The organism is Spectribacter acetivorans, assembly GCF_031846305.1.
GTDB classification, from domain to species: Bacteria; Pseudomonadota; Gammaproteobacteria; order Nevskiales; family Salinisphaeraceae; genus Spectribacter; species Spectribacter acetivorans.
The window spans coordinates 57,672-114,760 of sequence record NZ_JAVRHY010000008.1 but is presented as its reverse complement, the minus strand read 5'-3'; the positions used below and the strand labels follow the sequence as shown (position 1 = coordinate 114,760).

At 67.1% G+C, this 57,089-nt stretch carries 50 protein-coding genes (2 of these 50 cut by a window edge); 25 read left to right on the top strand and 25 right to left on the bottom strand.

Features of this window, described 5'->3' with window-relative positions; translation table 11 throughout:
- Positions 1-221 carry the 3' portion of a hypothetical protein gene (locus tag RM531_RS10330; protein WP_311659095.1) on the top strand. The gene continues 28 nt to the left of window position 1, outside the view, so only the last 221 of its 249 coding nucleotides appear in the window; its start codon lies off the left edge, out of view; its stop codon occupies positions 219-221.
- Here RM531_RS10330 and RM531_RS10325 read toward each other — a convergent pair.
- From RM531_RS10325 to RM531_RS10315, 3 genes are read right to left on the bottom strand one after another with little or no spacing between them, the layout of a single operon-like run.
- On the bottom strand, positions 196-969 hold the full coding sequence (locus tag RM531_RS10325; protein ID WP_311659094.1) for a glutaminyl-peptide cyclotransferase: 774 nt from the start codon (positions 967-969) through the stop codon (positions 196-198). The two genes, RM531_RS10330 and RM531_RS10325, sit on opposite strands and share 26 nt — an antisense overlap.
- The gene (locus RM531_RS10320) at positions 954-1,646 is read right to left on the bottom strand and encodes a gamma-glutamyl-gamma-aminobutyrate hydrolase family protein (protein WP_311659093.1); all 693 of its coding nucleotides are present in this window, start codon (positions 1,644-1,646) and stop codon (positions 954-956) included. The genes RM531_RS10325 and RM531_RS10320 overlap by 16 nt, the downstream gene beginning before the upstream one ends.
- On the bottom strand, positions 1,625-2,578 hold the full coding sequence (locus RM531_RS10315; protein ID WP_311659092.1) for an amidoligase family protein: 954 nt from the start codon (positions 2,576-2,578) through the stop codon (positions 1,625-1,627). The genes RM531_RS10320 and RM531_RS10315 overlap by 22 nt, the downstream gene beginning before the upstream one ends.
- Positions 2,579-2,790: 212 nt before the next feature.
- Between RM531_RS10315 and aceE the strand changes: the two genes are divergently transcribed.
- From aceE to lpdA, 3 genes are all read left to right on the top strand, one after another.
- Positions 2,791-5,469 (top strand): pyruvate dehydrogenase (acetyl-transferring), homodimeric type, encoded by a 2,679-nt coding sequence (aceE, locus tag RM531_RS10310; protein ID WP_311659112.1) that lies wholly within the window; start codon positions 2,791-2,793, stop codon positions 5,467-5,469.
- 123 nt (positions 5,470-5,592) lie between these two features.
- Complete coding sequence (gene aceF / locus RM531_RS10305) at positions 5,593-6,918, top strand: dihydrolipoyllysine-residue acetyltransferase (protein ID WP_311659091.1); 1,326 nt, start codon at positions 5,593-5,595, stop codon at positions 6,916-6,918.
- A 74-nt stretch (positions 6,919-6,992) separates the two neighbouring features.
- Positions 6,993-8,789, top strand: coding sequence for a dihydrolipoyl dehydrogenase (lpdA, locus tag RM531_RS10295; RefSeq protein ID WP_349255429.1), 1,797 nt, complete (start codon positions 6,993-6,995; stop codon positions 8,787-8,789).
- 12 nt (positions 8,790-8,801) lie between these two features.
- Here the strand turns inward: lpdA and RM531_RS10290 are convergent, their stop codons facing one another.
- Both RM531_RS10290 and RM531_RS10285 read right to left on the bottom strand, forming a co-directional pair.
- Complete coding sequence (locus RM531_RS10290) at positions 8,802-9,866, bottom strand: saccharopine dehydrogenase family protein (RefSeq protein WP_311659090.1); 1,065 nt, start codon at positions 9,864-9,866, stop codon at positions 8,802-8,804.
- Between the two features lie 10 nt (positions 9,867-9,876).
- Positions 9,877-10,683, bottom strand: a complete 807-nt coding sequence (locus tag RM531_RS10285) for an SDR family oxidoreductase (protein ID WP_311659089.1) — start codon at positions 10,681-10,683, stop codon at positions 9,877-9,879.
- 112 nt (positions 10,684-10,795) lie between these two features.
- On the opposite strand from RM531_RS10285, the gene RM531_RS10280 reads away from it, so the two are divergent.
- The 7 genes from RM531_RS10280 to RM531_RS10250 all read left to right on the top strand — a co-directional run bounded on the left by RM531_RS10280 (position 10,796) and on the right by RM531_RS10250 (position 17,530).
- On the top strand, positions 10,796-11,503 hold the full coding sequence (locus tag RM531_RS10280; protein WP_311659088.1) for a histidine phosphatase family protein: 708 nt from the start codon (positions 10,796-10,798) through the stop codon (positions 11,501-11,503).
- 14 nt (positions 11,504-11,517) lie between these two features.
- Positions 11,518-12,717, top strand: a complete 1,200-nt coding sequence (locus tag RM531_RS10275) for an acyl-CoA dehydrogenase family protein (RefSeq protein ID WP_311659087.1) — start codon at positions 11,518-11,520, stop codon at positions 12,715-12,717.
- Between the two features lie 6 nt (positions 12,718-12,723).
- Entirely contained in the window at positions 12,724-13,461 is a 738-nt protein-coding gene (locus RM531_RS10270; RefSeq protein ID WP_311659086.1) for a TetR/AcrR family transcriptional regulator, read from the top strand.
- Positions 13,458-14,525, top strand: coding sequence for a phosphotransferase family protein (locus tag RM531_RS10265; protein ID WP_311659084.1), 1,068 nt, complete (start codon positions 13,458-13,460; stop codon positions 14,523-14,525). Before RM531_RS10270 ends, RM531_RS10265 begins: the two co-directional genes overlap by 4 nt.
- Before the next feature lie 108 nt (positions 14,526-14,633).
- On the top strand, positions 14,634-15,398 hold the full coding sequence (locus RM531_RS10260) for an SDR family oxidoreductase (RefSeq protein WP_311659083.1): 765 nt from the start codon (positions 14,634-14,636) through the stop codon (positions 15,396-15,398).
- Positions 15,399-15,437: 39 nt separating this feature from the next.
- Complete coding sequence (locus RM531_RS10255) at positions 15,438-16,049, top strand: glutathione S-transferase family protein (RefSeq protein ID WP_311659082.1); 612 nt, start codon at positions 15,438-15,440, stop codon at positions 16,047-16,049.
- Between the two features lie 170 nt (positions 16,050-16,219).
- On the top strand, positions 16,220-17,530 hold the full coding sequence (locus tag RM531_RS10250; protein ID WP_311659081.1) for an OmpP1/FadL family transporter: 1,311 nt from the start codon (positions 16,220-16,222) through the stop codon (positions 17,528-17,530).
- Between the two features lie 13 nt (positions 17,531-17,543).
- On the opposite strand, the gene RM531_RS10245 is transcribed toward RM531_RS10250, so the two are convergent.
- Entirely contained in the window at positions 17,544-17,876 is a 333-nt protein-coding gene (locus RM531_RS10245; RefSeq protein WP_311659080.1) for a TfoX/Sxy family protein, read from the bottom strand.
- Positions 17,877-18,019: 143 nt separating this feature from the next.
- Between RM531_RS10245 and RM531_RS10240 the strand changes: the two genes are divergently transcribed.
- On the top strand, positions 18,020-18,670 hold the full coding sequence (locus tag RM531_RS10240) for a glutathione S-transferase family protein (RefSeq protein ID WP_311659079.1): 651 nt from the start codon (positions 18,020-18,022) through the stop codon (positions 18,668-18,670).
- A 74-nt stretch (positions 18,671-18,744) separates the two neighbouring features.
- On the opposite strand, the gene RM531_RS10235 is transcribed toward RM531_RS10240, so the two are convergent.
- Both RM531_RS10235 and RM531_RS10230 read right to left on the bottom strand, forming a co-directional pair.
- Entirely contained in the window at positions 18,745-20,100 is a 1,356-nt protein-coding gene (locus RM531_RS10235) for a phosphohexomutase domain-containing protein (RefSeq protein ID WP_311659078.1), read from the bottom strand.
- Positions 20,100-21,536 carry a mannose-1-phosphate guanylyltransferase/mannose-6-phosphate isomerase gene (locus RM531_RS10230; protein ID WP_311659077.1) on the bottom strand — a complete coding sequence of 479 codons (1,437 nt, stop codon included), beginning with the start codon at positions 21,534-21,536 and terminating at the stop codon, positions 20,100-20,102. The genes RM531_RS10235 and RM531_RS10230 overlap by 1 nt, the downstream gene beginning before the upstream one ends.
- 198 nt (positions 21,537-21,734) lie before the next feature.
- Here RM531_RS10230 and RM531_RS10225 point away from each other — a divergent pair, with 198 nt between their 5' ends.
- Both RM531_RS10225 and RM531_RS10220 read left to right on the top strand, forming a co-directional pair.
- Positions 21,735-22,757: a tetratricopeptide repeat protein gene (locus RM531_RS10225; RefSeq protein WP_311659076.1), complete on the top strand. Its 1,023-nt coding sequence runs from the start codon at positions 21,735-21,737 to the stop codon at positions 22,755-22,757.
- A 16-nt stretch (positions 22,758-22,773) separates the two neighbouring features.
- On the top strand, positions 22,774-23,967 hold the full coding sequence (locus RM531_RS10220; RefSeq protein ID WP_311659075.1) for a L,D-transpeptidase family protein: 1,194 nt from the start codon (positions 22,774-22,776) through the stop codon (positions 23,965-23,967).
- A gap of 19 nt (positions 23,968-23,986) precedes the next feature.
- Here RM531_RS10220 and RM531_RS10215 read toward each other — a convergent pair whose 3' ends face one another.
- Both RM531_RS10215 and RM531_RS10210 read right to left on the bottom strand, forming a co-directional pair.
- Positions 23,987-24,619: a thiol:disulfide interchange protein DsbA/DsbL gene (locus RM531_RS10215; protein WP_311659074.1), complete on the bottom strand. Its 633-nt coding sequence runs from the start codon at positions 24,617-24,619 to the stop codon at positions 23,987-23,989.
- Positions 24,616-25,251 carry a c-type cytochrome gene (locus RM531_RS10210; RefSeq protein WP_311659073.1) on the bottom strand — a complete coding sequence of 212 codons (636 nt, stop codon included), beginning with the start codon at positions 25,249-25,251 and terminating at the stop codon, positions 24,616-24,618. The genes RM531_RS10215 and RM531_RS10210 overlap by 4 nt, the downstream gene beginning before the upstream one ends.
- 176 nt (positions 25,252-25,427) lie before the next feature.
- Here RM531_RS10210 and yihA point away from each other — a divergent pair, with 176 nt between their 5' ends.
- Positions 25,428-26,033 (top strand): ribosome biogenesis GTP-binding protein YihA/YsxC, encoded by a 606-nt coding sequence (gene yihA / locus RM531_RS10205; RefSeq protein WP_311659072.1) that lies wholly within the window; start codon positions 25,428-25,430, stop codon positions 26,031-26,033.
- A gap of 56 nt (positions 26,034-26,089) precedes the next feature.
- A complete protein-coding gene (locus tag RM531_RS10200) occupies positions 26,090-26,287 on the top strand; it encodes a hypothetical protein (RefSeq protein WP_311651258.1) in 198 nt (65 codons plus the stop codon).
- 540 nt (positions 26,288-26,827) lie between these two features.
- Here RM531_RS10200 and polA read toward each other — a convergent pair.
- The 5 genes from polA to RM531_RS10175 are packed head-to-tail and all read right to left on the bottom strand — an operon-like array spanning position 26,828 to position 33,026.
- The gene (gene polA, locus RM531_RS10195) at positions 26,828-29,539 is read right to left on the bottom strand and encodes a DNA polymerase I (RefSeq protein WP_311659070.1); all 2,712 of its coding nucleotides are present in this window, start codon (positions 29,537-29,539) and stop codon (positions 26,828-26,830) included.
- A 58-nt stretch (positions 29,540-29,597) separates the two neighbouring features.
- Complete coding sequence (gene lysA, locus RM531_RS10190; RefSeq protein WP_311659068.1) at positions 29,598-30,884, bottom strand: diaminopimelate decarboxylase; 1,287 nt, start codon at positions 30,882-30,884, stop codon at positions 29,598-29,600.
- A gap of 5 nt (positions 30,885-30,889) precedes the next feature.
- A complete protein-coding gene (lptM, locus tag RM531_RS10185) occupies positions 30,890-31,015 on the bottom strand; it encodes an LPS translocon maturation chaperone LptM (RefSeq protein WP_311659066.1) in 126 nt (41 codons plus the stop codon).
- A gap of 33 nt (positions 31,016-31,048) precedes the next feature.
- On the bottom strand, positions 31,049-31,894 hold the full coding sequence (gene fghA / locus RM531_RS10180) for an S-formylglutathione hydrolase (RefSeq protein ID WP_311659064.1): 846 nt from the start codon (positions 31,892-31,894) through the stop codon (positions 31,049-31,051).
- Between the two features lie 25 nt (positions 31,895-31,919).
- The gene (locus tag RM531_RS10175; RefSeq protein ID WP_311659062.1) at positions 31,920-33,026 is read right to left on the bottom strand and encodes an S-(hydroxymethyl)glutathione dehydrogenase/class III alcohol dehydrogenase; all 1,107 of its coding nucleotides are present in this window, start codon (positions 33,024-33,026) and stop codon (positions 31,920-31,922) included.
- 268 nt (positions 33,027-33,294) lie between these two features.
- On the opposite strand from RM531_RS10175, the gene RM531_RS10170 reads away from it, so the two are divergent.
- Both RM531_RS10170 and RM531_RS10165 read left to right on the top strand, forming a co-directional pair.
- Positions 33,295-33,966 (top strand): alpha/beta hydrolase, encoded by a 672-nt coding sequence (locus tag RM531_RS10170; RefSeq protein WP_311659061.1) that lies wholly within the window; start codon positions 33,295-33,297, stop codon positions 33,964-33,966.
- A 26-nt stretch (positions 33,967-33,992) separates the two neighbouring features.
- Positions 33,993-34,583, top strand: coding sequence for a DedA family protein (locus tag RM531_RS10165; RefSeq protein WP_311659060.1), 591 nt, complete (start codon positions 33,993-33,995; stop codon positions 34,581-34,583).
- Between the two features lie 21 nt (positions 34,584-34,604).
- Here the strand turns inward: RM531_RS10165 and RM531_RS10160 are convergent, their stop codons facing one another.
- The 4 genes from RM531_RS10160 to RM531_RS10145 are packed head-to-tail and all read right to left on the bottom strand — an operon-like array spanning position 34,605 to position 42,852.
- Positions 34,605-38,399 (bottom strand): translocation/assembly module TamB domain-containing protein, encoded by a 3,795-nt coding sequence (locus RM531_RS10160; protein ID WP_311659059.1) that lies wholly within the window; start codon positions 38,397-38,399, stop codon positions 34,605-34,607.
- On the bottom strand, positions 38,400-40,121 hold the full coding sequence (locus RM531_RS10155) for an autotransporter assembly complex protein TamA (protein ID WP_311659058.1): 1,722 nt from the start codon (positions 40,119-40,121) through the stop codon (positions 38,400-38,402). It lies immediately after the preceding gene.
- 53 nt (positions 40,122-40,174) lie between these two features.
- Entirely contained in the window at positions 40,175-42,091 is a 1,917-nt protein-coding gene (locus RM531_RS10150) for a S9 family peptidase (protein WP_311659056.1), read from the bottom strand.
- A complete protein-coding gene (locus RM531_RS10145) occupies positions 42,088-42,852 on the bottom strand; it encodes an NRDE family protein (RefSeq protein ID WP_311659054.1) in 765 nt (254 codons plus the stop codon). The genes RM531_RS10150 and RM531_RS10145 overlap by 4 nt, the downstream gene beginning before the upstream one ends.
- 165 nt (positions 42,853-43,017) lie before the next feature.
- Here RM531_RS10145 and RM531_RS10140 point away from each other — a divergent pair, with 165 nt between their 5' ends.
- Complete coding sequence (locus RM531_RS10140; RefSeq protein WP_311659053.1) at positions 43,018-44,343, top strand: NAD(P)/FAD-dependent oxidoreductase; 1,326 nt, start codon at positions 43,018-43,020, stop codon at positions 44,341-44,343.
- Positions 44,344-44,364: 21 nt separating this feature from the next.
- On the opposite strand, the gene RM531_RS10135 is transcribed toward RM531_RS10140, so the two are convergent.
- The 6 genes from RM531_RS10135 to RM531_RS10110 form a co-directional block, all read right to left on the bottom strand.
- The gene (locus RM531_RS10135) at positions 44,365-44,754 is read right to left on the bottom strand and encodes a DUF4870 domain-containing protein (protein WP_311659051.1); all 390 of its coding nucleotides are present in this window, start codon (positions 44,752-44,754) and stop codon (positions 44,365-44,367) included.
- 28 nt (positions 44,755-44,782) lie between these two features.
- Positions 44,783-45,625, bottom strand: coding sequence for a M90 family metallopeptidase (locus RM531_RS10130; protein ID WP_311659049.1), 843 nt, complete (start codon positions 45,623-45,625; stop codon positions 44,783-44,785).
- Positions 45,626-45,643: 18 nt separating this feature from the next.
- Entirely contained in the window at positions 45,644-46,537 is an 894-nt protein-coding gene (locus tag RM531_RS10125) for a 5'-nucleotidase (protein WP_311659048.1), read from the bottom strand.
- Between the two features lie 39 nt (positions 46,538-46,576).
- The gene (locus RM531_RS10120) at positions 46,577-47,416 is read right to left on the bottom strand and encodes an SAM-dependent methyltransferase (RefSeq protein WP_311659047.1); all 840 of its coding nucleotides are present in this window, start codon (positions 47,414-47,416) and stop codon (positions 46,577-46,579) included.
- Positions 47,403-48,257 (bottom strand): glycine/sarcosine N-methyltransferase, encoded by an 855-nt coding sequence (locus RM531_RS10115; protein WP_311659044.1) that lies wholly within the window; start codon positions 48,255-48,257, stop codon positions 47,403-47,405. The genes RM531_RS10120 and RM531_RS10115 overlap by 14 nt, the downstream gene beginning before the upstream one ends.
- 299 nt (positions 48,258-48,556) lie before the next feature.
- On the bottom strand, positions 48,557-49,909 hold the full coding sequence (locus RM531_RS10110) for a hypothetical protein (RefSeq protein ID WP_311659043.1): 1,353 nt from the start codon (positions 49,907-49,909) through the stop codon (positions 48,557-48,559).
- A 110-nt stretch (positions 49,910-50,019) separates the two neighbouring features.
- On the opposite strand from RM531_RS10110, the gene RM531_RS10105 reads away from it, so the two are divergent.
- The 6 genes from RM531_RS10105 to RM531_RS10080 form a co-directional block, all read left to right on the top strand.
- Positions 50,020-51,012 carry a ligase-associated DNA damage response exonuclease gene (locus tag RM531_RS10105; RefSeq protein WP_311659040.1) on the top strand — a complete coding sequence of 331 codons (993 nt, stop codon included), beginning with the start codon at positions 50,020-50,022 and terminating at the stop codon, positions 51,010-51,012.
- A gap of 232 nt (positions 51,013-51,244) precedes the next feature.
- The gene (locus RM531_RS10100) at positions 51,245-52,861 is read left to right on the top strand and encodes an ATP-dependent DNA ligase (protein WP_311659038.1); all 1,617 of its coding nucleotides are present in this window, start codon (positions 51,245-51,247) and stop codon (positions 52,859-52,861) included.
- Complete coding sequence (locus tag RM531_RS10095; protein ID WP_311659036.1) at positions 52,851-53,120, top strand: hypothetical protein; 270 nt, start codon at positions 52,851-52,853, stop codon at positions 53,118-53,120. The genes RM531_RS10100 and RM531_RS10095 overlap by 11 nt, the downstream gene beginning before the upstream one ends.
- The gene (locus RM531_RS10090; RefSeq protein WP_311659035.1) at positions 53,107-55,584 is read left to right on the top strand and encodes a ligase-associated DNA damage response DEXH box helicase; all 2,478 of its coding nucleotides are present in this window, start codon (positions 53,107-53,109) and stop codon (positions 55,582-55,584) included. The genes RM531_RS10095 and RM531_RS10090 overlap by 14 nt, the downstream gene beginning before the upstream one ends.
- Positions 55,581-56,243, top strand: coding sequence for a ligase-associated DNA damage response endonuclease PdeM (gene pdeM / locus RM531_RS10085; RefSeq protein WP_311659034.1), 663 nt, complete (start codon positions 55,581-55,583; stop codon positions 56,241-56,243). Before RM531_RS10090 ends, pdeM begins: the two co-directional genes overlap by 4 nt.
- On the top strand, positions 56,240-57,089 hold the 5' portion of the coding sequence (locus RM531_RS10080) for an MATE family efflux transporter (protein ID WP_311659032.1). The gene runs 560 nt beyond the window's last position; only the first 850 of its 1,410 coding nucleotides appear in the window; its start codon is at positions 56,240-56,242; its stop codon lies beyond the right edge, outside the window. Before pdeM ends, RM531_RS10080 begins: the two co-directional genes overlap by 4 nt.

Here is a 57,089-nt window from a genome sequence, read left to right as displayed (position 1 = left end):
TGGTCGCCACCGGCTACGCTCACTGGGGGCTGCCGGCCACGGTCCGCAGCACCGGCCAGGTGGTGGTGGTGCGCAGCCTGCTGGCCTTCACCGGTCTGGGCACCGGACTGATCGCCATGAACAGCCTGACCGATCGGCCTGCGTGGCTGGCCTTCGCGGTCGGCTTCGGGGTGATCCACATCCCGGCGGCCGCGATCATTTATCTGAAGCGCCAGCGCTAGGCACCACCCGGATTTCGAACAGGCGCGGCCAGTACTTGCCGGTGACGAACAGACGGTCCGTCGCCGGGTCGTGGGCAATGCCGTTGAACACATCCACCTGGTAACCGGCCGGCAGCTGTTCGCGCAGCAGCGCGGCGTTGATAGTGCCCACCACCGCGCCGGATGCCGGATCGATGCGGGCGATCAGGTCGGTGCCGTAGACGTTGGCCCAGATCTGATCGTCGACCATCTCCAGTTCGTTGAGACGGCGGATCGGCTGGCCGTCGACGTGTACCGACAGGCGGGACTTCACCTCGAAACTGTCCGGGTCCAGGCGCTGCAGTTCATCGGAGCCGTCGCTCATGATCAGATGCTCGCCATCGTAGGTCAGGCCCCAGCCCTCGCCGGCATAGTCGAAGCGACCGACCCGTTCCAGCGTGTCGGCGTTGTAGATGAGCCCGCGTCCGGCCTTCCAGGTCAGCTGGATCAGGCGGTCGCCCACCCGCGCCAGGCCTTCCCCGAAACGGTCGCGGTCCAGCGAGACCGAGTGCTCGACCTCGCCGTTTTCCAGAGTGATGCGTCGCAGGGTGGATTCGCCGTAGCGGCCGGTGCTTTCCAGTAGATGGCCATCGTGCCAGATCAGGCCCTGGGTGTAGGCCCCGGGATCATGGGGATAACGGGCCGCGATCTCCACCGTGTACTGCACCGGCGTGGCCTCGGCTGCGAGACCCAGCGCCAGGCCCATCAGAATCGTCAGGCTGCGGCGCATGTCGCCCCTCTCGCGGCGGTAACCAGCGCCCGGAACAGCCGCTGCTGACGGCCCTGCCAGGGCAGGTATTCGGGATGCCACTGTACGCCCAGGCAGAATCCCCCATCCTCGGCCTCGATGCCCTGGGCAATGGCGTCGTCGTCGCGGGCGGTGATGCGAAGCCCGGTGCCGGGATTGGCCACCGCCTGGTGATGCAGGCTGTTCATCGACACCGTGGTGGCATCCAGGATCATGGCGAGGCGGCTGCCGTGGTCCAGCCGCACCCGTTTCGACGGCCACAGGCGCCGGCGATTGCTGGTGGTCCGGCGTCGACTGCGCAGGTCCTGATAAAGCGTGCCGCCCAGGGCAACATTGATCAGCTGAGCGCCGCGGCAGATGCCCAGCAGCGGCCGGCCGGCGGCCAGGGCGTTCCGGATCGTCCGCAGTTCGAAGGCATCCCGCCCGGAATCGGGGGCCGCCGGCGGGTGCTCGCCCAGCGCATCATAGAGCGCCGGGGCGATATCTTCGCCACCGCCGATGATCATGCCGTCCGGGTGAATATCGTCGCCCGGACGGTTCGGCGTCAGCCGCATCGCCCGACCCCCGGCACGGGCTACTGCCAAGCGGGTGAACCACCAGGCCGGTACCGCATGGCCGTCGGGCCCGGTCACGCCGATCAGCGGTCGTCGGGCACCCATGCCCATTCTCCGGCCTGATCGGCCCAGTTGCCGACCAGCCCGGATAGCCACTTGTCGCGGTGCGCCCGATAGGCGATGCAGGCCTCTTCCAGCGCCGCCGGATCGGCGGCCAGATGTTCCACTGCCAGCCAGTGTTGCCAGGGCTGGATCAGCTGCCAGTCGGGATTCTCGATCTCGCAGTTGGGCAGGCGGTAATGCAGGGTGGGCCGTGCGTTCACCAGCTGATCGTCGATCACGGCGTCCACCCGCGCCGCATCCAGGTGCCGCCACAGCGGCAGCATGTCCAGCGCCCGGTTGCGGGTGGGATTGTGGGTCAGGTAATCGTCGATCAGTGCCCCCAGATCCGGCGTCCCGGTTTCCAGCAGTCGGTCCACGTAGGCTCTGGGAAATGGCTGGATATAGGGAAACACCCGGCGCGAGATGTCCACCCGCGAGACCTTCTGCAGCCAGTCGAACAGCACCGCGAACGAGCGCAGATAGGCATGGATGGTGGCCGCGTCCAGCGCGGGCAGTTCCGGATTCAGGTGCAGGCCGAAGGCGTAGATCGGCGAGTCGTCGGTGCCGCGGGCCCCGGCTTCGCGCAGCGCCGTGATCAGCGGCTCCAGCTCGCCCAGCCGGTCGATCGGCACTGGCGGGCCGACGATCTCGAACGGCACGACCTGCTTGGCCACTGCCGCCAGCAGGTCCTCGGACAACCGCTCGATGTCGGCCGCGGGCTGGTCGCGGCGGCCCAGCTTCTTGAGGTAGGCGTAGTCCAGTTCGATGCCGAAATCGCCGAGCGCGGTCTCGCGCACCTTGTACTCGTAGGGGCTGATCGGGTCGATCTCGCCGCCGAGCACGGATTTGACGATGCGCACGATCGTCTCGATGCCCAGGCCGGAGAACTCGAGTTCTACCCCCACCCGCCGGGGCTGGCCATGCTCGTTGTCCATCCGTGGTGCCCGCCAGTGTTCGGGCGTTGCGGGCGCGAGCCCCGCTGGCTGACTAGTCGACACGGCGGCGTCTCCGGATGTGGACAGGAAAGTCGCGATGGTAGCGCAACCACCCGATCTGGCGGTTTCTAAAACTCCGGGGCTTCGTTAGAGTGAGCGACCTGATCCTACCCAGTGACGGCGTGAGCCGCGCGCGTGACATGACCCAAACAATGCCGCCGTCCCGCGATATCCTGCCGGATCAGGATATCGATCCCGAAGAAACCGGGGAGTGGCTGGCCGCACTGGAGGCGGTGATCGAAGTCGAGGGGCCGGCCCGGGCCCATCAGCTACTGGAAGCGCTGATCGAGAAGTCCCGCCGCTCCGGCGCCTACATCCCGTTTTCGCCTTACACGGCCTACATCAACACCATCCCTGCACACCGCGAGGCCCGTTCGCCCGGCGATCCGGCGGTGGAATGGCGCATCCGCTCCATCATCCGCTGGAATGCCATGGCCATGGTGGTTCAGGCCAACCGCCACCACGAGGGCGTGGGGGGCCACATCGCCAGTTTCGCCTCTGCGGCCACGCTCTACGACGTGGGCTTCAACCATTTCTGGCATGCGCCCAGTGACGATCACGGCGGGGATCTGGTCTACATCCAGGGACACTCGGCCCCGGGCATCTACGCCCGGTCGTTCCTGGAGGGCCGGCTGGACGAGGATCAGCTGCACAATTTCCGCGCCGAAGTGGGCGGCACCGGACTATCCAGCTATCCCCACGCCTGGCTGATGCCCGATTACTGGCAGTTCGCCACCGTGTCGATGGGCCTGGGCCCGATCACTGCCATCTACCAGGCCCGCTTCATGAAGTACCTGGAGAACCGCGGAGTCAGCAACACAGCGGGCCGCAAGGTGTGGTGCTTCTGCGGCGATGGGGAGATGGACGAGCCGGAGTCCATGGGTGCGATCGACATCGCCGCCCGCGAGGGGCTGGACAACCTGATCTTCGTGGTCAACTGCAATCTGCAGCGGCTGGACGGCCCGGTGCGGGGCGACGCCAAGATCATCCAGGAACTGGAGGGCGCTTTCCGCGGCGCCGGCTGGAACGTGATCAAGGTGATCTGGGGTGCGCTCTGGGACGGCCTGCTGGCCCAGGACCACGACGGCAAGCTGGTCCAGCGCATGAACGAGGCGGTGGACGGCGAATACCAGGCCTACAAGGCCAATGGCGGGGATTACACCCGCAAGCATTTCTTCGGCAAGTATCCCGAGCTGGAGCGCATGGTCGCCGCCATGTCCGACGAGGATGTCCGCCGGCTCAACCGCGGTGGCCACGACCCGCACAAAGTGTACGCCGCCTACCACGAGGCGGTGAACAATGCCGGCGGCCGCCCCACCGTGATCCTGGCCAAGACGGTCAAGGGCTATGGCATGGGCGAGGCCGGCGAGGGCCAGAACATCACCCATCAGCAGAAGAAGATGGGCGAAACCGCGCTCAAGGAATTCCGCGACCGCTTCGAGATCCCAGTGTCGGACGACGATATCGCCGAGGCCCCGTTCTACAAACCGGCCGAGAATTCCGAGGAAATTCGGTATCTCAAGGAACGCCGCGAGGCGCTGGGCGGCTACCTGCCGCAGCGGCGCCAGGACTGGGAAACGCTGGAAATTCCGCCGCTGTCGACTTTCGACAAGCTGCTGCAAGATTCGGGCGGCCGCGAGATGTCCACCACCATGGCGTTCGTGCGCATCCTGCAGCTGCTGACCCGCGACAGGAACGTGGGCAAGCGGGTGGTGCCGATCGTGCCCGACGAGGCCCGCACCTTCGGCATGGAAGGCATGTTCCGGTCACTGGGGATCTACTCGCCCGTGGGGCAGCTGTTCACCCCCGAGGATTCCGAACAGCTGGCCTACTACAAGGAGGCCGTGGACGGCCAGATCCTGGAGGAGGGCATTACCGAGGCGGGGTCGATGTCCTCGTTCATTGCCGCCGGCACGTCGTACTACAACCACGGCGTGGCGATGATCCCGTTCTACATTTTCTACTCGATGTTCGGGTATCAGCGGGTGGGCGATCTGTGCTGGGCGGCGGGCGACATGCGGGCCCGCGGCTTCCTGCTGGGTGGCACTGCCGGGCGCACCACCCTCAACGGCGAGGGTCTGCAGCATCAGGACGGACACAGCCAGCTGCTGATGCACACCATCCCCAACTGCCGCGCCTACGACCCGACCTTCGCCTACGAGCTGGCGGTGATCGTGCATGACGGTATGCGGCGCATGTTCGTCGAGCACGAGGATGTGTACTACTACCTCACCGTGATGAACGAGAACTACGAGCATCCGGCTTTGCCGGAGGGCGTGGCGGACGGCATCGTCCGCGGCATGTACCGCTTCTCGGAGGGTGACAAGCGCCTCAAGACGCGGGTGCAGCTGCTGGGCTCCGGCACCATCCTGCGCGAATCGATTGCTGCGGTGGATATGCTGGCCGAGGACTGGAAGGTCGCGGCGGACGTCTGGAGCGTGCCCAGCTTCGGCGAACTTCGCCGCGACGGCCTGGCCGCGGAACGCTGGAACACGCTGCATCCGGAGGAAGAACCCCGCGCCAGCTATGTCGCCCAGTGCCTGGCCGAGGCGGCGGGGCCGGCGGTGGCGGCTACCGATTACATGAAGGCCTACGCTGATCTGATCCGGCCATTCGTGCCCATGCCCTATTACACGCTGGGCACTGACGGCTACGGTCGGTCGGATACCCGCGAGGCCCTGCGCAACCACTTCGAAGTGGATCGGCGCTGGATTACCGTCACCGCCCTCAAGGCGCTGGCCGATGCCGGGGAAGTCGAACGCAGCACCGTGGCCGAAGCGATCCGCAAGTACGGCATCGATCCCGACAAGCCCGAGCCGGTGACGGTCTGAGCGTGCCGGTACCGGAACGACAGAAATCGCCAACCGCAAAGGTCGCGAAGTGAGGTTTCTGCTGATGCGTAAGGTTTTCTCTGCGTCTTTTGCGCCCTTTGCGGTTACAACAAGAGTTTCGCGATGAGCACGGAAATCAGGGTGCCGGACATTGGGGACTTCGACGCTGTCGAGGTGATTGAAGTCCTGGTGTCGGCTGGCGACGCGATCGAGAATGAGCAGCCGCTGATCACGCTGGAATCGGACAAGGCGACCATGGAAGTCCCGGCCACGGCCGCCGGCAAGGTGGCCGAGGTCCGCGTGAAGGAAGGCGACAAGGTCGCCGAGGGCGACGTGATCGTGATCCTCGAGGACAGCGGTGGCGATGCGGAAGACGAAGGCACCGCAGATGCTGCCGAAGATGCCGATGAGAAGGCGAGCGATAGCGGCCGGGCAAGCGCGGCCGAGCAGGAGGCGACAACGCCACCCGCCAGTAGCCAACCCGAAACCCGGAACGCATCGCGTGAAACCGCCGATGGTGTCGACGCCCGGCCCTCCGCCCCCGGCAAAGCGGCCCACGCCTCCCCGGCCGTTCGCAAGTTCGCCCGCGAACTGGGCGTCGATCTGTCCCGGGTGGAGGGCACGGGCCCCAAGAACCGCATCCGCAAGGAGGACGTCCAGCAGTTCGTGAAGCAGGCGGTCTCCGGTGCGGGCGCCACGCCCGCTGCCGCATCCGGTCTGCCGGCGCAGCCGGACGTGGACTTCTCGCAGTTCGGCGAGACCGAAACGGTCGCGCTGTCCCGCATCCGCAAGCTGTCGGCGAAGGCCCTGCATGCCAGCTGGCTGCGCATTCCGCATGTCACCCAGTTCGACCAGGCCGACATCACCGACCTCGAAGCCTTCCGCAAGAATCAGAAGTCGCGGGCCGAAAGCGAAGGGGTCAAGCTGACGATGCTGGCGTTCCTGCTCAAGGCGGCCGGCGTCACCCTGGCGGAATTTCCGGACCTCAACAGTGCGCTGGCCGCCGACGGTGAACACCTCATCCGCAAGCACTACTACAACGTGGGCGTGGCGGTGGACACCGACAACGGGCTGGTGGTGCCGGTGATCCGGGACGTGCTGAACAAGGGCGTATTCGATCTTGCCCACGAACTGAGCGAGGTGTCTGACCGGGCCCGCAACGGCAAGCTGAAAGGCGCGGATCTGCAGGGTGGCTGTTTCTCCATCTCCAGCCTGGGCGGCATCGGCGGCACGGCGTTCACGCCCATCGTAAACTCGCCCGAGGTCGGGATTCTCGGCGTGTCCCGCGCGGCAATGCAGCCGGTGTGGAACGGCAGCGAGTTCGTGCCACGCCTGATGCTGCCGTTGTCGCTCTCCTACGACCACCGGGTAATCGACGGCGCCGTGGCGGCCCGCATCACTGGCTTCCTGGCTGACGTGCTGGGCGATATCCGCAAGCTGTTGCTGTGAGCACGGCTGCGCGATGCTGTCGTGGGTTTCAAGTTCGCCGCGCCGATCAGCGCGGCATCGGTAATGGCTGAACGATGAGCCAGGAAATCAAGGTTCCGGACATTGGCGACTTCGACGCCGTCGAGGTGATCGAGGTACTGGTGGCGGTGGGCGACGAGGTGGCGGAAGAGCAGCCGCTGATCACGCTCGAATCCGACAAGGCCACCATGGAGGTTCCGGCGACGTCTGCCGGCAGGATCGCCGAGGTCAGGGTCAAGGAAGGTGACAAGGTTGGTGAGGGCGACGTGATTGTTGTCCTGGAGGACAGCGGTGGCGGTGCAGAAGAAAAAGAAACCGCAGATTCCGCCGATGACGCAGGCAAGAACAAAGACAAGGAAAACCAGTCAGCGGCGGCTCCGGTAGCGCCACGCGCCAGCACCCAACAGGAAACTCAAAACAGGAAACACGAAACGAGCGCCGAAGGTGCGCCCGACTGCGACCTGATCGTCCTCGGCGCCGGGCCCGGCGGCTACACCGCGGCTTTCCGCGCGGCCGACCTCGGCCTTGATGTTGTACTGGTGGAACGCTACCCCGCTCTCGGCGGCGTTTGCCTGAATGTCGGCTGCATTCCCTCGAAGGCGCTGTTGCACGCCGCCAAGGTGGTGGATGACGCCGCCGTTATGGCTGACAAGGGTATTCGTTTCGGCAAGCCGGAAATCGAGCTCGACAAGCTCATGTCCTGGAAGACGTCGGTGGTCGAACGGTTGACCAGCGGCCTGGTGGGACTGGCGAAGAAGCGCAAGGTCCGGGTCCTGCAGGGCACGGCCCGCTTTGCGGACGCGCACCGCGTGGTTATCGAACACGCGGGCGAGACACAGCACCTGAGCTTTGCCCACGCCATCGTGGCGGCCGGGTCGGAAGCGGTGATGCTGCCGGACCTGCCGGAGGACGAGCGCATTGTGACCTCAACAGGCGCCCTGTCACCGACCGACCTGCCCGACAGTCTGCTGGTGATTGGCGGCGGCATCATCGGGCTGGAGATGGCCAATGTCTACGCATCGCTGGGCAGCAAGGTGGATGTGGTGGAGATGACGCCGGACCTGATTCCGGGCGCCGACCGCGATCTGGTCAAGCCGCTGGCCAGGCGCATGGCGCAGCGCTGCCGGCACTTGTGGACCAGCACGAAAGTCACCGGAGTGAAGGCCAATCCGAAGTCGCTGACCGTCTCTTTCGACGGCAAGGATGCGCCGGATTCCGAGCGCTATGACCGGGTGCTGGTGGCGGTCGGCCGGCGGCCCAACGGCGGGCGCATCGGCGCCGATGCCGCCGGCGTTGCCGTCGACGAGCGCGGTTTCATTGCCGTCGATGCCCAGTGCCGGACCAATGTCGGCCACATCTTCGCCATCGGTGATATTACCGGGGAGCCACAACTGGCCCACCGCGCCAGCCACATGGGCAAGGTGGCCGCGGAAGTGGCTGCCGGGCACAAGGCCGGTTTCGACGCCATCGGGATTCCCTCCGTGGTCTACACCGATCCGGAAGTGGCCTGGGTCGGGGTGACCGAGAAACAGGCCAAGGCCGACGGCATCGCGGTGAAAAAGGGCAGCTTCCCCTGGGCGGCCAGCGGCCGGGCCCTGGGCATGGGCGTCGACGAGGGGCTGACCAAGATCCTGTTCGACGGCGAGACCGGCCGGGTGGTCGGCGCCGGTGCCGTGGGGCCGGGGGCGGGCGAACTGATTGCCGAACTGGGTCTGGCCATTGAAATGGGCGCGGACGCCGAGGACATTGCCCTGACCGTGCATGCCCACCCGACGCTGTCGGAAACCGTGGGCATGGCGGCCGAGGCCTCCCTGGGCACGCTCACCGACCTGTACCTGCCCAAACGGGGCTGATGACGGGCGCCCTCAGGCGTTGTCGATGGTCAGCTCGCTACTGCCCGGCAGGCGTGTCACCAGATCCTTGTCCACCAGCTTGGACGGGGTGTAGGCCCCGCCCTCGACCTCGTTATCGAGCAGGTGCCGGCTGACCGCGATGGCGCCGTCGATGGTGACGGTGTAGCCGTTGGCAGTCTTCACCCGGGCCACCCGGGTGTCGCCGCCGGCGTTGACCGCCTCGCCCCAGACGAACGTCGGCTGGCGTTCGCGGGTGGCGGCGTCGGGGCCGGTAACCCGCTTGCCGACCTGCCCCTTGAGAAACGCCTGCACCGGTGACAGCCCGAGCACCGGGCGTACCCAGTTGAGGCGCTTGACCTTCTTCACCAGACCGGGTGACGCGGGGATGTAGACCTCGATGTCGGGAATACCGGTGGTGTACCAGGCGGTGGCCACGTCGCCCCAGGGAATGGTCATGGCCAGTTTCTCGCCGTCGCCGAAGTCGATGCGGCGCACGCCGAAGGCCAGCGGCACGGTGGTGATGCCCCCGCCCTTGCGCACCTTGCCGCCCCCGGCCAGCCCTTCCACCGAGGACTTGGCCGTGCCCGGCGACATGCCGGAGCGGGAATCGAAGCCCAGGGTCAGCCGGGTGGCGTCCGGCAGAACGTCGGCCAGATGGGCGGCCACGCAGTCGGTGGGAATCACGTCGAATCCCACGCCCGGGCACAGCGCTACGCCGGCCTCGCGGGCCAGCCAGTGCTGGCTGAAGGCGTGCTCGAACACCGCGATTTCGCCGGTGATGTCCAGATAATGCGTACCGCTGGTGATGCAGGCCTCGACCATCGGGGCCGAGGTCGCCGAGAACGGCCCGGCGCAATGCAGCAGCACGTCCACCTCGGCCAGCTCGCCGGCCAGGGCGATGGGGTCATCCAGCCCGAAGGCGCGGTGCGCCAGCCCCAGTTCCTCGCCCAGCGCCGCCACCGACGCCGCGTTGCGGCCGGCCAGTATCGGGGTGAGTCCCTGGCGGCTCGCCTCGCGGGCGATCAGTTCGCCGGTATAGCCGTTGGCCCCGTAGATCATCCACTGCTTGTTCGACATTGCCGCGTTCCTATTGCGTGAAGCCGCGCGTGGCCTTGAGCACCGCCCGGAAAAATCCTTCCGGCGTGAGCCGCTTGAACCAATACTGCCGCCGTTCGGTGGCGTTGGGAATCACCATGAAGCGCCCGCCGGCCACGGCGGCATGTACCGCCTCGGCCACGTCGTCGGCGGTGATCGGGCTGCGTTCCATGAGCTTGCGCAGCACCTGCTGCTGGCGGGGGTGATGGGTACGGAAATTGTCCATCAGATTGGTCTGGAAAAAGGCCGGACAGACCACGCTGACGCCGACGTCGCGGTCGTGCTCCTCGCCGCGCAGGGTTTCCGACAGCGACAGCACCCCCGCCTTGACGACGTTGTAGGCTGCCATCCCCGGCGATGAGGCGATGGCGGCGAACGAGGCCACATTCACCACGTGGCCCCGCGACGCCCGCACCAGCGGAAGCGCGTGACGGCAGCCGTTGACCACCCCCATCAGGTTGATGTCGATCAGCCAGCGCCAGTCGTCCGCCGGGGTATCGGCCACCGTGCCGGCCGCGGCCACCCCGGCGTTGTTCACCCAGACGTCCACGCCGCCCCAGGCCTCGGTCAGCGCCTCGACCAGCGCCGCGTAGTCGGCCTCGTTCCGGGTATCCAGCGCGCGGGCCAGGCTTTCACCACCGGCGGTCTCGACCTCCGCGGCCACGGCGTCAGTGCGCTCGGGGGCGATGTCGGTGACCGCCACCCGGGCGCCGTCACGCGCATAGCGAAGTGCAATGGCGCGACCGAGACCGCTGCCGGCGCCTGTGATGGCAATGCGGGTGGGCGAGGTCTGATTCATGCTGACGCCGTGCGTTGCGGAATGCTATTTTTCGAGATTACCACGGCATCATTCATCTATCGAACGTTCGTCCGATATTGACGGGCCGGGCGACAGCGATTACCGTCCGCTCATGACCACTCTCACGCTCATCCGCCACGGGCAGGCCTCCTTCGGGCAGGCCAACTACGACGAGCTCTCGCCGCTCGGGCAGCGCCAGGCGCGTCTGACCGGCGCGCATCTGGCCCGCGTTGGCGCCGAGTTCGACGTGTGGCTGGCGGGCGATCTGCAGCGCCAGCAGCACACCGGCCGGCTGGCCGCCGAGGCCACCACGGCGGGCGGCGCGCCGACAGTAGAGCGGGAATCGGCCTTCAATGAATACGATGCCGACGGCATCTTCCGCGCCTATCTGCCCATGGTGCTGGGAGAGCAGCCCGAACTGGGCCAGCGCCAGCGGGAGCTGTTCACCGACCAGCGGTTGTTCCAGCGGGCCTTCGAGGGCGTGACGGCCAAGTGGCTGGCCGACACCCCGCACGACTCCCGGCCATTCGAGAGCTGGAGCCACTTCCGTGCCCGGGTCGAGGACGGCCTCGACCGCCTGCACCGCGACCACGACCGAAGCGCCCGGCTGGTTGCCTTCACCTCGGGCGGACCGGTCTCGGTGGCGGTGGCCAGTTGCCTGGGACTGTCCCCGGCCCAGACCGTCGAACTCAATTGGGTCGTATTCAATGCCTCTGTCACCGAGCTGCGATCCACCCGGTCCGGCTGGCGGCTGATGGGCTTCAATAACACCACTCATCTGCGTCTGGAAAACGATCCGGACGTGATCACGCTGCGATAGCGCAGGAGGACGCCATGGATTTTTCTGTTTCCGATAGCACCCGCGAGATGCTCGACAAGGCCCAGGCCTTCGTCGACGACCGGCTGATCCCGCTGGAACCCGAGGTCATGGGCCGTGACTGGCCCGACATCGAGCCGCAGCTCAACGAGTTGCGCGCCGAGGTCAAGAAGATGGGCATGTGGGCCCCCAATCTCCCGGCCGAGGTAGGCGGCATGGGCCTGTCACTGATGGACCTCGCCCTGTTGTCCGAAGTGATGGGCCAGACCCCGTTCGGGCATTTCTCGTTCGGGGCGCAGGCGCCCGATGCCGGCAACATGGAACTGCTGCTGGAATTCGGTACCGAGGACCAGAAGGAGCGCTTCCTCAAGCCGCTGGCTGCCGGCGAGATCCGGTCGTGTTTCTCCATGACCGACAAGAACACCGCCGGCTCCAACCCCACCCTGCTCAAGGCCACCGCCGTGCGCGACGGCGACGAGTACGTGATCAACGGCCACAAGTGGTTCACGTCGTCCTATGACGGCTCCGCGTTCACGGTGGTGATGGCGGTGACCAATCCCGAGGCCGAGAAACATCTTCGGGCCTCGATGATCATCGTGCCCTCGGATCAGGACGGGGTGGAGTTCGTGCGCAACGCCCCGGTGATGGGCCACCCGGGCAGCGGCTGGTTCAGCCATGCGGAACTGAAGTATCACGATGTCCGGGTGCCGGCGGCCAATATGCTCGGGCCGGAAGGCCAGGGCTTCCTGCTGGCGCAGAAGCGGCTGGGGCCGGGGCGCATCCACCATTGCATGCGCTGGCTGGGCATCTGCAAGCGGGCGCAGAAGCTGCTGTGCCGCCGGGCGCTGGAACGCGAGGTGGCCGACGGCCAGATGCTGGCCGATCAGCAGGCGGTGCAGTTCTGGATTGCCGAGAATGCCGCCGAGATCGAAGCGGCCCGGTCGATGGTGCTCAAGGCCGCCTGGACCGGCGACACCTACGGCTTCAAGGCCGCCCGCAACGAGATCGGCATGATCAAGTATTTCGTGGCCGGGGTGCTGCAGCGGGTGGTCGACCGGGCGCTGCAGGCGCACGGGGCGCTGGGCATGACCGACGACACGGTGCTGGCCTGGTACTACCGCGAGGAACGGGCCGCCCGTATCTATGACGGCCCGGACGAGGTGCACAAGCGCACCGTGGCCCGCCACGAGCTGGGCCGGGCGATGGCCTCGGGCTGATAGCGCGTGGTGCCGGCCGTGGCCAACCGCCGGGCGGCGGATGAACTGCGGGCGTTCCGGCGCGATGCCGGGGTGTCCATGACCGAGCTGTGCCGGGCGATCTACGCCGAACACGGCGACAGCGTGTCGGTGCAGAACGAAACCATCGCCGTGGCCAATCTGGCCAGAATTGTCGATGCCACCCTGGCCATCGCCAATCGCAAGGGGTTCGCGGCTATGAGCCTGCGGGACCTGGCGCGGCGCACCGGGCTGTCACTGGGCGGGCTCTACGCCTACTTCCAGAGCAAGGACGAACTGGTGGCGGTGATCCAGCGCCAGGGGCAGCGGCAGATCGAGCAGGTGCTGCGCCGGCAGGTGGATCAGCATGTTACCGCCCGTGCCCGGCTGGACGAGGCCATCCGGGCCCACGTGTTGCTCAGCGAGATCCTGCGGCCGTGGTTCGTGTTCCTCTACATGGAAGCCCGCCATCTGGGGCAGGCCGAGCGCCGCCAGGCGGTGGCGATGGAGGAGGCCACCGAGGAAATCTTCGCCGCCATCATCCGGGAAGGTCAGGCCGACGGCAGTTTCCGCGACACCGACGCGCTGGCCGCCGCCGCCATGCTCAAGGCGGTGCTGCAGGACTGGTATCTCAAGCACGGCAAGCACGGCCGCCGCGGCCAGACCGCCGCGGGCTATGCTCGTGCCGTGCAGGAACTGGCGACGCGCTATCTGGCGCCCACGCCCATGGAGGAAATCACCGTATGACCGAAATCGATCACGCCACCGACATTCGCGAGGGCGAGGACCTGGATACCGCCGCGCTCGCGGCCTATTTCCGTGACGCCGCGCCGGAACTGGCGGGGGATCTGGCCATCCGCCAGTTTCCCGGCGGCGCGTCCAACCTGACCTACTCGCTGCAGGCCAATGGCCGCGAGTATGTGCTGCGGCGCCCGCCGTTCGGCAGCAATGTCGCCTCGGCCCACGACATGGGCCGGGAATTCGAGGTGCTCTCGCGGCTTCAGGGGGTGTTCGAGTACGCCCCGCGGCCGGTGGTCCACTGCACCGACGAGAGCGTGATCGGCGCCGAGTTCTACGTGATGGAGCGTCTCACCGGCATCATCGTCCGCCGTGATCTGCCGGAGGGCATGAGCCTGTCGGCCGACCAGGCCGCGCGGCTGTGTGAATCGCTGCTGGACGTCCAGGCGGAACTGCACACCATTGATGTCGAGGCCGCGGGCATGGCCGATTTCGGCAAGCCCGCCGGCTATGTCGAGCGCCAGATTCGCGGCTGGAACAAGCGCTTTCGCAACGCCCGCACCGACGATGTGCCCGACTGCGAGCCGATCATGGCCTGGCTGGAGGACAAGATGCCGTGTGATCCCGGTCGGGCGGCAATCATCCACAACGATTACAAGCTGGACAACGTGGTGCTCGACCCGGCCGACCCGACCCGCATCATCGGCGTGCTGGACTGGGAGATGGCCACCCTGGGTGATCCGGTGATGGATTTCGCCTGCTCCATGTCCTACTGGGTGCAGGCCGATGATCCGGAAACCCTGCAGGGGGTACGCATGGGCCCGACCAACCTGCCGGGCATGCTCACCCGCGATCAGATGCTGGCCCGGTACCGGGAACGCACGGGTCTCGACGTCGATAACTGGGATTTCTACTACGTGTTCGGCGTGTTCCGGCTGATCGCCATCGTCCAGCAGATCTACAAGCGCTACAAGGAAGGCAAGACCCAGGACGAGCGGTTCAAGGCATTCCGGATATTCGTGCCGGTGCTGGGTGATGTCTGCCAGCGTGTGATCGACCAGTCGCGGCTTTGAACCACGTATACGCGACACGAACTACGAACCGCGAAGGGCGCAACGGAGAAGCGAAAAGAATTGCTTTGCGACCTTTGCGGTTAAGAAATTCAACGCATGGAGTTTCCGATGACCGATAACACCTTCGATCTCACCGGCAAGACCGCCGTCATCACCGGCGCCTCGCGCGGGATCGGCGAGGCCGCCGCCCACCTGTTCGCCCGCCACGGCGCCCATGTGGTGGTGTCCGCGCGCAAGGCGGAAGGCTGCGAAGCGGTGGCCCAGGCTATCCGTGACGCCGGTGGCCAGGCCACCGCCATGCCCTGTCACATCGGTGACCCGGCGGCCATGGACGCCTTCTTCGCCGACATCGAGAGCCGCTTCGATCGGCTCGACATCATGGTCAACAATGCCGCCACCAATCCCAGCTTTGGCCACATCCTGGACACCGACCTGGCCGCGGTAGGCAAGACGCTGGATGTCAACGTGCGCGGTTACTTCTACGCCTGCCAGCTGGCCGGCCGGATCATGAAGAAACAGGGCGGCGGGGCCATCGTCAACAATGCCTCCATCGCGGGGCTTACCCCCGGGCAGATGATGGGTATCTACTCGGTGACCAAGGCGGCGGTGATCAACATGACCAAGGCCTTCGCCAAGGAATGCGGCCAGTTCGGCATTCGCGTCAACGCCGTGGCGCCGGGCGTGACCGACACCAAGTTCGCCTCGGCGCTGGTCCACAACGAGCAGGTGCTCAACCAGTTCCTGCCCACCATTCCGCTGGGCCGGGTGGCCGAGCCGGCGGAAATCGCCCCCGCCATCCTGTTCCTGGCCAGCCCGGCGGCGAGCTATGTCAGCGGCTCGGTCTACGTGGTGGACGGCGGCTCCATCGCCTGATTGTCGCCCCCTCTGGTTCATCCCAAGGAGTTATCTCGCATGCGTCTGCATCAATTCGCCCAGTCCCCCAACCCGCGCCGCGTGCGCATCTTCATGGCCGAAAAGGGCATCCAGGACGTTGAACTCGTGGAAGTGGACATCCGCGCCGGCGAGAATCTGTCGGATGCCTATCGGGCCAAGAACCCGCTCGGAGTGGTGCCGACCCTGGAGCTGGACGACGGCACTTGCATCGGCGAATCGGTCGCCATCTGCCGGTATCTGGAGGGCATAAAGCCGGAACCGTCACTGTTCGGCAGCGATCCGGTCAGCCAGGGCCGGATCGAGATGTGGAACCGCGGGGTGGAATTCAACGTGCTGCTGCAGGTGGCGATGAGCTTCCGCAACCTGTCGGGCATCTTTGCCGACCGCGAAAAGACATCCAAGGAATTCGGTGAGATCAGCCTGGAGCGTCTGGCCCAGGGGTTCGATCTGCTCGACCGGCGGCTGGCGGAAACCGAGTTCATGGCCGGCGACAGCTTCTCGGTGGCGGATATCACCGCCCTGTGCAGCGTGGATTTCGCCAGTGTGGTGAAGGTGCCGGTGGATGATCAGCGGCCGAACCTGCAGCGCTGGCATCAGGTGGTGTCGGCGCGCCCCAGTGCCGGGGCCTGAGCGTGTCGATGCCGCGCGGCCGGGCGAGAGCTGCGCATTCGGGTGGGTCGCCAGCGTGCTTGCTCCGGTAGCGTGGTTTGGGGAGAGGTGCTGCCGCTGACCCGCGTAGCACGCTGACCGACGATTCCGGTCGGCAACAATACCAATCACCGCGAGCGGGGGACCGGACCATGACACGCGTCGTGTTCAATTATTGCCTGGCCGCCATGGCCGTGGTCTGGAGTTCGGCCGGCTTTACCGGCGCCGGCTATTTCCCGAACGGCTGGGGTGCCATCAGCAAGGGGACGGCCGGCGCCGGCATCGCGCTGGGCGGGGATACGCCCCTGGTGGGCGCCAACAACCCGGCGGGTATCGTTACCGTCCCGGATCGGGCCCTGCAGTTCGATCTGCTCCTGCTGCATGCGAGACCCGCCTTCGAACCCGGGGCATTCGACCCCCCGGCGGAGCCGCCGCCCGGCAGCTTTCCCCTGCGTCCGGGGGGCGTGAGATCCGACCCGGAGGTGCCGCTGGATGTGTTCACCATCCCCCAGGGCGGGATGAACTGGCGAATCGACGAGCGTTCGGCATTCGCACTGGTGCTTTACGCCAATGGTGGCCTGAATACCACCTACGACGACTTCGACAATCCCACCTGCCCGGAAGAAACCAGCGGGAAAGGCATCTACTGCGCGGGGGGCGCCGGCATCGACCTGGCCCAGTTTTTTCTGGCCCCGACCTACGCGCGCCAGATCACGGACCGTTTGCGCCTGGGCATCGCGCCGATTGTTGCCATCGAAACCATCCAGTTCGAGGGACTGGCGGCGTTTGCCGCGGCCTCCCGTGCGCCGGACAGTCTGTCCGACAATGGCCACGATTATTCACTGGGCTACGGGGCCAAGCTGGGCGCACAGTTCGAGGCGCCTTATGGCCTGGCATTCGGTGCCGTCTACCAGACCAAAATCCGCGTCGACGAGTTCGATGATTACCAGGGGATACTGCCGGATCGCGGGCGGCTCGACATTCCCGCCTATGCAAGCCTCGGCGTCGCCTGGCAGATGGACGCAATGTGGACGCTGTTGTTCGACGTGCAGCGGGTCTTCTACAGCGATGTCTCCGGGCAGGGTAATGAGCCCGACAATCCCGGCCTGCTGGGTTCGGTCGGCGGGCCCGGCTTCGGCTGGGAGGACAGCAGCGCCTACAAGGTGGGCGTCCGATACCAGCCGCCCGGCGCCTGGACCTGGCGGGCGGGATACGCCTACGTCCCCGATCCGCCGGTTGATCAGGATGAGCTATTCTTCAACATCCTTGCCCAGAGCATTCTCAAGCACAAGGTCGCGGCCGGCGCCAGCTGGCGACACAGCGAGCGGGTCTCGCTGGATTTGTCCCTGCTGGTCTCGTTCAAGAACGACATCGGCGGCCCCAACGCCCGTTTTCCGGAACAGAACATCAATGCTTCGGTGGAAGGCTACGAGCTCGATCTGAGCTGGCGATACCGCTTCTGATTGCCGTGACGACTCATGGCTTGGGCAGCAGGTTCCCTGCGAATGCGATGCCGCGATCCAGCCAGGCGGCCAGGTCGGCGTCGTCCTCGATCCCGGCGGGGTCGACGGTGACGAACCCCCGCATCGGACGCCCGGTGAAGTCCATCTTCCGGGCATGGGGCAGTGCCAGTGCGGCCTCCCAGGCGGCCGGGCCGACGCGCACCACTAGCTCATCGCCCAGCACGGCAGCCAGCATGTTGCCGTTGATGAAGAAGGCCAGACCGCCGAACATCGCCCGCGACTCGATGAAGGCATGGTCACGCAAGCAATCCGCAATGCGCTCGGTCAACCCGGTGTCATAGGCCACGTTCAGGCTCCCTTGAGCAATCGGGCAATCCGGACGGTTGCTCCGCCTGCTTTCATGGCGGATGCTACGCCGTCGCCCGATCCGGGCACACAGTTTTCAAACGCCGACGCGGTGCGCGTCGGTCAACAGGAGGAGACCACATCATGAAGTTGCTCAATTCGCTAGGCCCCAATCCCCGACTGGTGCGCATGTTCATGCACGAGAAAGGCATCGAGCTGCCGCAGGTCGATCACGATCTGCTGGGCGGCGAGAATCGTGGCGACGCGTTCGTGAAAAAGAACCCGGCCGGTCAGATCCCGGCGCTGGAACTGGATGACGGCACCGTGATCGGCGAAACCGTCGCCATCTGCGAGTACCTTGAGGAAAAGCACCCCAGCCCGGCCCTGGTCGGCAGCACGCCGGAAGAGCGGGTCAATACCCGCATGTGGGTGCGCCGGGTGGAGCTCAACATCACCGAGTTCCTGCTCAACGGCTTCCGTTTCGCCGAGGGTTACGACCTGTTCAAGGATCGCACGATGTGCCTGCCCGAGGCCGCCGACGGCCTGAAGAAGAAGGGTCAGGCGGGTCTGGTCTGGCTCGATGACCTGATGGCCGATCGCGAGTACGTGGCCGGCAACAAGATGACCCTGGCCGACATCGTGCTCTACTGCCATCTGGACTTCGTGGCCAGCGTGGGTCAGCCGCTTGATCCGGGGCTGAAGAACGTCGGCCGCTGGTTCGACAGCATGAATGCCCGCGCCAGTGCCGAGGCCACCATCGCCCCGAACTGGCAGGAACTGGGCATGCGCGTCTAGCCGCATCCGTCCGGCATGACGCCCCTGCGCCACGATCGGCGCGGGGGCGCTTCGCGCGGTGAAACAGGACGGCCCTAGTACTGGTCGAGCAGACCGATCAGCTCGTCGGTACGCGTACGCATCAGCCCGATATCGGCACGGGCTTCCACATTCAGACGTACCACCGGTTCGGTATTCGACTTGCGCAGATTGAAGCGCCAGTCGGGGAATTCCATCGACAGGCCGTCGACGTGCTCGATCCGCTCGGCCTGTGCAGCGTAGTGCGCTTCCAACCCGGCTAAAGCGGCATCCGGATCGCCAATCTCGCGGTTGATCTCGCCGCTGGCGGGAAACGCGGCCAGCCTTTCGTTGACCAGCGACGACAGCGACTGCCCGGTTTCCGACATCAGCTGCGCCACCAGCAGCCAGGGCAGATGCCCATTGTCGGCGTAGGCGAAGCTGCGGAAGTAGTGGTGGGCGCTCATCTCGCCGCCGTAGGCGGCATCCTCTTCGCGCATGCGCTGTTTCATGAACGAGTGGCCGGATTTGGACTGCACCGGCACGCCGCCCGTCTGTTCGACCAGTTCAATCGTGTTCCAGGTTAGCCGCGGATCGTGCACGATGCGGGCGCCCGGTTCCAGGGCCAGCATCATGCGGGCGATCAGGCCTACGAGGTAGTAGCCCTCGATGAACTCGCCGGTTTCGTCGAAGAAGAAGCAGCGGTCGAAATCGCCGTCCCAGGCCAGGCCCAGGTCGGCGCCGGCCTCGCGCACCGCCGCCGCGGTGGCCTCGCGGTTTTCCGGCAGCAGCGGATTGGGAATGCCGTTGGGCAGCTCGCCGTCCGGTTCGAAGTGCACCCGTGTGACCGCGAACGGCAGCCGCCTTTCCAGTTCCGCCATCACCAGGCCGGCGCAGCCGTTGCCGGGGTTGGCGACGATCTTCAGCGGCTTGAGCCTGGTCGGGTCGATCTGGCCGACCAGAAAGTCGATGTAGCCCGGACGGTGATCCAGCGGCCGACGCTGCCCGGGCCGTGATGCGTCCGTGAAATCGTCGGCGTGGACCAGATCCTCGATGTCGAAAAGGCCGGTATCCGCGGAGATCGGCCGGGCCTGTTCGCGCACGAACTTCATGCCGTTGTAGTCGCGCGGGTTGTGGCTGGCGGTGACCATGATCCCGCCGTCCGCGTTTTCGTTGAACGTGGCGTAGTAGACCTCTTCGGTGCCGCACAGGCCGATATCCAGCACGTCGGCACCAGCCTGTTGCAGGCCGTCCGCCAGGGCGTCGGCAAGTTCCGGGCTGGACAGGCGCATGTCCAGGCCCACCACCACGCGCTTCGCCTGTCGGTGGGCTACGAAGGCACGGCCGATGCGGCGGGCCATGTCCGCATCCAGTTCATCCGGAACCCGGGCGCGGACGTCGTAGGCCTTGAAGAAGGGATAGTGCCGACCCATCAGGCGGATTTCCTTTTGCTGTCGTCGCCGGTGCGACCGTAGATATCGTCGTAGCGGACGATGTCGTCCTCGCCCAGATAGCTGCCGGACTGGACCTCGATCAGCACCAGATCGACCTTGCCGGGGTTTTCCAGCCGATGGATCGTGCCCAGCGGGATGTAGGTGGACTGATCCTCGGTCAGCAGCGTCTGTTCCTCGCCGCGGGTGACCAGAGCCGTGCCCTCCACCACCACCCAGTGCTCCGCGCGGTGATGGTGCTTCTGCAGCGACAGACGCCCGCCGGGCGGCACGATGATGCGCTTGACCTGAAAGCGGTCGCCCGCGGCGATGGCCTCGTAGCTGCCCCAGGGGCGGTAGACCTTGCGATGCTCGGTGGCTTCCCGGCGATTGTCGTCGCGCAGCCGGGAGACCACTGCCTTGATGTCCTGTTCCCGGTTGCGGTCGGCCACCAGCACGGCGTCGTCCGTGGCTACCACCAGCGTGTTCTGCAGCCCCAGTGTGGTGACCAGCCGGCCGTCGCTGTGGATCACGCAGTCCTCGGTATCGGTCAGCATCACGTCGCCGTGACAGTAATTGCGATCGGCATCGACACCGGCCGCTTCGGCCACGCTGCCCCAGCTGCCCAGGTCGCTCCAGCCGGCGTCCAGGGCTACCACCGCGGCGTGTTCGGTCCGTTCCATCACCGCGTAGTCGATCGAATCGCTGCGGCAGGCGGCGAAGGCCTGCGGGTCGAGGCGCAGGAAGTCGCTGTCGCGTTCGGCGCCGGCATGGGCGGCCCGGGCGCTTTCGAGCAAGTCCGGCGCATGGGATGCCAGGGCGTCCAGATAGGCCTGGGCCGGAAACAGGAACATGCCGCTGTTCCACAGGTAATCGCCGCTGTCGAGATAGGTTGTCGCGGTGGCTTTGTCCGGCTTTTCCACGAAGGCAGCCACCCGGGCCACGCCGTCGAGCAGATCCTCGCCCCGCCGGATGTAGCCGTAGCCGGTTTCCGGGCTCGTGGGCATGACACCGAAAGTGGTGAGATAGCCGCTCGCCGCGGCATCGCTGGCGATGGCGACAGCCGTCGCGAAGGCGCCGGTGTCCGCCATGACATGGTCGGAGGGCAGAATCAGCAACTGGCTGACGGGGCCGTGCGTGGCCAGCGCTTCGAACGCGGCGGCGGCGGCGGCCGGGGCAGTGTTTCTCCCGGCAGGCTCCAGCATCACCATCCCCGGTGTACCCGCCTGTCGCAGCTGTTCGGCGATCAGAAAGCGGTGGGCCTCCCGGCCGACTACCAGCGGGGCCGTCGTGTTTTCCAGTTTCGCGACACGCTGCGCGGTCTCCGCCAGCAGTGTTCGTTCCCCGGTCAGCGGCAGGAACTGCTTGGGCCGCGCGTCGCGTGAGAGCGGCCACAGGCGGGTGCCGGCGCCGCCGGCGAGAATGACGGGAACAATCATGGTGTAGAGCCTTCCAATCAGGTGGCAAAAGTCTGCCTTGCGTCCGGGTAAAAGGCCACCGTGACGAAGGGCCCGGCAAGGCCTGGCCGCGATTCGGTCATGTATACTCGGACGCATTCACGCGGCATGTTCCGCTGGCACCCCAGCCGCCCGTTCGGTGAGCCGGGGATGGGTCGGCGAAGGAGAACGGGTTTGGTTATGGATGCGTGCAAGGGATTGGGCGCCACGCTGCTGCTGGGTGCACTGCTGGGGCCGGGAAGCGCGCTGGCGGATGCTACTACCATTTCCGCGAAGCTGGCGGGCGGCCAGGCCGAGACTGCCCTGGATCTGGCAGAGCAGGCACTGGCATCCGACCCCGGCAACAGCGAGTTGCGGTTTCTGAAGGCAAGAGCGCTGGCGCAGGCCGGCAACACCGACGCCGCCATCAACCTGTTCGGTGAACTGGCCCGCGAGTATCCGGATCATCCCGAGCCCGCCAACAATCTGGCGGTGCTCTATTCCCGCCAGAACGATTACGAACAGGCCCGCCGCTGGCTGGAAGCGGCGATGGAAACGCACCCGGCCTACGCCACGGCGCACCGCAATCTGGGTGATGTCTACACCGCCCTGGCCGCCGTGGCCTACAGCAAGGCGCTGGACCCGGAGGGCCGGCCGGAAGACCTCGGCGTGCAGCTGGAGATGGTGTCGAGCTTCGACGGCCGTCGCGAGGCCGCGTCTCGTACGCAGGTGGTGGACGCGCCCGCCCCGACCCCGGAGCCGGCCCTGTCGCCCGGTGAACAAGCGCCGGCATCCACACCCGCGCCGGATGCGTTGCCTGACGACGAACCGGACGCTGCCGCGACCGCGGATGCGGCCCCGGATGAAGCCGATACCGATACACAGGCCGCGATCCGTGCCAGCGTGCAGGCGTGGGCCCGCGCCTGGTCCGATCAGGATGTGGCGGCTTATCTGAACAGTTATGCGGCCGACTTTCGCCCCGCCGACGGCCGCAGCCGCGCGGCCTGGGCTGACAACCGGCGCGAGCGGGTCGCTGCCCCCGGACGCATCCGCGTCGGCATCGACGACTTCCGAATCACGCTGCTTGATGATGCCACCGCCGAAGTCAGCTTCCGCCAGCATTACCAATCCGATACCTACGAGGATCGCGTTCGCAAGACCCTCCTGATGGCGCGCACGGACGATGGCTGGCAGATACTCCGGGAAACCGACGAACCGCTCTAGGCCGGGGCCGTTGGTCGTGGCTGCATGGCTGTGGCTGGCCCTCGGTATCGGCGCCACCGGAACCGTGGCCGCCCAGGCGCCATCGACCCTGCCGCATCACGCCGAGACGGAAAAACGCGTGGTTGACGTATTGGCCGAGTGGCGGCGCGGGGACTACGGTCAGGTGGAAAACATGCTCGCCCGCCTGAAGACGGACCGGCCGGATTTCCGACTCGCTCATTTCCTGCACGCCGAGCTGTTGCGGGCCCGCAGTGGGCGGGCCGATGCCTGGGCGCCACCGGTCAGCGACCGCCAGCACGCATTGATCGAGGAAGCGCGCCTGCGCTGGCAGCATCGGCGCTTCAGCCCGCCGCCCGAGGCGGTGCCCGACGCCGTGCTGCAACTGGCGCCGGCCTTCCGGCATGTGCTGGTGGCGGATCTGGCGCGCAATCGCCTGTACGTGTTCCGCAACGATGAGGCCGGCCTCGACCTGGTGGCCGATTTCTACGCCAGCATCGGTACGGCCGGCTTCGGCAAGCAGTTCGAGGGAGACCTGCGCACGCCGCTGGGCGTGTATCACGTCACCGAGTTCAAGCCGGACGACGAGCTGCCGGAACTCTATGGGGACGGGGCCTTCCCGGTGGACTATCCCAATAGCTGGGATCGCTACTACGGTCGCACCGGGTATGGCATCTGGGTGCACGGCGTGCCGCGAGATACCTACAACCGGGCACCGCGCGCCAGCGAGGGTTGCGTGGTGGTCGCCAACAGCGATCTCAATGCTCTGCACGAGTTCATTCGCCCCGGCATCACGCCGATCGTGTTTGCCGAACAGCTCGACTGGCTCAGCCTGGACGAAGCGGCACAGGCTCGGCGCGAGGTGCGGGACGCGGTGATCGCCTGGCGGGAGGATCGGGATACGCCCGACCCGGCGCGGCGCTATGCCGCGAATTTCTTAAGTGCCGACGGGCTCGGCCGTCAACAGTTCGTCAATCTGATTCGCGACGAGGCACCCGCGATGGCGGACCTGCCGGTTGAGTCGGACCAGCTGAGCATCTATCGCTATCCGGGCGAGCCCGATCTGGTGCTCGTTTCGTTCACACGCGATACCGGTCCCGCGGCCGGCTCGCCGGTGTATCGTCAGCAGTACTGGCGGCGCCAGCCGGATGGGGGTTGGCAGATCGTCCACGAGACGATTCGCGAGAAGGACCAGACCGCCATGGCCCCGTGACCAGGGCCGGCCGATCGCGTCAGTCGCGGGCCCGGTCGATCAGGAAATCCGCCACGTTCAGCATCGGCTCGTAGCCGCCCGTCTGCCGCGGGTTGGTCCAGAAGCGGCCGGCAACGCCCAGGCTGGGCACGGCAGTCACGCCGTAGGCCTGGATCAGGCGGGTGGCGTTCGCCACCCGTTCGTCGATGACTTCGCTGTTGAAAGTCTTGTCGAAGGCGTCTCCGGCCACGCCCTGCTCCACGAAGAAGGCCCGGATATCGTCGGTGGCCACCAGCCGGCGGCCGGCCTGATGGATGCCGTCAAAGAAGGCTTCGTGAAACGCCTGGCCCAGGTCCAGCGCCTTCGCGGTGTAGAACACCCGGGCGTAGATGGGGCCGGCCTGACCGAAGGTGGCCGGTACCCGGCGGAATGTCACGTCGTCGGCCAGCTCGTTTGCCCATTCGGTGACCATCGGGTCGAACTCGTAACAGTGGGAGCAGCCATAGACGAAGAACTCGATCACCGCCACCTGATCCGCCTCGGCCCGGGTTGGTGCCGATGAGTCCAGGGCGGTGTAGTGCTCGCCGGCCACATACCGCGCCGGGAACTGCGCGTTGGCGGCGGTGGCGGTGAGCACTGCCGCCAGGGCCAGTATCAGTGCCGGACGGCTCATGGCGATGCCTTGCTGCGCGGCGCCAGGCCCTGGATATAGCTGGTGAGGGCCTGGATATCGGCGTCCTCCAGTTCGGCGGCCACTCCGCTCATGATCGCGGCGGCCGGATAATCCTGCTCACCCTCGCGGTAGGCCTTGAGGCGCGTGCCAAGATAGTCCGCGTGCTGACCGGCGATGCGCGGGTAGGCCGCAGCGGCGTTGCCCTGTCCGGCCGGGCCGTGGCAGCCGGCGCAGGCCGGGATGCCGGCTTCCTCGTCACCGGCGTGATACAGCCTGCCGCCGCGCTTGACCTGATCCGGATCGGCCACGCCCGGGGCCATGTTGTTGCCGGCAAAGTGTGCGGCGATATCCTTCATGTCCTGGTCGGACAGGTTGGCCACCTGGCCCTGCATCACCGCGTTCGCGCGGTCTCCGCTCTTGAAGTGCTTGAGCTGCTGATACAGGTAGGCGCTGCTCTGACCGGCGATCTTGGGCCATTGCGGGTTGGTGCTGTTGCCGTCGCCCCCGTGACAGGCGGCGCAGGGAGCGGCTTTTTCGGCCCCGGCCTCCGGGTCACCGTCGACGAACGGATCGGCATGGACCATCGATGCGGTCATGACGAGACCGGTGGCAATGAGCATTCGCATGGACATGTGGCGTTAAACTCCCGAAATTGTTCGCCAGTGATTCCCCGGCGATGAGCCCGCCGGCAGCGGCGGCCGTCGCGGCGGTGGCTGGTGCGACGGCACGGCAGCGAGGTTTGCAACGTGAATTGTATAACACCCCACCCGTTCCTGACATCGTGCCGGGCCTCCCGGCCGGGGATCGCATGAGCGTTAACCAGCCCGACAATCCCATGGCCGGCGCGCAGTTCCTTACCTCCGCGGCGGATCTGCGGGGCCTGCCCACCGAAGAGGCGCCCGAGGTTGCCTTCGCCGGCCGCTCGAACGCCGGCAAGTCCAGCGCCATCAATGCCATGTGCGGCCGGCGCAATCTGGCCCGCACCAGCAAGACACCCGGCCGCACCCAGTTGCTGAACTTCTTCACCCTCAACGAGGGACTGCTGGTGGATCTCCCGGGCTACGGCTTTGCCCGGGTGCCGCCGCGGGTCCGGGCAGCCTGGCAGCGGATGGTGGAGGGCTATCTCACCGGTCGCCCGCAGCTGCGGGGCGTGGTGCTGATGATGGATGTGCGCCATCCTCTGACCGAATTCGATGCCCAGTTGCTGGACTGGGGCGCCGGGGTCGGGCTGGGCTTCCACGTATTGCTGACCAAGGCCGACAAGCTCTCCCGCAACCAGCAGTTCAAGGCTCTGCACGAAGTTCAGAAGGCCCTGCCCGCCCACGGCGTGCAGCTATTCTCGGCCACCCGGCAGATCGGTGTTTCGGAGGCGCGAATACGCGTGGCGCGGTGGCTCGACCCGAACGGGTTGTAAATAAGAATAATTCGTAATACGTTCTACTTGTCATTCAACGACGCAGGTAGAACCTCATGAGCTATGACATCGAAGCCTGGCTTGCCGCCGATGGCAGCCCGCGACTGCAACTCATCGATGCCGATTCCGGCAGTGTGCGGCTGGTCTGGGGTGATTGCCCCAAGGCGGAAAGCGACTCCAACCAGGCATTGAAAGGCCTGTTCCGGGAATTGATGCTGCTCTCGGCGCTGCAGCGGCTCGAGCAACGGCATTGACGCCCACGGGACGGAACGCTTTTCCGGGCGCCCAAAAAAATGCCCCGGCGGTAGGGGGAGAACCGCCGGGGCGCCAACTCCGGTTGGGGGGAAACCGGATTGGTTACCGCTCAGGGAGAACAAGCGGGCAAGCATTGTGTGCTTGCATGGAATGAGACCCGCGTGTCGCCGTCGAGTTCCACGGCACCACATGATTTTTCGGCATCATTGGCGATAGCGCCTGAAATCAACTATCTGCGGCCGCTAGAATCGCTTTCGACGCCCTGCCGATTGGAGTGCACCGGACCCGGGAACGTGACCGCGCGGGGGATGACCAGGCTCGAGCGGCATAAAAAATGCCCCGGTGGCAGGGGGAATACCACCGGGGCAATTTCTCCGGTCTTGGGGGGGAACCGGATTGGTTACCGCTCAGGGAGAACAAGCGGGTAAGCAGCATTCGCTTACGGTAGATAAGACCGGTAATCCGGATTCGAGTTCCGGCGCAGACGAAAATTTTTAACGCTTTTCGTTCAGCAAGTTACCGCCGCGCCTCCGGGGCGCTCAGTGCGCCTGCTCCCAGCTCGACCCGATGCCGGTATCCGCCACCAGCGGCACTGCCAGTACCGCGACCGCGCACATGCGCTCGGCAATCCGCTCGGCCAGCGCCTCGGCCCCGGCCTCGGGAACTTCGAATACCAGCTCGTCGTGGACCTGCATGATCATCAGCGCATCGACCGACTCGGCCTCGAGCCAGCCGTGGATGTCGATCATGGCCTTCTTGATCAGATCCGCCGCGGTGCCCTGCAGGGGGGCATTGATGGCGGTTCGCTCGGCATACTGCCGGCGCTGGGCATTGCGGTCGCGGATTTCCGGCAGGTACAGGCGACGACCGAACAGCGTTTCCACGTAACCCTGTTCGCGGGCGGATTCCCGGGTGCCGTCCATGAATGCACGCACCCCGGCAAAGCGTTCGAAGAAGCGATCGATGTAGGCCGCCGCCTCGCCCCGCTCGATGCCCAGCTGGCGGGCCAGCCCGAACGCCGACATGCCGTACATCAGGCCGAAGTTGATCGCCTTGGCCGCCCGCCGCTGTTCGCCGGATACCTCGTCCAGCGGGGTGTCGAACACCTCCGCCGCGGTGGCGCGGTGAATGTCCTCGCCGTCGCGAAAGGCGCGGATCAGCACCGGGTCTTCCGACAGATGCGCCATGATGCGCAGCTCGATCTGGGAATAATCGGCCGCCAGCAGCACCCGGCCCGCGGGGGCGATGAAGGCCTCGCGGATGCGGCGGCCGGTTTCAGTGCGGATGGGGATGTTCTGCAGGTTGGGGTCGGATGACGACAGCCGGCCGGTGGCCGCCACCGCCTGCTGGTAGCTGGTATGCACGCGACCGGTCTCGGGATTGACCTGTTCCGGCAACTTGTCGGCATAGGTCGAGCGCAGCTTGGCCATTTCCCGCCAGTCCAGGATCAGGCGCGGCAGCGGGTGGCGGTCGGCCAGCTCGCTGAGCACGTCCTCGGCGGTCGACGGCGCCCCCTTGGGTGTCTTGCGCAGCACCGGCAGGTCCAGCTTGTCGAACAGAATCTTCTGCAACTGATTGGGCGAGCCCAGGTTGAAGGCCTCCCCGGCCTCCTCGAAGGCTCGGGTCTGCAGGTCGGCCATGCGCCCGCCCATCTCGCCGCTGATGCGGCCGAGAAAGTCGCTGTCGATGAGTACGCCGTTGCGCTCCACGGTCGCCAGCACCGGCATCAGCGGCATTTCGATCTCGTGGAACAGGGCGGCCAGTTGCTTGTCCTGCGCCAGTTCCGGATACAGCCGCCGATGCAGTTGCAGGGTGACGTCGGCGTCCTCCGCGGCGTAGGGCGCGGCTTCTTCCAGCCCCACCTGGTTGAAGGTGATCTGCTTGGCGCCCTTGCCGGCCACTTCCTCGAACTTGATGGTGCTGCGGTCGAGGAACTTGCGCGCCAGCGAATCCATGTCGTGACGGGTGGCCGTGCTGTTGAGCACGTAGGACTCGAGCATGGTGTCGAAATCGCAGCCGGCGACGGTGACGCCCGCGCGCGCCATAACGTTGATGTCGTATTTCAGATGCTGGCCGACCTTCGGCTTGGCGGGGTCGGCGAGGATGGGTCGGAGCTGATCCAGCACCCAGTCGCGGTCCAGCTGATCGGGCGCACCCGGATAGTCGTGGCCCACCGGCACGTACCAGGCTTCGCCCGGCGCGCAGGCGAACGACAGACCCACCAGATTGGCCTGCATCGGCTGCAGGCTGTCGGTTTCGGTGTCAAAGCAGATCAGCTCGGCGGCGGCGAGTTGGTCCCGCATGGCGGCGAAGGCGTCGCGATCCAGCACCGTGTGGTAGTCCGCGGCCGGGGGCGGGTCGGCCGAGGGCGCTGCCTGGCCCGTCTCGCCTTCGTCGAGATCCCGCAGCCAGGCGCTGAAATCGAAGCGCCGGTACAGCTCGGCCAGCGCCGCGGTATCCGGTTCGCCGCGCTGCAGGTCGGCCGGTCCCTCGTCGAGATCCAGTTCGCAGCGGATCGTGGCCAGGTCCTTGTACAGCGGCAGTTCGTCCAGGGTGGCGGCCAGATTTTCCGCTACCTTGCCGCCGATGTCACCGGCGTTGGCGATCACGCCGTCCAGCGAGCCGTACTCGTTCAGCCATTTGGCGGCGGTCTTGGGGCCGACCTTGGCCACGCCGGGAATGTTGTCGGAACTGTCGCCGACCAGGGCCAGGTAGTCGGCGATCAGGGCCGGCCCCACGCCGAACTTCTCCTGCACCCGGGCAATGTCGGTGCGCCGGTCCTGCATGGTGTCGAGCAGCTCGATGCGTTCGTTGACCAGCTGCGCCATGTCCTTGTCGCCGGTGACGATCAGCACCGTCTCGCCGGCGGCGGCTGCTCGCGTGGCCAGGGTGCCGATCACGTCGTCGGCCTCCACGCCATCACGCTGGATCAGCGGCAGGCTGAGGGCCCGGACGATGTCGCGAATGCCCTCGAACTGGGCCGACAGTTCCGGCGGCACCGGCGGGCGGTTGGCCTTGTACTCGGCGTACAGGTCATTGCGGAAGGTCTTGCCGCGCGGGTCGAACACCACCACCACGCGCTCCGCGCCGTACTCGCGCAGCAGCTTGCGCAACATGTTGGTCATGCCGTAGATCGCGCCGGTGGGCTCGTTGTCGCGGTTGGTCAGCGGCGGCAGGGCGTGAAAGGCCCGGTACAGCCAGGACGAGCCGTCGACCAGGATGAGCGGGTCCTGTAGGGCTTGCTCGCTCATGATCCGGCAACGTGAGCCGCGAACGACGCAATGGCATGCTTGTGTCCGACTCGACCAGTCATCCCTTTGCGCCCTTTGCGGTAAGCGCCGCTTTCAACGAGGCGACTGTCTGCTCGCCGCGAATCAGGTCGGCGATGGTTTCCCGCGAGCGCACCTCGTGCACGGTCTCACCGTCGACCAGCAGTTCCGGTGGCCGCGGCCGGCTGTTGTAGTTGGAGGCCATGGCGAAACCGTAGGCGCCGGCCGAGCGCACCGCCAGCAGGTCGCCCTCGGCCAGGCTAAGTTCGCGGTCCCGTCCCAGCCAGTCGCCGGTCTCGCAGACCGGGCCGACCACGTCCCATTGCCGGGTATTGTTGCTGGCGCCCTTGTGCACGGGCACGATGGCCTGCCAGGCGTCGTAGAGCGCCGGCCGCAGCAGGTCGTTCATGGCCGCGTCGACGATGGCGAAATTCTTGTGCTCGCCGGGCTTGAGCAGCTCCACCCGGGTGAGCAGGATGCCGGCGTTGCCCACCAGCACCCGGCCGGGCTCCACCAGCAGTTCCAGATCGCGATCGGCCACCAGCTCGCGCACGGCGGCGGCGTAATCGGCCGGGGACGGCGGCGTCTCGTCGCGGTAGGTGATGCCCAGGCCGCCGCCGACATCCAGATGGCGGATGGCGATGCCGTGGCCGGCCAGCCGGTCGATCAGGGCCAGCATGCGCGAGACGGCGTCGCGGAACGGGTCCAGCCGGGTCAGCTGGGAGCCGATGTGGCAGTCGGCGCCCACCACGTCGATGTGCGGCAGCGCCGCGGCTTCCCGGTAGACGGCCTCGGCACGTTCGATGTCGATGCCGAACTTGTTTTCCTTAAGCCCGGTGGCGATATACGGGTGCGTGCCGGCATCCACGTCCGGGTTGACCCGCAACGAGACGGGCGCCTTGCAGCCAAGGTCGCCGGCCACTCGGTTGAGGCGCTGCAGCTCGCTTTCCGACTCGATATTGAAGCAGCGGATGCCCGCTTCCAGCGCCCGCGTCATCTCGTCGGCCCGCTTGCCCACGCCGGAGAACACCAATTTCGCGGGATCACCCCCGGCGGCCAGCACCCGTTCCAGTTCGCCCACGGACACGATATCGAAACCGCTGCCCAGGTCGGCCAGCAGCCCCAGGATGCCGAGGTTCGAGTTGGCCTTGACGGCGTAGCAGATCAGATGGGGGTATCCGGCCAGCGCGTCGTCGAATACCTGATAGTGGCGGCGCAGCGTGGCGGCGGAATAGACGTAGCAGGGCGTGCCGAAGCGGGCCGCGATCTTGCCCAGATCGACGTCTTCGGCGAACAGGCGATCGCCGCGGTACTGGAAGTGATCCATGCCGGTTATTCCTGGCCGGATTGTTCGCCGGGGGTGCTTTCCTCGTCCGGCAGGTAGAGATCACCCTTCTGGCCGCAGCCGGCGACCAGAAGGGTGAACAAAAGCAGTATTGCGGCACTCAGGCGCGGCAACCGCGGCTCCCGTCATGAAGGCAGCCGAATAGTCTACCCGAGCAGTGCTTTGCCGTGATGCCGCAAATGGTCTTCCATGAACGTGGCGATGAAGAAGTAGCTGTGGTCGTAGCCGGGCTGACGCCGGACATTGACCTCCACGCCTGCCTTGCCAGCCGCGTCTTCCAGCAGATCCGGACGCAGGTGCTCGTCCAGGAAGTTGTCGTCCAGCCCCTGGTCGATCAGCGGCGCCGGCCCCGGGAAACGGTGGCCCGCGGCTACCAGCGCGGTGGTGTCGTAGGCCTCCCAGGCCTGCCGGTCATCGCCCAGATAACCGCCCAGCGCCTTGTGGCCCCAGGGCACCTGGCTGGGCGCCACGATCGGCGAGAATGCCGACGCCGAGGCATAACGATCGGCGTTGCGCAGGGCGATCATCAGCGCCCCGTGCCCGCCCATGGAATGGCCCATGATCGAGGCCTTGTCGCTGATGGTGGCGGCAAACTCCGACTTGATCAGCGCCGGCAGTTCCTCAACCACGTAGTCGTACATGTTGTACTTGCCGGCCCAGGGCGCCTGCGTGGCATTGACGTAGAAGCCGGCGGCACTGCCGAAGTCGTAGCTGTCGTCCTCGCCCGGCAGGTTGTGGCCGCGGGGGCTGGTGTCCGGCGCAATCAGCGCCAGACCCAGTTCCGCCGCCACCCGCTGGGCGCCGGCCTTGTTGACGAAGTTCTCGTCGGTGCAGGTCAGGCCGGACAGGTAGTACACCGCCGGCACCGGACCCTGTTCCGCCTGCGGCGGCAGGAACACGGCGAAGGTCATGGTGCAGTCGCAGACCTTCGACTCGTGGGTATAGCGGCGCTGCCAGCCGCCGAAGCACTTGTGTGCGTCGATCTGTTCCATCGACTCGAGCTCCTCTGGGTCGGGATCAGAAATGGATGACGGTACGGATGCTCTTGCCCTCGTGCAGCAGATCGAACGCTTCGTTGATCTGCTCCAGCTTCATGTTGTGGGTCACGAAGCTGTCGAGGTCGATATGGCCGCACATGTAGCTGTTCACGAAGCCATTGAGATTGCGCCCCTTGACGCCGCCGAACGCGGAGCCGGTCCACTCGCGGCCGGTCACCAGCTGGAACGGACGGGTGGAGATTTCCTCCCCGGCCCCGGCCACGCCGATCACCACCGACTTGCCCCAGCCCTTGTGGCAGCATTCCAGCGCCGAGCGCATGACGTGGACGTTGCCGATGCATTCGAACGAGTAATCCACGCCGCCGTCGGTCATGTCGACGATGACCTCCTGGATCGGCTGGTCGTAGTCCTTGGGATTGACGCACTCGGTCGCGCCCATCTGCTTGGCCAGCTCGAACTTGGACGGGTTGATGTCGATGGCGATGATGCGTCCCGCCTGGGCCATGACCGCGCCCTGGATGGCGGCCAGGCCGATCGCGCCGAGGCCGAAGACGGCCACGTTGGAACCTGGCTCCACCCCGGCGGTATTGCGCACCGCGCCGATGCCGGTAGTCACGCCGCAGCCCAGCAGGCAGACCTTGTCCAGCGGGGCATCCTTGCTGACCTTGGCCAGGGACACGCCGGCCACCACCGAGTATTCGGAAAACGTCGAGCAGCCCATGTAGTGGTGCAGCGACTTGCCGTTGGTGGAGAAGCGCGAGGTGCCGTCCGGCATCACGCCCTTGCCCTGGGTCTCGCGTACCGAACTGCACAGGTTGGTCTTGCCCGACTTGCACAGCTTGCATTCGCCGCAGTCGGCGGTATACAGCGGAATCACATGGTCGCCCGGGGCCACGGACGTCACGCCCTTGCCGACTTCCTCGACGATGGCGCCGCCCTCGTGACCGAGAACGCTGGGGAAATTGCCTTCCGGATCGGCCCCGGACAGGGTGAATGCGTCGGTGTGGCACACGCCGGTGGCGACATTGCGCACCAGCACTTCGCCGGCCTTCGGGCCCTCGACGTCGATTTCCGTGACTTCCAGCGGTTTGCCTGCCTCCCAGGCGACAGCTGCGCGTGATTTCATCGTTAACCTCCGTTGTCGTGGTTGGTCGGCCCGGCAATCGGATCGGCGGTCTGGCGGCCGGCAACGGTTGCTCCCGGTCGCAGCCCGCCCGTGGGCCGCTCGCATCCTGTCTTGTTTTTTGTGTATCGTCGCCACCGTCGTCAGGGCTGTGCGAGGCCCCGCTGACGGGAGATCGGCTCCAGGACACCGGCCCGGGCACCGAGCTACCAGTCTACGCCCATCCCGGGTGATGATCACAATCCTGCAGGGCCGGAGAACCGGAATTCACATGCTCGAATCAGTGGTGGTCGAACCGCAGGGCGCGCATCGCGCCAGTGTTGTGTGGCTGCATGGCCTGGGTGCGGACGGCCATGATTTCCAGCCGGTGGTGCCGGAACTGGGATTGCCCGCGGATGCCGGCGTGCGCTTCATTTTTCCGCACGCCCCGGTGCGCCCGGTCACCCTCAACAACGGCATGGCCATGCGGGCCTGGTACGACATCGCCAGCCTGGACGTTAGCGCGCGCGAGGATGCCGAGGGCATCGAGGCGTCGCAGTCCGAGGTGGAAACGCTGATTGCCGCCGAGCGCGAGGCCGGCATTCCCGCCCGCGCGATTGTGCTTGCCGGCTTTTCCCAGGGCGGCGCGATTGCCCTGCATGCCGCGCTGCGCCATCGCGAGCGTCTGGCGGGCGTGATGGGATTGTCCACCTATTTGCCGCTTCGCGATCGCCTGGCCGCGGAGGTAAGCGACGCCAACCGTGACCTGCCCGTGTTCATGGCGCACGGCAGCCTCGATCCCATGCTGCCGCAGCAGCTCGGCGAGATGAGTCGCGATCATCTGCAGGCGGCGGGCTACGGGGTCGCCTGGCACAGTTATCCGATGCAGCATCAGGTCTGTCTGGAGGAAATCCGCGCGATTGGCGACTGGCTGCGGGGTGTATTGCCGATGGCGGGGAACTGAACAGGCTGGCGGCCTGTTGTTCCCCGATGATCGAGTGGTTGCAGGAATTGATCATCGCCTACGGCTATATCGCCGTGGCGATCGGCTGCTTCTTCGAGGGTGAAACCAGCATCCTGCTGGGGGCGATTGCCGCTCAGCAGGATGTGATCTGGTTTCCGGGGGTGCTGATCGCCGGGCTGATCGGCACGGTGATCGGCGATAACGCCTGGTTCTATGCCGGCCGTTACATGGGCAAACCGTTCATTGCCCGCCGCCCGGCATGGCGGGCCCGGGCGCGCTACGCCGGCCGCCTGCTCGATCGCTACGGCGCCGGGCTGATCATCGGGGTTCGCTTCTTCTACGGACTGCGGTCGGTAATCCCGTTTGTCATCGGCGCCGCCCGGGTATCGCCGCTGAAGTTCTTCATCTACGACCTCATCGGTACCCTGATCTGGCTGAGCGTGATCGGGTTGCTGATGTATTTCCTGGGGTCGGCCGTGGGCCGCGCCCTGACCGCCCTGCAGAGCGACCGCGGCGGCGCCACCCTGCTGATCGCCGGGCTGGCTCTGTTCGCGGTATTCGCGGCCCTGTTTGCCTGGCGGGTGCGGCTGGATCGGCGGGCCCGCCGGCCGGACTGAAGCCGGCCTCGGCTGCCCGACCTACGGCCGTTCGATCGAGAACAGCAGATCGCCGCCCGAATGCGCCCCGGTGGATTCGGTCTGGATGCGCCAGAGCGGCGTCAGCGTATAGCGCAGCCGCAGGGTCGACACCGGCTCAAACAGGCCCACCCCGTAGTTGACGTACAGCCGGGGCGTCAGCCACTTGCCCACCATCAGGGCCGCCTGTTCGCCGGTGGTGCCGGGGGCGCTGTCGATGCCGATCTCGTCCAGCCCCAGCCGGTCGCCTACGCTCTTGACCAGCGTGTTACCGCCCTTGAGTCCCAGCGCCAGGGCTGCCCGGGAGACCAGACTCGCCTCGGAGGACGACGCCCCGTCCAGCGGCCGTCCCAGCAGCAGCCAGGACAGCTGTTCCGACTGGCCCATGCCGGGTTCGGAATAGAGCGTGAAATCCGGCGTGCGCAGATTGCCGCGCACCTGCACGCCCACCAGGATGTCGGTGGCCGGCCGCCGCACCGCGCGGACATCCAGGCCCGGCTGAGTGACCGGGCCGCCCGCGAACAGCACCCGCCCGCGCTGAATGTCGAGGTCCTGACCGTAGGCCTTGTAACGACCCTCGGTGACGCGCAGTTCGCCGGTACCGGTTGGCGGGTCGCCGGGCTGCTGCCGCACCCTCAGATCGCCGGCGATGTCCGCGGTCAGCCCGAAGCCCTCGAAATGCACCGCGTCACCCAGCACCAGGGTCACGTCCGCGTGCAGCGCCCGACCGGCGGCACCCGGTGGATTGTCCGCGCTGACGATGACCTGGTCATCGGACACCGTGACCGCGCTACCGGCGGGCAGTTCGCGGGGTGTGATGTCGGCTTCCGGCACGGTAACGGTGCCGGTCACGTCGATACGGTCGGCGCTCATGCCGATGGTCAGATCGGGCGATACCAGTACGCGCGCGTCGCGGGTGTCCATGGCCAGAAAGCGGTCGCCACGCACCGTCAGGTCCACGGTGGGGCTGTCGCCGCCGAAGCCGATGGTGCCGCCGGCTTCCACGGTGCCCTCGCCCGAGGTGGCGCCCGCGTCCAGTTGCACCCGGTTACCCTGCCCGACCAGCGCCGCGCGCACCGCGGTCAGTTCCAGCCCGGGCGTGACCAGCGCCACGCGATCCGCCTCCAGTGCCACTTCACCGATCAGTTCGGGGCGCGACAGGCTGCCGCCGAGATCCAGCTGGCCATCGAGTCCGCCCTCGAACGCCTCGATCTCGTCGGTCAGCCGCGTGATCACGGACAGGTCCGGCACCGCGATGTCGACCGTACCGGATAGGGGGCCCCCGGTCAGGCCGTTCGCCGCGTCACCGGCGTTCACCGCCAGCGCCACCCGGCCGCCGGCCGTCAGGGGCAGGTCGCCGTCCACCGTCAGCCGGCTGGCCCGCAGCGTCGCCGTGATCTCGCCGGCCTCGAACCCGAGCAGGGTCAGGTCGTTACCGTCCGGATCGGTGGCGGAGATCGCCCCGGCGGAGGTGTTGATCCGCGCGGTGACATCGGGCTCGCCGCCGCGAATGCCCGCGTCGGCCTCGGCATCCACGGTGCCGGCTAGCGCCAGGTCCGGTGGCAGCCAGGGACGGGCCAGTGCCAGCGCGGCGTTCTGCAGGGACAGGTTGCCGGTGATCTCGCCGCCCCGGCGCTGGCCGGACAGGCACAGGCGAGCGTCCCCGCCGGTCAGGCAGGTCTGCTCCAGCGACTGGGTGGTGGCGTTGAGGCGGCCGGCAGCCGGCGCGGCGAGCGCGAAGGTCGGCAGCGGGTCCTGGGTCAGATTCAATTGCTGGAGGGTGAAGGCCCAGTCGGTTTCGTCGTCGGTCAGGGCCCCGGTCAGGCCGAGATCGGCCTCGAGTTGCGGGCCAGTCAATGCCAGCCGCAGCTGATGGTCGGCGGGCGTGCCGTCGCCGGCCAGAGTCACGGCATCCAGGGTCTGGCCGCCGGCCTGCAGGTCGGTGATCTGCAGATCGATCTTCGAGCGGGCCTGCCCGCTGCGGTCGATGTCGGCGCTCAGCGTCAGCGCCGCCAGTTCGTTGCCCGCGGCTTCCAGGTCGTTAGCGTTCAGCTCGGCGTTGACCCGCAGGGCTTGCAGCGTGCCGCTGATCCGGCCTTCGCCCGCCGCGGCCCCGTTCAACGCCGCGCCGAACGGCGCCAGCGTATTCAGCGTCGGTGCGTCCAGGTTCCAGTCGAGGTCCGAGGTGGTCTGCGCGAGTCCCAGGCGGCCGTTCGCGGTGAGGCGGTTGCCGCCGGCTTCCAGTAGCAGACGGTCGATGTCGACGCGCTCGGGCCGGTAGCCGGCCGTGGCGTCCACCCGTACCGGCACGTCGCGCAGCCGCCCGTCCACCGCCAGGGTTTCCACCCGTGCCGTGAGCGCGCCGTCCGGCATCGCCGCGGTGGCGTGAAGGTCCAGCGACAGGTTGCCCGGCCAGGCGGCCTGGATGGCGCCGGGGTTGACGTTGTCGCCGGCCAGCCGGATCTCGGCATCCAGCGCCGGTGCCCAGGCTACGCGGGCGTCGCCCGCGATCCGGCCCGGGCCGCCGGACACGGCAATCGTTGGCAGACGGATGGCAGAAAGATCGCCCGAACCCGCCAGCTGCAGCTGGCCGGCGTCCTGGTCGGGTAGCTGCCAGCCGATGTCGGCGTCCAGTCGATAGTCATCCAGCCGTCCGTCCACGGCAATCGAGCCGCTGTCGCTGCGCAGGGTGGGCTCGCCGGCCAGCGGCCACTGCAGGTCGTGCCAGCGCAGGCGCACGTCCAGCGGCGTGCCGGGGCCGAGTGCCACCCGACCGTCCGCATTGAGTTCGCCCGCCATATCGGAGCTGGTCAGGCGCAGGGTGTCCAGCCGCACGCGGGCGGGCGACACGTTGGCCGCCAGGTCCAGGCGCGCGCGACCGTGCGCCTCGCTGTTGCCGGTAATCCAGCCCTGCACGTCGAGGTCGCCGAGCGGGCCGCTGGCGTTGAGTTCGGCGTCCACGCCCGCCGGTGGCAGATCGGCCCGGATCGCCGCCACATCCGTCTGGTTCAGGTGAACCGTGGCGTCCAGGGCCGCGGCGTCCAGCAACTGTGTCAGGACGACCTCGGCGCGAGCGTTATACGGGGTGGCCACGGTCTGATCCACGGTCAGGCGTTCCAGCAGGTTGCCGCCGACACGGGTCTGACCGCTCACCGGCGCCAGGTCGGGTGCCCGAACGGTCCAGTCGAGGCCGGCTTCCAGGGCAAATGGTCGGACCGGGGTGAGGCGCAGGTCGCCGTCGGCATCGGCCAGCGGCGCCCGCAGCGTGAGCGTGTCCACCTGCCACCGCTGATTGTCGAGCCGGGCGCCAAGCTCGGCGCGATCCAGCCGGATCGGCTCGGCATCGGGCTGCGCGCGATAGGCGACGTCGCGGATCGCGAGCCGTTCGATCACCACCCGCAGGGGCAGTTCGATGCGCTCGGGCAGCTCGGTCGGGGTGTCGCTGTCGTCGGCCGGGGGTGTTTCGTCCGGCCGGGTGGTGACGGTGATGCCGCTGCCTTCCAGTGCCCGCACGCGAAGTTCGTTCTGCCACAGCCGCCGGGGCTGCCAGGCCAGGCGCAGCCGGTCGGCGTCCAGTTCGAGGCCGGGCAGGTCAACCCGGACGCCACGCACGACCACCTCATCCAGCAGCCGACCCTCGACCGCTGCCACCTCGATACCATCGGGCAGATAGGGCTGGCCCAGCGACCAGGCCCAGCGCAGGCCGGTATGGGTGCCGGCCACGAATGCCACCAACCCGGCCACCAGCAGCACCACGCCGGCCAGCCCCAGCAGCAACCATGTCAGCCAACGTGCCATTTACAGATCCGGTCCCAGGCTGAAGTGAAAGCTGAAATCGCTGTCGGGATCGTCCAGCGGATGCGCGAAATCGATCCGCAGCGTGCCGATCGGCGACAGCCAGCGAAACCCCACGCCGACCCCGCGCTTCAAGTCGAAACCGGTGGTGGGTGAGGCGTCGCCGGCATCGAAGAACACGGCGGCGCCAAACTGCTTGTAGAACAGATACTCCGCCTCGATGCTGGCGATCGCCAGGTACTGGCCGCCGGTGTTCTCGCCGGCGGCATTCTTCGGCCCGATTTCCTGATAGCCATACCCGCGCACGCTGCGGTCGCCACCGGCGTAGAAACGCTGCGACGGGGGCAGGGCGTCGAAATCACTGGTTTGCGTGCCGGCCAGTTCGCCGCGCGTCAGCAGCCGCGCGCGGTCGCCGATGGGGACTACCAGCGCGGCGGTTAGGTGGCCCTGGATGAAGTCCGTGGCGGAGACCAGCGCCTCGGTGCCGCCATGCACGTCCAGCGACAGGCTGATCCCCTGCCGGGGTCGCAGCAGATCGTCGGCCTGTTTGAGACTGAGAGTGGCACCGGGATAGAGCAGATCGGAACTGCGGCGGCCGTTGCCCAGATCGAAGCTTTCCCGTTCCAGATTCAGGTACAGACGCCGCCGGCCCTTGGCCCAGCCGTCCTCGCGCGAGGCGGACAGCCGGAACTGGTCGGTGCGCACGTCGCCGATTTCCTCCTGGGTGGCGGTGGCGCCGAAACTCAGCCGATCCTCCAGCACGTTGTCGATGGGGATATCGTAGCGGGCCGACAGGCTCTGCTTGATTTCGGATAGCCGCAGGTCGGTGCGAAACTGGTGGCCGCGCCGGTTCAGGCGGCGGAACTCGGCGCCCAGTCCCAGCCGGGCCCCGGTATCCGTGCCGTAGCCGACACTGGCGGTATAGCGACGCGGTTTGCGCGGCTCGGTGCTCACCCGCACCGGTACCTGCGGGGCGGGATCGACGCCGGGTTCGTTCAGCAACTCGTCACGCCTGGCCTCGATCTGCACCTGATCGAAGTAGTCGGTGTCGCCCAGCGCCAGTTGCAGGTCGATCAGGCGTTCGGCATTGAACGGGGTACCGGACTCGAAGGGCACGTATCGCTGGGCGAATGCCGGATCGAGAATGTCCTGCTCGATCTCGATCGGGCCGAAGTAGTAGCGAGGCCCGGTCTCCAGCACCAGTTCGATTTCGGCCTCCGCCTGTTCCGGCTGCACGCGAATGGCGGCGGTGCGGTACCCGGCGTCGAGGTAACCGGCATCGTAGGCCGCGCTCAATAGGGCCGATTTGGTCGCTTCGTAGTGACGATGGTCGAGCTGCTTGCCGGTACCCAGCACGCTGTCGGCCAGAACCTCCTGCACGGCGGGCAGGTCGGCGCCTTCGCCGACGGCGTCGAGTTCGAGGCTGGTCACCCTGGTGGCCGGGCCCGGGTCGACCTGGTACCGGGCCCGCCACTGGTCGTCCTCCCGCGTCAGTTCGGCCTCGATCTCGGGCTGGTAGTAACCGAACGGCTGCAGGGCCTGGCGGATTTCGCCGCTTGCCAGCCGGTGCAGCCGCCGAACACGGGCCTCGTCGCGTTCCCGGGTGGGTTTGTCGTCGATGGTCAGGAATGCCCTTGCATTGTCGGCCAGTTCGCCTTCGATGCCCTCGAGCGTGACCGACACCTCGTCGGCGCGAACGGGGCCGCACAGCGCGAGCAGCGCCACGGCGGCGCAGACAGCCCGCCGGCGTGGCGGGCGGTTTCCGGCAGGCCGGCGCTTCAAGGGGAACCGTGATCGGGCTGCAGTGGTACCTGCGGCAGGTCGGTGTCAGCCGGGGTGAAGCCCAGAATCCGCCCGTAGAAGGCCAGTTCCGACCCGATGGCGGTGCGGATGTTGATGGCGGCGCGGAAGCCGTGCCGCTCTTCCGGGAAAGTGATGTGGGCGGCCGGCACGCCCTGCCGGCGCAGCGCCGTCACCATGGTCTCGGCCTGGTCCGGAGGCACCACCTTGTCCTTGAGGCCCTGCAGGAACAGCACCGGACAGGTGAGCCGGTCGGCATGGTGCAGCGGTGAGCGTGCGCGCAGCAGGGCCGGGTCCTCGCCGATCAGGCGCAGCAGATAGCGGGATTCGAACTTGTGGGTGGAGGCCAGCAGCCGCTCGAGATCGCCGATGCCGTAATAACTGGCGCCGGCGGCCGCGACCCGGGCAAAGGTCAGCACCGACAGCACGGTATAGCCGCCCGCCGAGGAGCCGCTGATCACCACCCGCCCGGGGTCGGCCAGACCCTGATCGGCCAGGTAGCGGGCGCCGTGCACACAGTCGGCCACGTCGGCCACGCCCCAGGCGCCGTACAGGGCTTCGCGGTAGGCGCGGCCATAGCCGACGCTGCCGCGGTAGTTGACGTCGAGCACGGCGAAACCGCGCGAGGTCCAGAACTGGATGCGCGGGTCCAGCGCGGTCACGGTGGCGCCGGTGGGTCCGCCGTGGCACTTGATCAGCAGCGGCGGCCGTTCGCCGCCCGGAACCTGCCAGTCGGGGTGGCGTGGCGGGTAGTAAAGCGCGTGCGCCTCGGCGCCGTCGGCGGTCGGGTAGCGGATGGCGTCCGGGGTGGACAGCACGGCTTCCGGCCAGTCGCTGTCGGCACTGGCCCTCAGGCGCTGCAGGCCGCTGCCATCCGCATTCAGGGTGCACAGGGTGGGCGCGGTGGTGGCGCTGCCGCCGATGAAGGTCAGCCGGCCGCCGCTGGCGCGCAGCTGCTCCAGATGGGTGAAGGGCAGATCGAAGGTGCGCAGTCGACCGCTGTCGCGGGCCACGCTCACCAGCGAGGCAAAGCCGTCGCGGCTGACCACCGCGTAAAGCCCGCCGTCGTCATCGAAGGCGACCGTGCTCTGACCGAATACCCACTGCGGCACGCCGAATTCGGCGGTTTCGTGGGTGACCGGTACCAGTCCGTCATCCGTATGCCGGCAGATATTCCACCAGCCGGAGGCGTCCGACACCACGTGCAGGCTGCCGTCCGGCGCGAAGATGGGCTGGAACAGGGATTCGGCCGGCCCGCCGGCCAGCGCCACCGGCTCGCCGTCGCCGGCGAGGTCGAGCTGCCACAGGGTGGTGCCGTCCCAGGGCATGTTGGGATGGTCCCAGCTCAGCCATACCAACCGCCGCCCGTCCGGCGACAGCCGCGGACTGGCGATGAAGTCGGGCCCGGACGCCAGCGTCCGGATGTCGCCGTCCTCGCTGATGGCCACCAGTGAGGCTCGGGGTTCCGGATCGGCGTTGTGATCCTCACAGACCGCGATCAGTCGTCGCCGGGGGCGGTCCACCTGCAGATCGGCAAAGCTCAGGCCGCGATCCGGCGGGGTCAGGCGCCTCACGGTGCCGTCGGCATCAACACGATGGATGCACTGGTCCTCGCTGTTGGCGAACCACAGCGTCGGTCCGTCCAGCACGAAGGCGCCGCCGCCATACTCGTGCACGGCTGAACGCACATCGTACGGGGCCGGCACCCGATCGCGCGTGCCGCGCTCATCCGCCATCACCACGGTGGTTCGCCCGCCCTCGTCCGGCCGTCGCTCGGTCCAGGCCACGGCGCCTTCGGCGGTCATCGCGGTCTGGCCGAGCTTGAGGCCGGCGGCCGCCACGGTGTCGGTGCCGACCGGCGAGGGCCATTCGCCGCAGGGCCGGGGCGTTGTCATGACCATGTCCACTCCTGTTCCACGTCCCCGCCCGGCTGGCCGCCGGGGCCGAACGAGCGTTCCCGCATGTGCATCCGGCCGTCCGCACCTCGCAGCAGCACCGTGGACGCCCGGGTGCCGTACTGCTCGCCCCGGATGAACAACGGACTCAGCAGCCGTTCGGTCGCCAGGCCCACCCCGGTATCGGGCAGCGCGGCATCCGGTGCCGGAGTGGTATCGGCCAGCATTGCCAGCAGCTCGTCCGTGTCGATGTCCGGCGGCGCCAGTGCGCTGCGCAGGGCGCTGGCGGCTCGTTCGGTCTTGGGCCAGCTATCGCCCCACCGTCCGTTCGACAGCGCGTGAATGCCGGGGGTTACTCCCTGGACACCGGCATCGTCACGATTGTTCAAATAGAACAGGTCGTCGGCGTCCCCGATCAGCAGGTTGAAGCCCGGAAATTCATGGCGTCGGGACCAGATGATCTCGGCATGATCCCGCGCACAATCCCCGCCGGCGAGGTAATCCGCCACCAGGGCGCCGCGGGAACGCGGCCCGCCCGCGGCGCCGGGTTCCCGCAGATTGGTCACCGCGGCGAAACGGCCCCGGTGGTCGGCGGCGCACCAGGCACCGCCGGCCTGGCGGTCGCGGCCGCCGATGACACCCGGCGTATCCGGCCAGACGTGCAGGGGCGCAGTGTCGCGGCCGTGAAACTCGTCGCGGTTGGTGGCGAGCACCAGATCGTGAACCGGGTGCACGCGCCAGGCGAATGCAATCAGGCACATGGGAGGCGTCGTCTCCGGGGCGTCGCGTGGGCTGTCATCCCCGGTCGGGACACAGCATCATCGGCTGCATAGCCTAGCAGGGCTGCTGCGGGCTGACGGATGCGGCGGCGCAACATGACGGCGTGATACCATCGCTACGGGGATTTGGCGGGCAATGTGACAACAATGAGTCAGAATCATCCGGTCCCGGATGGACACCGTGTGGTGATCATCGGCGGCGGTTTCGGGGGGCTGTTCGCAGCGCAGTCGCTGGGCAAGTCCGGCTACGACGTGACGCTGCTGGACAAGCGCAATTTCCACCTGTTTCAGCCGCTGCTCTACCAGGTGACCGCCGGGACGCTGACCACCGGCGACATCTGCGTGCCGCACCGTGTACTGCTGCGTCGCTACAAGAACGTGCGCGCGCTGATGAGCACCGCCTACGACGTCGACCCGCAGGCGCGCACCGTGCGCCACGAGTTCGGCGAGGTGGGCTACGACACCCTGATCGTGGCCACCGGCGTGAAGCATCACTATTTCGGTAATGACGACTGGGCCGAGTACGCGCCCGGCCTCAAGACCATCGAACATGCCCTGCGCATGCGCCGCCGCATCTTCAACGCTTTCGAGATGGCCGAACTGGAAGCCGATACCGAGCGGCGCCGGGAGTGGCTGACCTTCGTGATCGTCGGTGGCGGCCCCACCGGGGTGGAACTGGCCGGCGCGGTGGGCGAACTGGCCAACCGCACCATGGTGGGCGACTTCCGGGCGGTGGATCCACGCGATGCCCGCATTCTGCTGGTGGAGGGGGCGGATCGGGTGTTGCCGACCTACCCCGAGGCCCTGTCCCGGCGCGCGCAGGAAATGCTCGAGGAACTGGGTGTCACCGTGGTCCGTTCGACCATGGTCGAGGATATCGGCGAGGGCAGCGTCCGCATGAAGGGCCCGGACGGCAGCGAGACGGTGTCGGCGCGCACGGTGCTATGGGCGGCGGGCGTGCGGGCCTCGTCGTTCGGCGTCCGGCTGGCCGAACGCACCGGTACCGAGCCGGATCGCGGCGGGCGCATGCGCGTGAACGATGATCTGTCCCTGCCCGACCATCCGGATATCTTCGTGATCGGCGACCTGGCCCGCTGCAACGATGCCAACGGCCGCGACGTACCCGGCCTGGCCCCGGCGGCGATCCAGCAGGGCGAATACGTGGCCAAACTGCTCAAGCGCCGGGCCAAGGGCAAGCCGGACAAGCCGTTCAAGTACACCGACAAGGGCACCATGGCGGTGATCGGCCGCAACCGCGCGGTGGGTGACCTCAACGGCTTCAAGGTGTGGGGCTTTCCGGCCTGGCTGCTGTGGGTGTTCGTGCATATCTACGCGCTGATCGGCAACGAGCGCCGCCTGCGGGTGATGCTGCAATGGATCTGGAAGTACTTCACCCGCAAGACCGGCGACCGTCTGGTGACCGGACGGCCGGCGAAAACCCGCGACATCCAGCATCGGCACGAGACCGGCTAGGTCTGTCCGATTCGCGCCGGCCTAGCTGAGCAATCGCAGCGTGAACGGGTAGCGATAGGCCTCGCCCCGGCTGGCCCGCACGGCGGCCAGAATCATGGTCACCACCCAGATGATGGCCAGAATCACCAGGGCGATGACGGCCAGCACCGGGATGATCACGGTCCACACCAGGACCAGTGACAGGGTGGCCGCGATGATGCTCCACAGGGAAAAGGAAATCTGGAAGTTCACCGCTTCCCGGCCCTGATCGTCGACGAAGGGGTTGCCCTCGCGCTTTATCAGCCACAGGGCCAGTGGCCCCAGAATATGGCCGAAGGGAACCACCAGGCCCACGAAGCCGAGCAGGTGGCAGCCCACCGCCAGGTTGTTCTGGTTGTGGTCGCCGCCGTTGGCGTGAGTGATCTGGTTCATCTTGTGGTCCCGGATGCGTTTGAGCACATTATCCGGGTGATCCGGCCCCGGAATCCAGCGATCGCGACGGCCCGGCGGTGCCCAGCCCGAAGTAGGCGTCGAGCAGGCGGTAGAGGTCGGGATGTGCGCGGGCCAGGTCGGCCCCGTTCTGTATATAGGTTTCCACCGCCACGGCAAAGAATTCCGCGGGGTTCTCGCTGCCATAGGGGTCGAGCACCGGCGAGCCCGTCTCGCGCAGATCGTCGAAGTGCTCGCGCATCACCGTCGACCATTCCCGATAGTCATCCATCGGCGGGGCGCCGGTGGTATCGGGGCGGTCGAAATCCAGCTGGTGGGCAAATTCGTGCACCACCACGTTGACCGGGTCGCCCTCGAGCGCGGCCTGAACGTCGGACCAGGACAGCACCACCCGGCCGGCGTCCCAGGCCTCCCCCGCCAGCAGGTCGGGCTCGTCGTCCACCAGTCCCAGTTCGTCCGGCGCCTCGTGGTGCACCCAGAAGGCGTCCGGATACATCACGATGTCGCGCACGGCGGGATAACCGTCGGCATCGGGCTGCAGGCGTAGCAGGCAAGCCTGCGCGGCGATGGCCACGCGGCAGGCGTCATCCACCACGAACCCGCCCGCCCCGTGGAATCGGGTGTCGGCCAGGAAGGCCGCGACCCGTGTGGCCAGACGGTCGCGCAGCAACGGCGTCAGGGGTGGCAGTCCGGGGGCAATGTCGGCCAGCGCCTGTTGCTGCGCCGGGGTCAGCCGGGCGGCGGCGCCACGGGGTTGCCGGCGGCGTTCATGCCAGGGATGGACCAGCAGCCAGAGCGCGAAACCGATCGCCAGGACGACCAGGCTCCAGCCGGCCAGTTCGGCAACGGTCACGAGCGGACGTCCGCCGGGCTATTCGTTGGCCACGCCGTGCGGCACGTGGCCGGCGGCGACGTGCTCGGCGGCAGCGCCGACGTGGGTCTGCTGATCGTCGAAGAAGATGTCGGCGCCGAAGGCGCGCAGGAATTCGCCCTTGGCCATGCCGCCCAGGAACAGCGCCTCGTCGATGCGGATGTTCCACGCCCGCAGGGTGCGGATCACCCGCTCGTGGGCCGGGGCCGAACGTGAAGTCACCAGGGCGGTGCGGATGGGGCAGTTCTGTTGTCCGAATTCGGCCTGGATACGGCAGAGTGCTTCGAGAAAGCCCTTGAACGGGCCGCCCGACAGCGGTTCGTTGGCGGCACTGACCTCGCTTTCCGCGAAAGCGGCCAGGCCCTGTTCCTTGAAGATGCGCTCGGCGTCATCGGAAAACAGCACTGCGTCGCCGTCGAAGGCGATACGCAGCGCGCCTTCGCCGCTCTGGCGCTGACGGGCCGGCACGATGGTGGCGGCGGCATAACCGGCATCAAGCGCGGCACGCACGTCGCCGGGGTCCGCCGACAGGAAGAGCTGGGCACCGTAGGGCGCCACGTAGCGGTAGGGAGAGCCGCCGCTGGTGAACGCTGCCCGGGTGATGTCCAGACCGTGATGGGCAATGGAATTGAACACGCGGAGGCCGGTGTCGGCGCTGTTCCGCGACAACAGGATGATTTCCACCCGCTGACGCGATTCCTCGTTCAGCGCCAGCAGCTTGCGGACCAGCCCGAAGGCCACGCCCGGCTCCAGCACATCGTTCTCGTGCTCGATCTGGTACTGGCAGTAAGCCTCGCGGCCCTGCTGCTCGAACACCTCGTGCGAGGCTTCGAGATCGAACAGGGCGCGCGAGGACAGCGCGATGACCAGCTTGTCGGGAGCGGTGATTGCCATTGGTCTCATGGTAGCCAAATGACAACCACCTGTCCGCGATCAGCCAGGCAGCTTGAAGTGGAAGATGCCCCAGCAGAGATTGCCGGCGCGACCGTTGTCCACCCAGTGGCCCAGCCCGGTGATCATGTTGTCGAGATAGGTCTGGCTGATGGTGCCCAGCAACTCGTCGTAGCGGGACTCGAGTTCCTGCTTGACCCGCCCGTAGTGGCGCGGCAGCTGCTCGGAATGGTCCTCGAATGCCACCTTCTCGAAGCCGAGTTCGCCCAGTTTGCGCTCGTAGAACTGCGGCGATCCCATGCTTTCCAGCTGGATGCGGTCGAGCACCGGCTGCAGCTGGTCGCGGGTGGCGTTCTCGGTTTCCATCGGGTCGGTGAAGATCAGTTCGCCGCCCGGTTTGAGCACGCGCTTGATCTCTTCCATCACCTTGTCGCGGTTGCCGCTGTGCAGGAACGAATCCTGCGACCAGGCGATGTCGAACGAGTTGTCCTCGTAGGGGATGTTCTCGAAGTTGCCATCCACCACGGTTACCTGGTCGCTCAGACCGGCATCGGCAGTCTGCTGACGCGCGCGCTGGTTCTGTACTTCGGACAGATTCAGCGACACCACGTGGCAGCCGAACTTGGCGGCCAGGTAGCGCGGCGAGCCGCCATAGGCACCGCCCAGGTCGATCGCCCGGCTGTCGGGCGTGGCCGAAAGCCGGTCGGCCATGGCGGCCACCGTGCGGCGGCTGGCATCGCGGATGGGTTCCACCTCGTCCTGGTACAGGCCGATGTGGATGTCCTCGCCGCCCCACACCGTGTAGTAGAAGGTGTCGGCGTCGTCGCTGTTGTAGTAACTGCGCGCGGTCTGAACGACCTCGGAATATTCACTGGCCGCCATCTTGGTCCTCCTCGTCTTCGGTCCATGCCTTCTGCGCGACGTGGATGAAGAAATCCGGGTCGTAATGCTTGTACGACTCCTGGAAATCCCCGTAGGTGTCGATCTGCTGGAAACCGGCCTCGCGCATCAGGCCGCGCACATAGTCCCGGCGCAGCGGGAACATGTTCAGGTGAAATACCGAACCGTCGGCAAACGTATAGCGGAAGCGGGCCAGACCCTCGTCCACGTGCTCGGGTTCGGCCTTCACGTCGTCGCCGCAGTAATAGTACTGGTGGCTGGGGCCATCGCCCTGATTGTCCAGCAGGGCATCGTAGTTGCGCTGATCGAGGATCAGGATGCCGTCATGCGCCAGCACCGAATAGAACTCGGCCAGCACGCGATGACGCTGGTTTTCATCAAACAGATGCGTGAACGAATTGCCCAGACAGATGATGGCATCGTAGCGGCCGACGATATCGCGGCTCAGCCAGCGCCAGTCGCTGTGCACGGTGCGCAGGATCATGCCCCGCTTGCGGCCATTGGCGAAGGCCTTGGCCAGCATGTTGGGGCTGCCGTCCACACTCACCACGTCGAAACCGGCGTCCTGGAGCCGAACCGAGTGGAAACCGGTGCCGGCCGCCACGTCCAGGACGTGCTTGGCGCCATGCTGGCGGAGGACGTCAATGAAGAAATCGCCCTCGCTGGCGGCGCGTCCGTCCCAGTCGATCAGATCATCCCAGCGCTCGGCAAAGCCCTTGATGTATTCGTCCTGATAGTGGCCGCTTTCGCGAACCTCGAGCGGCTCTTCGCCGAACTCCTGTTCCTGGTTGGCCATGGTGGCCACGTTCTGCTCGTTGCCCATATCGATAATGTCCCAGAGTTGCCGTGAAATTTGGCCCTCCCGTCCGTCGATCGTGATCGATCGTTTGCTTTAGTGATATTAGACCGGTGGCGCGCGTGAACGCGCCGGGAGGGTGACCGGGCCACTCCGGCCCGGGTTCCCTTGGCGGCTGCATGACCCGATGTGCCGATCGCAACCTGCCCGCGGTACCCTGCCTGCCGCCGTCTCGCGCACATGGTCGTGCCCGATCCGGCGTCAACGCGATACCGCGTTTTCGCCTTGTCTGCCGGGAAAGCCTCTCCGCCTTTCCCGGATTGGTGTCAGAAGTAGTAACCCACGTTGATGTTGAAGCGCGTGTCCCATTTATCGGCGGCAGCGGACCCGAGATCGGTCAACTGGGCGCCGCCGAAACCGCCGCTGCTGATGTACGGCGTGGTGAACGGCTGGTTCTTGGCGAGAACGAAGTCCACGTAGGTAAAGAAGGCGCCGGCCGCAATGCTCATGCCGGTCACGTTCTGAATGGTTTCCTCGAGCCGCGGATCTTCCTTGTCGACGTAGGTGAAATCGTTGTAGTACTTCAGGGCCGTAATCGGGCCGATGCTGACCTTCTGCGTGTAGGCGAGGTTGGCCAGATAGGTCCAGGCCTCGGCCGGCATGGTGTACTCGAACGAGTAGGCGCCGGTCCCGATGATCTCGGTGTCGAAACCGGGCGACGCCTCCGGGTTGATCGCGTATTTCGCGAGCTGAAGCATCAGATTCCACGGCCCGTAGTTGCCATGGAGATGGCCGGCGGCCGCCCAGTGATCCCCGCCATCCTCGTTGATGGTGCTGTTGTAGATCTGCCCGCCCTGCAGCGACAGGCCGAATTCGCTGGCCGCGTTCTCCGCGTGAACCGCCCGGTAGGCGTAGCGGATATTGCCGGTGTTGGCCTCTTCAATGGCTTCCTTGTCGGTGCCGTCGCTGACGTTGAGCGGGTCGTACGAGTAGCGATTGAACCCGCCGTCGCCGGCGTATTCGTCATTCTTGAAGAAGGCCAGCTGCAGATTGTGCGGGCCGCTGTCGTAGATGAAGTTCACGCCGGCGTCGTAATCGTCTTCCAGGCCCAGGTAGTAGTTGGACGAGAAGAAGAAATTGTTGGATGCGTACGGCTGGATACCGAACGGCACCTGCATGATGCCTAGCTGGCCGCGCCACTCGTCACTGAAGTCGTAGCCCAGCCAGCCGTGGTGAATGAAGTGCGAATTGCCGAACGTCGGGTAGAACCGGTATTCCGCCGAAAATATGATGTTGCTGATCTCGCCGTCGAGATTGATGCGAAACGTATCAATGTCGATCTCGCCGCCCGTGGCGCGATCATTGGCATTGCTGCCGCGACGCTGGAACTGGAAGCGCAGTGCGCCGCCGACATGGATGTCCGGCTTGGCATCCGCGGCGTCATTCTGCGCCACGGTAGCCTGCTCGCTGGCCGCATCCGCTTCTTCGGCGGCGGCCTCGGCGGTGGCGCTGGCCTCGTCCGACGAGGACTCGGCCTGTTCCAGGCGTTTTTCCAGACTTTTCATCTGCATTTGCAGGCGCTTGAGCTCCTCTTTCAGCTGCTCGACGTCGCTGTTCTGCCCCCATGCCGGCATCGTCACCGCGGCTGCGGCAAGCGCGGCGATCATGAAACGTTTCATGCTCTCCCCCACCATCGGTTGTCCACCTACCCTACCGAAACGAGGCGACAGTTGCATGTCGCATCCGCCTCCGGCTTTGCTGCGTTAAGTCGTGGAATGATGGAATTCGGATGATCGAACTGACCGACAAGGGCCTCTACTGCCGGGCCGGGGATTTTCACATCGACCCCTGGCGACCGGTCCCCCGTGCCCTGATCACCCACGCCCACGCCGACCATGCCCGGCCCGGTCATGAACAGTACTGGGCGGCGTCGGCGGGCGAATCGCTGCTGCGTCATCGGCTGGGGCGGGAGATCGCGCTGGAACCGATGGCCTATGGGGAAACACGCCGGTTCGGCAGTGTCGAGGTGTCACTGCATCCCGCCGGACATGTTCTGGGTTCGGCCCAGGTTCGGGTGGCCGGGGATGACGGTGTCTGGGTGGTGTCGGGTGATTACAAGCGCGATGCGGACCCCACCTGTGCGGACTTCGAAGTAGTGCCCTGTGACACCTTCATTACCGAAGCCACCTTTGCCCTGCCAGCCTATCGCTGGCAGCCGGCCGCCGCCGTGGCCGCGGATATCCACCACTGGTGGCGAGCCAACGCGGCGCTGGGCAAGACCAGCGTGCTGTTCTGCTATGCCCTGGGCAAGGCGCAGCGTCTGCTGGCGGAGCTGCTGGCCCATACGCAGGAAACCGCGTTTCTGCACGGCGCCCTGACGCCGCTGACCGAGTGTTACCGCGAGGCCGGTATCGCCATGCTGCCCACGGAACCGGTGGGGCGCCGCCTCAAGGGCGAGGATTTCTCGCAGGCGCTGGTGCTGGCGCCGCCATCGGCCGCCGGTTCCGCCTGGATGCGCCGCTTTCCGCGCCATTCCGCCGGCTTTGCCTCGGGCTGGATGCGCATACGCGGCAACCGCCGCCGGCGCGGCTACGACCGCGGCTTCGTGTTGTCCGACCACGTCGACTGGCCGGGGTTGATCCGCACCATCGAGGAAACCGGCGCCCGCCGCGTGCTCGCCACCCACGGGCGCACCGATGTGCTGGTGCGATACCTGCGGGAGCGGGGCTGGGAGGCGGATTCGCTGGAGACGTTGTTCGGGGATGGTGAGGATGCCGCATGAGCATTGGGTGGCCCAATTCCTTTGAGATGGCGCGTCGGGCCTGGGGTTTCGCCCTGCTGGGCGAGTGTCTTTTCTTTGCATCGTCAAAGAAAAGTCACCAAAGGAAAGACGCCCCGGACCGCGCAAGCGGGGCGGAATCTTCAGACACAGCCAAGCCGTGGTGGAATGCCCAACTTTCTATCACGAGCGACCGGCATTCGCTCTCAAACCAGGGCGGGGCATAACTCTCGCCATGCGCCGCTTCACCAGCCTCTACATCCGCCTCGACGCCACCACCGCCACCGGCGAGAAGGTCGCCGCCATGCGCGACTACTTCGCCGAAGCCCCGGCCGCCGACGCTGCCTGGGCGGTGCATTTCCTGGCCGGCCGGCGGCTCAAGCGGCTGATTCCCACCGCGCGTTTACGGGAATGGTGTGCTGCGGAAACCGACATGCCGTTGTGGCTGGTGGAGGAAACCTACTCGGCGGTCGGCGATCTGGCCGAGACGGTGAGCCTGCTGCTTGATGCAGTCGATACCGACGAGGCCGGTCTGGATCGGCCGCTGCATCACTGGGTAGCAGAAGACATCCTGCCGCTGCGGCAGGCGGATGAGGCGACGCAGCGCACGGCGGTGACCGGGTTCTGGCGCAGCCTGCCGCTGGAAGGCCGGTTCGTGCTCAACAAGCTGCTGACCGGGGCGTTCCGCGTGGGCGTGTCGCGACGCCTGATGACCCGGGCGCTGGCCGAATACTCGGGCATCGAACCGGCGGTGCTGGCGCATCGCCTGATGGGCCGCTGGCAGCCGGATGCCGAGTCCTTCCGGCGACTGGTCGACCCGGACGATCACGGCGAGGATGCCGCCCGGCCCTATCCCTTCTTTCTGGCCTCGCCGGTCGAGCAGGCACCCGGCGAGACGGTGGCCGATCTCGGGCCGGTATCGGACTGGCTGGTGGAGTGGAAGTGGGACGGTATCCGGGCCCAGCTGATACGGCGCCGGGGTGAGTGCCACCTCTGGTCGCGGGGGGAGGAGCTGATGGCCGGGCGCTTTCCCGAAATCGAGGCCGCCGCGGCCGACCTGCCTGACGGGCTGGTGCTGGACGGCGAAATTCTCGCCTGGCCGGTCGACGCCGACAAGCCGCTGCCGTTCGTTCAGCTGCAACGGCGGATCAACCGTCTGAAACCGTCGGCCCGCCTGCAGGCGGAAGCGCCGGTGCGTTTCATGACCTATGATCTGCTCGAGCAGGCCGGTGCCGACATCCGCGAACAGCCGATCGAGGATCGCCGGGCGCGGCTCGAGGAGGTGCTGGCGGATGCCGACCCGGCCATCGGCCTGTCGGCGTCGGTGCACGAATCCGGCTGGGCGCCGCTGGAAACGCGGCGGGCCGGTTCGCGTGATCTCGGCACCGAGGGCTTCATGCTCAAGCGACTCGGATCGCCCTACCGGGTGGGGCGCACCCGCGGTGACTGGTGGAAGTGGAAGGTCGATCCGTACACCATCGATGCGGTGCTGTTGTACGCCCAGCCGGGGCATGGTCGGCGATCCAATCTGTTGACCGACTACACCTTCGGCCTGCGGGACGGCGACGAGCTGGTGCCGTTCGCCAAGGCCTATTCCGGGCTCACCGACGCCGAAATCCTGGAACTGGACCGCTGGCTGCGCCGCCATACGCTGGAGCGATTCGGGCCGGTGCGGTCGGTGCAGGCGGAACAAGTGTTCGAACTGGCGTTCGAAGGCATCCAGCCATCGGCGCGGCACAAGTCCGGCATCGCCGTGCGTTTCCCCCGGATTGCCCGCTGGCGCCGGGATCTGTCGGTGGCCGACGCCGACACCCTGCAACAGGTCAAGGAACTATTGCCCCGTGAACGTTAAATCGGTTGCCGACTACACCTGGAAGGATGTCCTGCGCATCGGCCTGGGCCTGATCATGTTCGTGCTGGGCATCCTGGGGCTGGTGCTGCCGATCCTGCAGGGGGTGCTGTTCCTGCTGATCTCCCTGGTGCTGCTGGCGCCCTACTCCCGTACCGTGCGCCGCGGCCTGGCCTGGATGCGCCTGAAATTCCCTGGCGTTCACCGGCAGGCGCGGGCTTGGCGCCAGCGCATGGCGGCGAGGTTCAATGCCCTGCGCTAGCCCGGTGATGGGTGGCGACGACCCGGGGCCAGCCGGGTTGGAAGTGGTCGAAGCCTGGTTCGCCGGCCGCGGCTGGTCGGTGTTCGATTTCCAGCGCGAGGCCTGGCAGGCCTACCGGGCCGGGGAATCGGGCCTGATCCACGCACCGACCGGGACCGGCAAGTCCCTGGCCGCGCTGTTCGGGCCACTGCTGGAATGGCTGGCCGATCCGGGCACGGCGACCCCGCCGCTGCGCGTGCTCTGGGTCACCCCGCTGCGGGCGCTGGCGGCGGATACCGAGGCCAATCTGCGCCAGCCGATCGATGACCTCGGGCTGCCCTGGACGGTGGAACGCCGCACCGGTGACACCACCAGCGCCACCCGGGCCCGCCAGCGCAAACGCCTGCCCTCGGTGCTGGTGACCACGCCGGAAAGCCTGTCCCTGCTGCTGAGTTACGCCGATCACGATCGCCTGTTCGCGGACCTGCGCGCGGTGGTGGTGGACGAGTGGCACGAGCTGCTCGGCAGCAAGCGCGGGGTGCAGCTCGAGCTTTGCCTGGCCCGGCTGCGGGCGCTGCGGCCGGCCCTGCGCACCTGGGGACTGTCGGCGACGCTGGCCAATCTGGGCCAGGCGCGGGATGTGCTCCTGGGCCACGGCAGCGCCGGGCGACTGGTACAGGGCGCGGTGCTGGCAAGCACCGTGATCGACTCGCTGCGCCCCGCCGAGATGGCGCGCTTCCCCTGGGCCGGGCATCTGGGCACATCGCTGATTGGCCCGGTGATCGACGCGCTAGCGGCCGCCGATACCACCCTGCTGTTCACCAATACGCGGTCCCAGGCGGAACTCTGGTACCAGGCGATCCTGCGCGAGCGGCCGGACTGGCTGGAACAGGTGGCCCTGCATCACGGCTCGCTCGACCGCGGCCTGCGCGACGAGGTCGAAACCCGGTTGCGCGCGGGGTCCCTGCGCTGCGTGGTGGCCACCAGCAGTCTCGATCTGGGGGTGGACTTTTCCCCGGTGGATCAGGTGCTGCAGATCGGCAGCCCCAAGGGCGTGGCCCGCCTGCTGCAGCGGGCCGGTCGCGCCGGCCACCAGCCCGGTGCCACCAGCCGGGTGCTGTGCGTGCCCACGCATGCATTCGAGCTGGTGGAGATTGCCGCCGCCCGGCGCATGGCCGAAGCCGGCCGCATCGAAGGCCGCGAACCGTTGATTGCGCCCCTGGACGTGCTGGCCCAGCACGTGGTCACGCGGGCGCTGGGCGGCGGCGTGACCGCCTCGGCCCTGAAAGCCGAAGTCGCCGGCACCCACGCCTATGCGGATCTCGGTGACGCCGAATGGGACTGGGTCCTGGCCTTCGTCACCCGGGGCGGCCGGGCGCTGGGCGCCTATCCGCAGTATCACCGGGTGCATGAGGAAGGCGGTCGGCTGAGCGTGCCGGACCGGCGCATCGCCGCCCGCCATCGCATGAGTGTCGGCACCATCAGCAGCGATGCCGCCATGCAGGTCCGGTTCCAGCGCGGCGGCCGTCTCGGCCATGTGGAGGAACGCTTCATTGCCCGGCTCAAGCCGGGGGATGTGTTTCTGTTCGGTGGGCGGCTACTGGAACTGGTGCGGGTGCGTGATTTGACCGCTTATGTTCGCGCGGCCAGACGCGGCAAGCGTGACGTGCCGCGCTGGGCCGGCGGCCGGCTGGCCATTTCCGGCACCCTGGCCGCAGCGATCCGGGACCTGCTGGACGAGGCCCGGCAGGGCCGTTTCGAGCCGCCGGAAATGCAGGCACTGCGGCCGCTGCTGGCGGTGCAGCAGCGCTGGTCGGCCCTGCCCGCGGCGGATGAACTGTTGGTGGAGCACGTCACCAGCCGCGAGGGCCGGCACTGGTTCGTCTACCCGTTTGCCGGCCGGCTCGCCCACGAGGGGCTGTCCGCGCTGGCGGCCTGGCGTATCGCCCGGGATCACCCGGCCAGTTTCCGTTTCTCCGTCAACGATTACGGCTTCGAGCTGGTCACCCGCACGGCGATTGACCTGACCGCGGCGGACCTGCAGGCGGCCCTGTCCCCGTCGAATCTGCTCGCGGATCTCGACCAGTGCGTCAATGCCGCCGAGCTGTCGCGCCGCGCGTTCCGCGACATCGCCCGGGTGGCCGGGCTGGTGTTTTCCGGCTACCCGGGCCGCAACAAGAGCGCGCGGCAGCTGCAGGCCTCGAGCGGGCTGATATTCGACGTGCTGCGTGAGTACGATGCCGACAACCTGCTGCTGGATCAGGCCCGCCGCGAGGTGATGGCGCGGGAGCTGGAGGTGTCGCGGCTGCAGTCGGCCCTGGCCGCGGTTGCCGCGCAGCGGATTCGTCTGGTGCGCTGTGAGCGGCTCACGCCGATGGCGTTTCCGCTGTGGGCCGAGCGGGTGGCCAGCCAGGTCAGCACCGAGTCCTGGCGCGACCGGGTGGCCCGTATGGCCGAGTCGCTGGAAACCGAGGCCGACGCGTGAGCCAGCGCCGCTTCGACGTGGCGGGACAGCGCCTGATCATGCGGGCCGACCGTACCCTGCACTGGCCGCGGGCCGGCATCCTGCTGCTGGCCGATCCGCACTTCGGCAAGGGGTCGGTATTCCGGCGCCAGGGGCTGGGGATTCCGGCCGGCGCCACCCGCGACGACCTCGACCGCCTGTCCCGGGCCCTGGCCGAAACCGGCAGTCAGCGGCTGGTGATTCTGGGGGATTTCCTGCACGCGCCGCCCGCCGGCGACGAAGCCTGGCTGGACACCTTCGCGGCCTGGCGCCGGCGTCATGCGGCGCTGGATATCCTGGTAACCCGCGGCAACCACGACCGGCTGGCGAGCGTACCGGACGACTGGGCGTTAGACTGGCGGCGCGGGACGGTATTCGAGCCGCCCTTCGCCTTCCGCCACGAGCCGGGGCCGGTCGAGGGTGCCTATGCCCTGGCCGGGCACTGGCACCCGGTGGTGCATTTGCGCCAGGGCAGCGAGCGGCTGCGGGCACCGGTGTTCTGGTTCGGCGCCGAGTGCGGCGTGCTGCCCGCGTTCGGCCGCTTCACCGGCGGCCAGCCCGTCAAGCCCCGCCTGGGCAACCAGTTATTCGCCGTCGGACCGGAGACCATCATGCACATCGGTATCGGGCAGCGCGCGTGAGCCAGCCCTCCGCCAACCGCCACAACCACGCGCGCCTGACCGAGGGGTCGGTGTCCGGCCACCTCGCGGCCATGTCCATCCCCATGATCTGGGGCATCCTGGCGGTGATCTCGATCAACGTCACCGACACATTCTTCGTCGGTCAACTGGGCACCGAACCGCTGGCGGCGCTGGCGTTCACCTTCCCGGTGGTGATGACGGTCATGAGCCTGGCGCTGGGGCTGGGTATCGGCGTGGGCTCGGTGCTGGCCCGGCAGATGGCCACCGCCAGCGACGCCCGGCTGCGGCGCCTGACCACCGACAGCCTGGTGCTGGCGCTGCTGATCGTGATCGGTTTCGTGGTGGTCGGTCTGCTCACCATCGATCCGCTGTTCGCCGCTCTCGGGGCGGGACCGGACATGCGCGAGCGCATCGCCGACTACATGGTGATCTGGTATCTGGGCATGCCGTTCCTGGTGGTGCCGATGGTCGGCAACAACGTGATCCGGGCCTGCGGCGACGCTCGCCTGCCCAGCATGCTGATGGTCTGGGCGGCGATTGCCAACATTGGTCTGGATCCGATCCTGATCTTCGGCCTGGGGCCGGTGCCGGCCATGGGGCTCGAGGGGGCCGCGCTGGCCTCGGCGCTGGCGCGGGCCTCGTCGCTGCTGCTGACGCTGGCGGTGCTGCATTACCGGATGCATCTGATCGAATGGGCCTGGCCGCAATGGGCGCATCTCAAGGCCTCGGCCCGGGCGGTGCTGCACGTGGCGCTGCCTGCGGCCGCCACCAACATGGTCAACCCCATTTCCATTGCGGTGGTGACCGCGCTGGTGGCGCCGTTTGGCGCCCCGGCGGTGGCCGGCT

Coding starts and splice junctions, on each gene's coding strand:
- RM531_RS10225 (WP_311659076.1), top strand. CDS start 21,735: ATGGATGCGTGCAAGGGATTGGGCGCCACGCTGCTGCTGGGTGCACTG.
- RM531_RS10135 (WP_311659051.1), bottom strand. CDS start 44,754: ATGAACCAGATCACTCACGCCAACGGCGGCGACCACAACCAGAACAAC.
- aceE (WP_311659112.1), top strand. CDS start 2,791: ATGCCGCCGTCCCGCGATATCCTGCCGGATCAGGATATCGATCCCGAA.
- RM531_RS10230 (WP_311659077.1), bottom strand. CDS start 21,536: ATGATTGTTCCCGTCATTCTCGCCGGCGGCGCCGGCACCCGCCTGTGG.
- RM531_RS10285 (WP_311659089.1), bottom strand. CDS start 10,683: ATGAATCAGACCTCGCCCACCCGCATTGCCATCACAGGCGCCGGCAGC.
- RM531_RS10315 (WP_311659092.1), bottom strand. CDS start 2,578: ATGGACAACGAGCATGGCCAGCCCCGGCGGGTGGGGGTAGAACTCGAG.
- RM531_RS10115 (WP_311659044.1), bottom strand. CDS start 48,257: ATGGGCAACGAGCAGAACGTGGCCACCATGGCCAACCAGGAACAGGAG.
- RM531_RS10160 (WP_311659059.1), bottom strand. CDS start 38,399: ATGGCACGTTGGCTGACATGGTTGCTGCTGGGGCTGGCCGGCGTGGTG.
- RM531_RS10100 (WP_311659038.1), top strand. CDS start 51,245: ATGCGCCGCTTCACCAGCCTCTACATCCGCCTCGACGCCACCACCGCC.
- RM531_RS10150 (WP_311659056.1), bottom strand. CDS start 42,091: ATGACAACGCCCCGGCCCTGCGGCGAATGGCCCTCGCCGGTCGGCACC.
- RM531_RS10215 (WP_311659074.1), bottom strand. CDS start 24,619: ATGAGCCGTCCGGCACTGATACTGGCCCTGGCGGCAGTGCTCACCGCC.
- RM531_RS10175 (WP_311659062.1), bottom strand. CDS start 33,026: ATGAAATCACGCGCAGCTGTCGCCTGGGAGGCAGGCAAACCGCTGGAA.
- RM531_RS10290 (WP_311659090.1), bottom strand. CDS start 9,866: ATGTCGAACAAGCAGTGGATGATCTACGGGGCCAACGGCTATACCGGC.
- RM531_RS10165 (WP_311659060.1), top strand. CDS start 33,993: ATGATCGAGTGGTTGCAGGAATTGATCATCGCCTACGGCTATATCGCC.
- aceF (WP_311659091.1), top strand. CDS start 5,593: ATGAGCACGGAAATCAGGGTGCCGGACATTGGGGACTTCGACGCTGTC.
- yihA (WP_311659072.1), top strand. CDS start 25,428: ATGAGCGTTAACCAGCCCGACAATCCCATGGCCGGCGCGCAGTTCCTT.
- RM531_RS10105 (WP_311659040.1), top strand. CDS start 50,020: ATGATCGAACTGACCGACAAGGGCCTCTACTGCCGGGCCGGGGATTTT.
- RM531_RS10170 (WP_311659061.1), top strand. CDS start 33,295: ATGCTCGAATCAGTGGTGGTCGAACCGCAGGGCGCGCATCGCGCCAGT.
- RM531_RS10125 (WP_311659048.1), bottom strand. CDS start 46,537: ATGGCAATCACCGCTCCCGACAAGCTGGTCATCGCGCTGTCCTCGCGC.
- RM531_RS10265 (WP_311659084.1), top strand. CDS start 13,458: ATGACCGAAATCGATCACGCCACCGACATTCGCGAGGGCGAGGACCTG.
- RM531_RS10140 (WP_311659053.1), top strand. CDS start 43,018: ATGAGTCAGAATCATCCGGTCCCGGATGGACACCGTGTGGTGATCATC.
- RM531_RS10260 (WP_311659083.1), top strand. CDS start 14,634: ATGACCGATAACACCTTCGATCTCACCGGCAAGACCGCCGTCATCACC.
- RM531_RS10255 (WP_311659082.1), top strand. CDS start 15,438: ATGCGTCTGCATCAATTCGCCCAGTCCCCCAACCCGCGCCGCGTGCGC.
- lpdA (WP_349255429.1), top strand. CDS start 6,993: ATGAGCCAGGAAATCAAGGTTCCGGACATTGGCGACTTCGACGCCGTC.
- RM531_RS10320 (WP_311659093.1), bottom strand. CDS start 1,646: ATGGGTGCCCGACGACCGCTGATCGGCGTGACCGGGCCCGACGGCCAT.
- RM531_RS10250 (WP_311659081.1), top strand. CDS start 16,220: ATGACACGCGTCGTGTTCAATTATTGCCTGGCCGCCATGGCCGTGGTC.
- RM531_RS10275 (WP_311659087.1), top strand. CDS start 11,518: ATGGATTTTTCTGTTTCCGATAGCACCCGCGAGATGCTCGACAAGGCC.
- RM531_RS10240 (WP_311659079.1), top strand. CDS start 18,020: ATGAAGTTGCTCAATTCGCTAGGCCCCAATCCCCGACTGGTGCGCATG.
- RM531_RS10145 (WP_311659054.1), bottom strand. CDS start 42,852: ATGTGCCTGATTGCATTCGCCTGGCGCGTGCACCCGGTTCACGATCTG.
- RM531_RS10110 (WP_311659043.1), bottom strand. CDS start 49,909: ATGAAACGTTTCATGATCGCCGCGCTTGCCGCAGCCGCGGTGACGATG.
- RM531_RS10235 (WP_311659078.1), bottom strand. CDS start 20,100: ATGGGTCGGCACTATCCCTTCTTCAAGGCCTACGACGTCCGCGCCCGG.
- RM531_RS10210 (WP_311659073.1), bottom strand. CDS start 25,251: ATGTCCATGCGAATGCTCATTGCCACCGGTCTCGTCATGACCGCATCG.
- RM531_RS10325 (WP_311659094.1), bottom strand. CDS start 969: ATGCGCCGCAGCCTGACGATTCTGATGGGCCTGGCGCTGGGTCTCGCA.
- RM531_RS10200 (WP_311651258.1), top strand. CDS start 26,090: ATGAGCTATGACATCGAAGCCTGGCTTGCCGCCGATGGCAGCCCGCGA.
- lysA (WP_311659068.1), bottom strand. CDS start 30,884: ATGGATCACTTCCAGTACCGCGGCGATCGCCTGTTCGCCGAAGACGTC.
- RM531_RS10090 (WP_311659035.1), top strand. CDS start 53,107: ATGCCCTGCGCTAGCCCGGTGATGGGTGGCGACGACCCGGGGCCAGCC.
- RM531_RS10280 (WP_311659088.1), top strand. CDS start 10,796: ATGACCACTCTCACGCTCATCCGCCACGGGCAGGCCTCCTTCGGGCAG.
- polA (WP_311659070.1), bottom strand. CDS start 29,539: ATGAGCGAGCAAGCCCTACAGGACCCGCTCATCCTGGTCGACGGCTCG.
- fghA (WP_311659064.1), bottom strand. CDS start 31,894: ATGGAACAGATCGACGCACACAAGTGCTTCGGCGGCTGGCAGCGCCGC.
- RM531_RS10120 (WP_311659047.1), bottom strand. CDS start 47,416: ATGGCGGCCAGTGAATATTCCGAGGTCGTTCAGACCGCGCGCAGTTAC.